This window comes from Paenibacillus amylolyticus, from assembly GCF_036894225.1.
Lineage (GTDB): Bacteria > Bacillota > Bacilli > Paenibacillales > Paenibacillaceae > Paenibacillus > Paenibacillus amylolyticus.
In genome coordinates, this window is record NZ_CP145892.1 from 6,459,199 (window position 1) to 6,516,869 (window position 57,671).

Consider the following 57,671-nt stretch of genomic DNA (forward strand, 5'->3'; position numbering starts at 1 on the left):
TCCGTTGGATCATCGGTTGTGCACACAACAGTGACATTGGATTTGGTAATCAGATCGCGTGCACCGAATCCGTCACTGTTCAGTTTGGCATTTACTTTTTCCCAGATGGCCGGTGCGCTTGTCTCATTCAATACTTCGTAGACGCCGAAATATCGCTGTAATTCCAGATGAGACCAGGCGTACAGTGGATTACCAATCATCATCGGTACCGTTTTGGCATAAGCCATGAAACGATCGTAATCGGTTACTCCCTCGCCGCCGGTCACATATTGCTCTTCAATTCCGTTTGCGCGCATGAGCCGCCACTTATAGTGATCACCGTATAACCAAGCCTCTGTAAGATTGCCAAAGGTTTTGTTCTCGTAGATCTCCTGAGGACTGAGGTGGCAATGATAATCAATAATGGGCATGTCTTTGGCATAATCCTCATATAACTTGATCGCCGTTTCATTGTGCAGCAAAAATTGTTCATCCAGAAAAGATTTCATTCGCCTCGCACGCTCCCTTTAGGTGAGTTTACGTTCATATGGGTTCACTTCCCATCTTTACGCTACACTGTTTATCATCAAAGTTCAATATAAAATGATAGCGTTATCGAAAAAGGTTGATTTAGGCATATATTCGGGAACAAGGTATACTGGATTTAACGCAAGGATGCTGATCTGAAGATCACACAAGGAGATGAAATGAATTGAAAATCACTTTTCTCGGCACTGGAGATATGTTCAGCGTGGAGCAGCACCACAATAGTATGTTGGCTGAATTCGGAGACACGCATCTTGTCATTGATTTTCCAGAATCAAATGCTAAAGCACTCAAGGAATATGGATTCGCCATGACCGATATCCACAACGTGTTCATTACGCATCTACATGAAGATCATATTAATGGTGTACAGATGCTAGGTTATTACGCACAGATCGTAGGCGACCGCAAACCCCGTCTGTTCATCCACGAACAATTGGTAGATCCGCTCTGGAACATTCTATCCCCCGGCATGCGCTACACAACGGATGGTGAACGTACCATGAGCGATTACTACGATGTCGTCCCCCTGCCAGATGGAGGCACATTTGAACTGGGCGGCGTGACGTTTGAGACGTTTCGGACACAGCATGTTCCCGGTATGGTCAGCAATGGGCTACTCGCCAAACCTTACTTCTATTACAGTGCTGACAGTACACTCGACCAGGAACGGGTGGAGCAAGTTGCCGCTGATGTGCAGCTGATTTTCCATGAATGTCATATGCACGATCTGGTGATCAAGTCACACACTTCACTGAATGATTTGGAACAACTGCCTGCCGAAGTGAGACAGAAAACCGTACTGATGCATTATCATGACGAGTACGCGGATGCGGACAAACGGAAACAATTCAACCGCGAGCATGATCTGCGGATGGTTGGCACGTTGGAATCATTTGAACTGGAGTAGGTAAAACCACAAACCCGAAAAGCCTGGAGCATTTTCAATGGAACGAAGTGAGTTCAATCGAATGTGGGATACGATGAATCAGTATTTTGAAAAGTAATAACCTTACTATCTCAAATAGATAACCGGCAGCGTCTACTCAGATTCCTCATACGGAACTGGCGGATGCTGCCTTTCTATTAATCTAATCTCTCTCCAATGACTTCATATACTCAATCGTCCTTGGAGACGGCTCGGCCTGAACATGAAAATAATCTTCCGTTCGCTGATCATTTGGGCCATAGGAAATTTTGATATACATATCTGCATAACGCTGGAGGATATTGCTGTCGATCTCCGCCTTTGGTTTCAAGACGTAACTTCTGCTCAAACTCAATCCAAGCGGTTCCTTGTCAGACTCTAAACTAATCTCGTGTGTATTGCTCACATTGGAATGAAATAACTCTCCAGCATTTATTCGATTTATCATGTTGGTATCGAGGGTGAAGGACTGAATGACATTAACCATGGGCACCCGAGCCTCATTCACCAAAATCTCATAAGTAATCCGATCAACTCCGGATTGATGACTCACATCCACCGTTGCTGTCAAATTATAATCATCTGGCGAGTTCGTCTGAAAAGACTCAAGGTTCTTCGTAACCCGCTCATTCAAATCTCTTCGCTCCGAATTCAACGTATACTCATCGGTTCGCTTCGGTTCACCCGCTGGCCCCTGGTTTGGTCCCAAACTGCAAGCCCCCAGACACACGGCTATTACACATAGGTACATGACCAACGGGAAGAAACGGTTCATCTCTCTTTTGGGGCTCATGCCATCCCTCCTCTTCTCCAATCTTCTGCAAAGAATATCGCTTATTACGTTCTCTCATTTTGTTTTCTAACACTCCATATTTGGATTATTGTACCATGTATTAAGATGTGGGACCGAACTGTTTCTTTCTCATTTCATGTTTTTAATTGTAGCAGTGATTCGTTTGCGTATGGCGGGACAGGTTACTGAGATTCGTTAGAATTCCAATAACGCTAATTCAGTGCAAATAAGGTGCCCTCGGTTCGTTAGGATGGAGTTTTAGTTGTACCTAGATAAATGCAAAAAAACCACCTGAACACAGGTATGTGGTATTATCCCCTTTAAGTAGACACTTGAAAAAACCTTCATGTTATCATGAGGGTTCAAGTGACACTTGGAGGGGATATTTTTATGGCCAAAAAAGGACAAACATTTCACACGTATACCGAAGAATTTAAATTGAATGCTGTTAGATCCTATGTCGAAGGTTCTTCAAGTTACAAGGTGGTCGCTGATCGCGAAGGAATTCGAAACTGTTCACAACTGAAGGTGTGGGTAAAAAAATGGAAAAACGGGGAAGCATTCGATGAGCGAAAAAACAATGTTCCGAATCCACTGAAAGGACGGCTTCGTACTGCCTTTAGCAGTGTAGAAGAGGAACGGGACTACCTTCAAGCACAGGTAGATTATTTAAAAAAGCGGTATCCAAATCTAGTAAAGGAGAAGCACTGAGCCAACGGGAGAACTACGATATCATAGACGAATTGCGTTGCTCGCATGGCATTACACGCCTATTATCGATTACAGGAATACCCCGTTCCAGTTACTACAAATGGCGAGCAACACAGCCACAGCGAGACGCAAGACAAGACCGTGAGCGTGAGATCAAAGAGCACATGATGGCTATTCATTTTGCAAATCGAGAGTTTGGTTATCCTCGCATGACAACGGCGCTCTGGGAGTCTGGTCTGAACGTTAATCACAAGAAAGTATGGCGAATCATGCGGGAACTATCGATCCAATCGGTAATTCGCAAGAAGCGGAAGAAGTCCAGCTATACGCCATCTGTGATTTATCCGAATCGCCTAAAGCGCAAATTTCATGCCACAGCACCTCAGCAAAAAATGGTGACGGATATAACTTATATTTCGGATGGAAACACATTCGTTTACCTGTCTGTGATTCAAGACTTGTTCAACAACGAAATTGTCGCTTGGCAATTATCTAAACGGAACGATGTTCAGCTCGTATTGGATACGGTGGAACAATGGACACAAAAAAGAGACGTTTCGGAAGCCGTGCTCCATTCGGATCAGGGCTTCCAATACACGTCTCAGGTGTACAACTCACGATTAGAAGCATTCGGCGTCAAAGGCAGCCACTCTCGCAAAGCAACCTGCCTGGATAACGCATGCATCGAATCTTTCTTTTCGCATCTCAAAACAGAGAAGCTGTACCTTATCCAGTGTAATTCAGAAGCCGAGATTCGACAAGCCGTGGAAGATTACGTGTACAATTACAACTACCGACGCTTTCAAGCCAAACTCAAACAGCGCGCACCGATTGAATATCGATGCGCGCTGGCAGCATAGCTTTTTTCATCTGTCTACTTGACAGGGGTATGACCAATGCTCGCTCTCCTGTTCAGATGGTTTAACGATAACGATCTATCTATATACTGTTTTTATGCGGTGGGTGTACCTTTTCTTATATTGCCTGGCACATGCCGTTACTCAGCGTCAGCGCAGTCCTCATTCTGTTCCGGAAGGGCCCATACCGAGACGCCTCCACCGCACACATGGAAGGTGGCCCAGCCGTCTTCCTCAATGGTAATCTGATCATCACAGCTCTTCGTCAGATCCACCCAGACTTCACCAGCACGATGCTCTCCGATGAACATTCTCTTCTCACCGTCATCCCCGTTGGAGATGACCACTGCACAACCGGAACCTTCGATTTCCTCTACGCCACGACGTACCCAGCCAATCGTATTGGCGTGATCGAAGTAATCTTCCTGCTCTCCATACGCTTTGTTGCAACGGGCAGACAGCAGAATGTCCAAAATCTCTTTTTTGCCATCCACAGGTTCAGGACCACCAATGCCATAATAATCCCCGTAAAATACAACCGGATAACCATCGCGACGTATTAGCGTCAACGCATAGGCGCTTGGCTTAAACCAGTCTCCAATCCATGATTCCAACGCTTCATGAGGTTGGGAGTCATGGTTATCTACAAAAGTTACCGCATGGGTAGGATGTGTCTGAACCAAGGTATCATCAAAAATTTTGGAGAGATCAAAGTCTCTACCTGCAAGCGAAGCCTCATGCAACTTGTAGTGAAGAGACACGTCAAACAAGTCGATCTGATAGTCTACCGTATCGAGGAATTCACGACATGCATCCAGGTTTGAATTCCAGAACTCGCCTACGATGTAGAAATCCTGACCGCGTTTGCGGATCATCTCTGCTGCGAATTCCTTAATGAATTCATGGTTGATATGTTTAATCGCATCCAGCCGGAACCCACCACACTGGAGGGTATCGATCAGCCATTTCCCCCAATCGATCATCTCGCGCCGAACATCCGGGTGGTTATAATCTATATTGGCGAACATCAGATAGTCATAGTTACCAAACTCATCATCGACATTCTCATTCCATTTTTTATTCTCTCCTGCGATGCGGAATACACCCGTTCGTTCTCCCTTGGCATCAAAGTCCGTGCCGTTGAAGTGTTCAGAGTTCCATTTAAAAGAGGAGTATTGATCCCCGCGACCCGGGAATGTGAATTTGGTCCAGCCCTCAATCTCAAACGGCTCAGAAATTTCCTTCGTTCGATCATTGGGATCAACCTCGATCACTTTGAACACTTCCGTCTCATCTGCTCCGGCCTTGTGATTCATAACCAGATCCACATAGACGGCAATGCCGTTTTTCTGACACTCGGCAATGGCCTCCACCAGTTCCTGCTTGGTGCCATATTTGGTCCGTACGGTACCCTTTTGATCAAATTCGCCCAGATCGTACAGATCATATACACCATAACCTGTATCTTCTGCTGACACTGCCTTGGTTACGGGTGGCACCCATACCGAGTCAATGCCTTTGGCTTTCAGTTCCGGGGCCATTTCAGCCAGTCGCTTCCAATGATCTCCGTCTGCAGCCAGGTGCCATTCAAAAAACTGCATCATGGTATGATTTCTCTTCATTATAATCGACCTCCTTGATTGCTTTCGAAGCGGACCGCGGAACGGATAGGGTAATCGCCGTTGTTCGTTCGTTGCTAACCAAGTTATAACCCTTTCACCCTACCCTTCAATCATATAAAGGAAAGAAAATCAAAAAATATATGCTGTATAAGCTTAACAAAGATTATTTACACTGACACTACGATGACAGAATAACCTTCCAATCGCTGTTATCCCCAGATTTTTTGATTCCCTTTTTCGAAGGGGAAAATCCGAGGATAAAGGCGAACGCTTCGCTTTTTCAGGTTTTTTCTGTCCTCTCCGTTATCGTGTAAATGATTAGTTCAACTTATATACATGCATCATTTCATTCGTAGTTCGTTCATCAAATTCGTTTATAGTCCCGCCACTCCTCGGGCAGCAGGGAACGATACGGTTCCTGGATAAAACGATCGTCGACCAGCACCAACACACCCCTGTCTTCCTCCGTCCGAATCAGCCGTCCACCCGCCTGCAGCACCTTGTTCATACCCGGAAAGATATAGGCATAATTGAATCCGTTGCGTCCTGTCCGATCATAGTAATCACGTAATACGTTGTTCTCCAGACCAATCTGCGGCAGCCCCGCGCCTACCACAACGACGCCATTCAAGCGGTCTCCCGGCAGATCGACACCCTCAGAGAATACGCCACCCATGACGGCAAATACCAATCGTGTTCGTTCAGGATTGGGTTGGAAACCATCCAAAAACTGCTCCCGTTCCAGTTCGTTCATGCCTTGCTTTTGTATAACCGTATCCGCTTCACTTGGAAGCTGTGCATAGGTCTCATATATCTCGCGCATATAAGGGTAGGAAGGGAAGAAGACCATCAGATTGCTGCGCGGCCATTCACTTACCAGCTGTTGCAGCATCTCTGCAATGGGGCGCCGGGATTGCTCCCGGTCCTTATATCGCACAGATAAGGGCAGAAGCCTTACATCCAGTTGTTCACGCTGAAATGGCGATGGAATCTGCAATGTATAATCCTCTTCCTCTGCACCCAGCATATCCCGATAATAGCGAAGGGGTGACAATGTAGCTGAGAAATGAATGAGCGAGCGGAATCCTTTGGCCGTCTGACGAAGCAGTACCGAAGGATCGAGACAAAATAACTTTACTCTCACTTCACTTCGAACACACTCTGCATACGTAATAAAACGTTCATCATACAGCTTGGCAATACGCAGGAAATTCTGTGCCGTGAAGTAGGCATCCAACAGCAGCTGATCCGTCTCGGCATTCCCCGAACCACCTTCAACAAGACATTGCTCCGCGACCATGACAAAAGGCTCCAGTCGTTCAATCAGTTCCTCCGGCGCCTCCTGCTGGATGATCTTTCCTTCTTCTCCACCGTTTTTCCGAAGGGTAATCAGATACTTATCAATGGCCCCGGTGTAGTCAACAATGGCTTTGGCAGCAGGCACACTGCTGTCCAGCGACTGGAACTCTCTTTTCACATCCAGAAATACTGCCTTCTCCAGCTCAGCGGAAAACATCATTCGGCCACGATCGACCAGATTATGAGCCTCGTCCACCAGTAACACCGTCTTGCGTTTCTGCTCCTCCAACATTCTTTTCAGAGAGATCCGTGGATCGAAAATATAGTTATAATCGCAGATCACCGCATCGGCTGCATACGCCGCATCCAGTGAAAACTCAAACGGACACACCCGATGTTTGCGCGCATACTGCTCGATGACCGGACGTGTCATTAATGTCTCATGTTCCAGCATATCCAGCACGGCCCCGTTAATACGGTCATAATACCCTTCACACATGCCACACTGCCCCGTATCACATGCTTCCTCTTCCTTAAAACAAATCTTGTCCTTCGCGGTCAGACTGATCACATGCATCTTCAATCCTTCCGATTGCATCCGGGCAAAAGCTTCTTCTGCCGCCACCCGTGTCGTCGTCCTCGCGGTCAGATAGAACAATCGGCTTGCTTCGCCTTCGCCAATCGCTTTGACCGTGGGGAACAGTACAGACATCGTTTTACCAATGCCTGTTGGTGCTTTGGCCATCAATCCCTGACCCTCACGGATTGTTTTGTAAACGGCTCCTGCCAGCTTTCGCTGTCCCTCCCTGTATTTGCGAAAAGGAAACGGCAGCTCTTTCACACTGATATCACGCTTTTCTTCATATGCAGCGATCATCTCTGCATATGGCGCATAACCGGCAATCACTTCTGCCGCAAACTGCTCCAGTTCCTGTCTCTCTGCCATTCGGCGAAACCGTCTTTCTTCATGGGTCACCGAATGCACATACGTCAACTGCACTTGCATACGTGGTTCATCTTGCTGAACGGCGTACATGTAGGCATACATCATGGCCTGCGCCCAATGCACGGGAAGCCCCTCACCCAGATCATCCAGATTGCCCGCAGTTGATTTGATCTCATCCACCGTCAACTGACCCTCCAACCGGATCAGGCCATCACATCGTCCCTCCACCACATAGGTCAGATCCCCATGTTGAATCTCAGCTTCGAGCACAATCTCTTTCAGATCCTCTTCCGTGTACTCCTTCTGTACCCGCTGATGAATTCGAGTTCCCTCCTGCATCGAGGCATTGGTACGGAACCCTGGACGTATGCTGCCGCTGCGGTACACATACTCCACCAAAGGTCTAACCGATATCCGAATTGTTGTTGTCATACGATCACCCGTTCTGTTTGTAGTGATTATACTTTATCATGAAAAGACGTGCTCAAACCAGTTGATCCGCCGATTGGACTCGCACAATCCCATATGCTATGTTGAGATAGAATGTACTTAATAAGGAGGCAGCTTCTATGTATATCTATTTGGTTCCTTCACCGATTCCGGATGCACTTGCTGCATACCCGCATCTGACTTTGCGAAGCGAAGAGCACGTGCGTCTGGCTATTGAATCCGCAGAACGCCTGATGAATATCGAGTCTGATGATAAAGTAGCCGCATATGAAGCTTTTGATGCCGCAGGCTCCTGGACTGGCGGTGGTTACGCTGTTCTCAACAATATCCCTGTCACAGAGGATGGTCGTAACGATTTCGAAGAACGGTTTAAGAACCGTGCCCGCAAGGTAGAAGACGAGCCTGGCTTTGTTGGTATTCGTGTGCTTCGTCCTCTGAAGGATGACACATATGTCGTACTTACACTCTGGCAGTCGGAGGAACATTTCAAAGGCTGGCAGGAATCCCAAGCTTATAGTCACGCTCACCGTAACCGCAGTACTAGCGAAGGGCTGACCGCACAGAAGCCTACCATGTTCCCCAGACCTTCTTACGTCACAACGTACACTATAGAATAACGAAAATGGGTCGCATCTGGCTTTTATCGCAATGGCCCATGTTTTTTCAAACCTCTTCCTGCATGGAAGAGGTTTTTTGCCGTCAATTGTAGAAGGCTCTCATTTTTGACACAGCCATGCTCAGATAGGATAATACTTGTTAAATGAAACTTCGGAAGGGAAGGCGGTACCTTGTCACGCAGTTCACTCACCCGATTTCTAAGCGGACCGTTTATATTCTTTACCATTATCATGATGATCAAAAGTTCACTGGCCTGGATTGTTATCTTTGATGACATCCCTGTCTGGAAACCACTGCTGACCGAATTGCCGCTCATCTGGATCGGCTTCTGTCTAATCGAGTGGTTTGCTGCCAAGCGGCGAATGTGGATATACCTTGCCATGAATTTGCTGCTCTCTGGGATTTTCTTTGCAGCCATCATGTACTACAAATACTATGGCGTAATCGTTAACTATCACGCGCTGGCACAGGTGAATCAGGTGACCTCGGTCAAGAGCAGCATGTTCTCTTTGCTTGACCCCTATTATTTGTTTATTTTTGCAGACGTTCTGATTATCGGGGGGATACTCATTCGTCGCCGGATCAAGCTCGGGAGTACAGAACGCCCGAACCGCATTCCGCTTGAACGACGTGCCAGAAGACGAGTTGCTTCGGTCATTCTGACCCTTTCCATGATCCTGTGTATGCTCAACATCTATCCCAATCGGGCCAGCATGAGTGAGCTTACACAAGCAGAACAGATGGGCATCCTCGGTTACGAGGCGTATACCATCCTGGATCGACCTGATAAACCTGTGCCCATCGCTCACATTGATCAGACTGACATCGACCAGCTGAAACAAACGACCGAACTTCCTGCAATTGTGGAGCAGGGTGCCGCGAGCGGACGCAACGTGATTATGCTCCAGTTGGAATCGTTTCAGAACTTTCTGATTGGATTAGAGGTAGATGGACAAGAGATTACGCCTAATCTGAATCAATTGGCTAGACAGAGCCTGTATTTTCCGAACTTTTATCAGCAAGTGGGACAGGGAAATACATCGGATGCAGAATTTGTTGTGAACACATCGTTCTACACCCCACCGAACGGGGCAGCAACAACTGTATATGCGGATAAAGCTCTGCCGAGTCTACCCAAGCTGATGTCAGCAAACGGATATCAGACAGCCACATTCCATACAAATGATGTTCGTTTCTGGAATCGGGATCAGTTATACAAGGCACTTGGATTCGACCAGTATTATGATATTGATTATTTCGGCACACAGGACTCTATCGCCTTTTCGGCCTCGGATGAAGTACTGTATTCCAAAACACTGGATAAGCTGGAATCCATGCAGTCTTCGGGTGATCCCTTCTATGCCCATATCATCTCCATGTCAGCCCACCACCCGTACACTTTGCCTAAAAACAAGGTGAAGCTGACGCTGCCAGAGCGTTACAAGGATACGTTGCCCGGTAATTATCTGATATCACAGCATTATGCGGATCAGGCGGTTGGACAGTTGATTGCTGGATTGAAAGAACGGGGATTATGGGAAAATAGCTTGTTTGTCTTGTACGGGGATCACCTGGGACTTCCCATCTACTCACTGGATCGGGATGACAAAGTCCTTATGAAAGAGTTGTATGGTCGGGAATACACATCAGCAGATATGATTAATATTCCACTCATTATCTCGGCCCCGGGTGCTACTCCGGGTGTACAGCTGGAGCAGATCGGAGGCCAGGTGGACATTCTGCCAACGATTGCGGGACTCACCGGAGTATCGCTGAAGGAACAATTACACTTCGGACAGGATTTGTTACACGAAGGTGGAAATCTGCTACCCGAACGTTATTACCTTCCCTCCGGGTCGGTGCTAAACGATGCTTCTCTCTTCATTCCGGCGAAAGGATACGGGGACGGAACACATTATTCCCTAGCTGATGCGGGCAGACAAGATGAAGGGCAACAGCAGACGGGTGTTCCTTCAGAAGAGATATCGAAGATTTCGGGAGATGAGGAATCTCCAGCTATAGCCACACCCAATTGGCAGTCTTCTTCACGGTTTATAACGAAGGAACAATATGATCGGGCATTGGATCTTGCACACTTGTCCAACAGTTATTTGAGCCAACTACCGGATCGAAAGGACGCGAACTGATTTTATTTTTCTAATATTCTAAAAAGAGCTTCATAGTGAATCACCAAGTACTGAAGTTTCTTCAAGATTACACATCTATAACGTACATGATCAATCCTGCAAGGATGAACATGTGCGTTATTTGAATTACACACAATCGGCATTCAACCCTTTTCCATTTCAGAAGGCTACAAGAGCTGATGGATCAATATTCTTTAAAATATTTCAGTAGTTCCGATTGGAAACTTTCAGCAGTAAAACTACGCTCTCGATTTTTATGAACAATCAGACCATGCGTAAAGCTTATTTTAGAAGTAAAAGGAAGAATTTTTAATCTACCCATCTTTAGTTCGTTTTTGATCGCTATTTTAGGGACCAAGGCAAAACCTTTTCCACAGCATACAAGTTCCTTGATCATCTCAAGACTTGAAAGCTCTAACGCATCCTTAACCACAATCCCTTCATTCTTTAGAACATCTACAGCAGTCGTATGATACAAACAAGATGTGCCGTTACTGATAAACACCTCGTCATTTAGAATCTGCGCCCCTACACTTTCCACTTTCCGAACCAAATCCTCAGATGCAACAAAAACAATAGTCTCTTCCATAATCGGATAAAAGAGAATGTCATGTCGCTCAGGGTTTTGAGGAACAATGCCAAAATCCAGGGCATAATCCAGCACACTTTTTAGAATATCTTGATGCGCCCCTTGTTCAACACGTAAATTTACGCTTGGAAAGTTTCTCGTATATTCCTGTACAAATGGAAGCATGCGTGTAAGAAAAAAGGATTCCTGTAGTCTAATATTTATTGTTCCGCACGGCTGATTCATATCATTCATACTTTCTTTAAGGGATTCACTTAAGTGGACATACTGATAAGCATATTTGGAAAATACTTTTCCAGCTTCCGTAGGTTCCACCCCTCGTGGAAATCGATGAAACAACTTTTGTCCGCAGATCTTCTCCAGCTGTTGAATATGAGTTGTTACTGTGGACTGGACATAACCTAAGCGCTCCCCAGCTCGGCTGAAACTCTTCTCTTCAAGCAAAGCAATAAATGCCTGAAAAAAACGACCCTCTAAGGAATTTATCATATCTTTCACCCTTTTGTATTTCGATTTAAAATAGCTAGCATTCAATCTATTCATTATTCAAATGAATAGTTTAATTATACAATAAAAACACGTCATCACCAGTTGTACAAGTAAGTAACAGAAATAATATTGGACTTCTTAATGAATCCAGAAGGAGATGTAAAAAATGAAGATTAGTTATCAGCACCAGAAAGTTGGAGATGTCGAAGTTTTTTATCGTGAAGCCGGGCCTAAGGATGGCCAAGTTATTTTACTATTACACGGGTTTCCATCCTCTAGTCATATGTTTCGCGACCTTATTCCCAAACTGGCAGAACAATACCGTGTCATTGCCCCTGATCTTGCTGGGTTTGGTCGCACAACAACTCCACCGCGCAGTCAGTTTGACTTCACATTTGACAGCCTGTTTCGAGTTATTGAAGGTTTCACTGAAGCATTAGCTCTTAAGAAATATGTAATGTATGTGTTTGATTATGGGGCACCTGTCGGTTATCGCTTGGCAGTGGCTCACCCGGAACAAGTTCAAGCCATTATTAGTCAGAATGGCAACGCATATGTCGAAGGGTTTAGTGACGCATGGGGACCTTGGGAGAAGTATTGGCACTCTCCAACACCTGAAAATCGTGAAGCATGTCGTGATTCCTTAACCCCCGAAACTATCCGTAACTTTCAGTATCTTCATGGAACTGATGCTAGCCTTGTTTCACCAGACGGATATTCACTGGATATTGCCTACATGTCACGCCCGGAAGCTGAAGAAATCCAACTGGATTTAATCCTCGATTATAGAACAAACGTGGATCTTTATCCTGAATTTCAGGCTTATTTCCGCAATTATCAACCTCCTCTTCTAGCTGTATGGGGTAAAAATGATCCTGCTTTTCTTCCTGCTGGAGCTTTAGCTTATAAGCGTGATATCCCATCTGCAGAAGTACATTTACTTGATACTGGGCATTTTGCTCTCGAAACACATGTGACAGAGATCCATGAGCTCATTCACCACTTCTTAAAGAAAATATTTTAAACCCATCATACATTGGCTCAATCTCAACCTTGAACTAAATAGAAAAAGCCCGTAGAAAGCAGGTCCAATAATGGCCTGTTCTACGGGCTTTTTGCATCTGTCATCATTCTTCAAGGTACTTGCAACGCCACTATGATCTAATGTTCTATCCCGTCCAGTTTACAATGGCAGTAGCGCAACCGACTTGCGAGCAGTCAATTGCTCTACCATGGCAAGCCATTCTTGTGGTTTGTTAGGAAGCACTGCATAATATCGATTCAGGAAATCAGCCACCAGACTGGCTGGCAGTTCATCAAGCGACTCATCGCCTGGCATGAAACACAGATCCAATCCGCCAACTGCTTCACCGTCACCTTGCCAGGATGGATGAACATACGGGAAGTCCAGACGCTGATATCCCAGATGGGACAGCACTTCGCGACGCACATACGGGTCCATCGGCTTGATGCCGCCAAACTCGTGATCCTGACTCAGATAAGGGTTGTAGATTTCGGCAAACATACCGAACAATTCTTTCCCGTTTGCTGCAGCCAGCTTTTGCAGATCACGCTTGCGGTGATTCGCCAGGAAACTGCCGATCCCCAGACCTTCACGCCCAATAATCGTGAAGTCCGTCATGGCTACGTTCCAGTCCTCGTAATAACGGTACTCCGTCGCTCCAACAACCTGTCCCTCATGTACAGCCACGAACACCCGAATACCCGGATCTTCCAGCGGTTCTTCCCATAGGGAGAAGTCCAGCACTTCTTCCCGCGGGAAAATCTCCTGCATCAACTTGTGCATTTGGGCAAACAATGGATCTTTAATGGATGTAATGCGCGTGAATTCCATGAATAAATACCCCCTCGATTGATAATGTATTTCATTTAACATTTCTTTATCTGAACGGATTCCGCCACTCCATCAGGGCTGCATAGTTGCAGGATTCCTCATCGTCCAGATAGTCTGCGGTCACACCAACAGGCATGCGGCCACAGCGAAGCAGGAACGATATCACCGGGTCACGCCTCTCTCCCGCTGCTACCTGATCCAGATATTCCTGCGCAGACAGTTGGTCTGCAACCAAATGATAACCGGGCATTCTACCAGCACCAAGTAACCGATCCATCCCCTGAGCGATGACAAGGTGGTACATCGCCTGCATCATAAGCTGAGCCAGTCCCCATTTGCGGTACTTTGGACGAACACAGAGATCAACAATATACAGCGTGTTGCCATCCGGCTGGTGGTTACGAATATAACCGTCATCCGTTACTTCGGCCCAGGTATGACTTGCTGGATGTGCAGGGTCCCACTGCATCCGTAGCGAGGTCATTGAGCCAGCCAATTCTCCATCGACTTCAATACAGATGGCACCCTCCGGGTAATGCTGTACATGACTGGTGAGCTGCTCGTGACTCCAGAGCAGTTCTTCCGGATAAGGAGGAGGGAAACTCTCCGCCTGAATGCGAATGAGTTCCTCAAAGTCGGCAGTAACATAATTGCGAACGACTGCTTTTACCCTTTTGCCACTTCGCTCCGGGTCGGTAATCAGCATTTCTTTGGTATACATGTTGCCGGTTCACCCCTTTCCACTGACAAAATGAATTCCCTACTCTGTTTCGCTTCGGTTTTAATTATGTGTTCAAAAAGGTCGGTTTTCAGTACCGAGAAGATGGGATGAAGCTAGAAATGGAGTAGCGGAGCGTAGGGAAGACTACGTGAGCAACGGACATTTCGGCTGAATTCCATATTCGATGCTGATGATGCCACTAGGCATCCTTCGTAATCAAAAGCGGGCTTTTTGAACAACCTCTATAAGGTTGCCTACTCCCAATCGGTATACAGATCAGTACGGCGGTCACGCCAGGTCGTTACCGATCCACGTTCACGTACCTCATACAACAAGTCCAGATCCAGATCGGCGGTCACGATCATATCGTTGTTAATCTCACCCTCGGCCAGAATGCCACGTGGCGGGAACGGAATATCATTCGGCGTAATAATTGCAGCCTGTCCATAGTTGGCACGCATGAAATCAACGGTCGGCAGGTTACCCACTGTTCCGGTTAACACAACATACACCTGATTCTCTACCGCGCGGGCATGACTCGTATAACGCACACGGTAGAATCCGTGACGATCGTCCGTACAGGAAGGACAGAAAATTACGTCTGCGCCTTTGGCTTTGGCCATCCGTACAATTTCCGGAAATTCAATATCGTAACAAGTCAGCATCGCAATACGGCCTTTGTCCGTGTCGAACACCTCAAGTCCCTCTCCGGGAGCCATGTTCCATTCCTGGACTTCGGTTGGTGTAATGTGAATCTTGTCCTGGCGCGCGATACGACCATCCGGGTAGAACATGTGGGCTGTATTATACAGCTTCCCTTCACGGCGAATGACGTGGGTTCCCCCGATGACGTGCATACCGTACTTAGCAGCAAGTGATGTAAACAGTTGCTCATATTGCTCCGTAAAGTTTGGTAGATCCTCAATTGTCAGCGCATTGCCTTGTTCGTCCCCAATGGACATTAATTGCGTTGTGAAAAATTCCGGGAACAGCACAAATTCGGTTCCGTATTCGCTCGCTGTCCGTATGTAATGCTCAACCTGAGCGGCGAACTGCTCAAACGAGCTGATTGTGTGCAATTGGTATTGTACAGCGGATACCCGCAGTTTCATGTTCGTACACCTCCATCATGATTATGATTCCATTGTAACAACGTTCCGGGGTCAACAAAAGAGTATTTACACGGGACACCACACTGACAGAATAACCTTCCGATCGCTTCCTTTAATTGCCTAGCATGGACTGTGTGAAACCGATCCACTCTCTCGTGGCAAATGACAGATAGCGGTCCTTCCGCCAGATCATACCGAGCTGCCATGGAATCACAGGTTCCACCACCGGTATAATACGCACGCGCATATGGTCCACCTCACGACAAATCGTTTCCGGTAGCAAGGCTACCCCCAAATTGGCAGCAACCATCGCGCTGAGCAGATCCCACTGGGAGCTCTCATATACTACACGGGGCTGGAACCCCGCATGCTGACAAGCCACAATAATTCGGTCATGCAACGCAAAATCCTCCCGAAACAGTACGAATGAGTCATTTTCCAGTTCATGCAGCGCAACCGACTCTTTCTCCGCAAGTGGATGTGAAGGGTGTACGAGCAGGTTCAGCTTCTCTTTGACAAACACAAAATGATCCAACAGCTCATCCACGGTTGGCAGTACGGCAACGCCAATATCCAGTGCACCGCTAATCACATCGGCCTCCACCTTTTTGGCACCATCCTCGAACAGTTGAATGGTCACCTGCGGGTAGGCTTTGTGAAATTCGCCAATGATCATGGGGAAAAAGCTTGATCCTACCATCGGTGGCAAGCCGATCCGCAGATGGCCTTTCTTCAAATTCATCAGGTCGTCCAATTCGGACGACAGACTGCGGAACGACTTTTCGATCTCGAGTGCCTGCCGAAAAAACACATGGCCCGCGTCCGTTAGTTCAACTTTCTTCCCATAACGGTCCAATAACGTGATACCCAATTCCTCTTCAAGACTCTTGACCGTCTTGCTGATGGTGGGCTGGGTGATATATAGAACTTCAGCGGCTTTCGTGAAGCTTTGTTGCCGGGCGACTTCCAGAAAATATTGCAAATGGCGGATATCCATCGCTTGGTTCCCACCTCTCATAGATAAATGGAATAGTAAACATTCTTAATATGCATTTTACTCATGAAAGAATGCCATGTAAAATTTGTGATATCCAATGAATCATTTTCATTTTCATATTAACTTAAACGATTACGTTGATTATACAAGGAGGGATTGAAGTGAAAAAATGGGGCCTTGGTATTTCACAGGTTGCGCTCTTAATGGTTTTTTCACTGCTCATGGACCTGCTGGCCCGTACTCTCCATCTTCCTGTACCCGGTTCAATACTCGGTATGGTCGTGTTATTCATTCTGCTTCAGACTCGTGTCGTGAAGCTGCGCTGGATTGAAGTTGGAGCTGCCTGGCTACTCGGTGAACTACTGTTATTTTTTATCCCGTCAGCCGTTGGCATCATGAACTATATGCCCATGTTGGAGCATGACGGATTGCAAATTTTATTCATCGTACTGCTTAGTACATTCCTAGTTATGTCCTGTACAGGACTCGTTGCTACACGTATTGCGAAACGAAAGGAGCGTCACACCGGATGATTGGATTTCTCTGCCTGTTGTTAACCGTCGGGATCTATGGGGTCGCCAAACGAATGTATCGCAATCTGCCGAAAGTATATCTGTCTCCACTGCTCATTACGCCGCTCCTTGTCGTTGGCATATTGCTCGCAACGGGAACAGATTACACCACCTACAGCAGTGGTGGCAAATGGCTCAGTCTGCTGCTTCAACCGGCCACCGTGGCTTTTGCAGTACCACTCTACACCTTTTTCCATGTACTCAAAAAACATATTTCCGAGATTGTCTTCAGTGTCATGACCGGTTCGGTCGTTGCCGTACTTTCTTCTGCCCTGCTCGCCAAATGGTTGCGCCTGGATTCCGGTCTCATTCATAGTCTGATCCCAAGATCGATCACCACCCCAATTGCCATGAACGTATCCGCCACTATCGGTGGCATACCCGCAGTGACAGCTGTTTTTGTTATTATGACTGGTCTGCTCGGAGTAATTATGGGCCCTTCCATCGTCAAAATGCTGCGCATCGATGGGGAGATTGCACGAGGCACACTGTTTGGAACCGGTGCCCATGGCACAGGGACATCCAAGGCGTTTGAACTGAGTTCCCTGACCGGTACCATCTCCAGCATCTCCATGGTGCTCGCTGCATTGTTCACTTTAGCGGTTGCACCCGTGCTTTCTAAACTTATTTTCCCATAATGGATGGAATTATCCACTTTTTTGAAATATTATTGTTGTATTAAAGCCCTTTCTTCCTTACAATAAGGACAGGTTTTTAATTGTGAATATTGCGGGGGAGATGCGATGAAAAGAACCGGAATGAAGAGATCTCTGGACCGTCTTGGACGAATTGTCCTTCCCAAAGAAATGCGGGATACGATGGAAATCCATATCGGCGATCCGCTTGAGTTTTTCATTGAAGGAAAAGAGTTGATTTTAAGAAAGTACAAATCAACATTATGTATTTTTTGCGGTGATGTAGATACGGAAATGTATTTCAAAGAACAATTCATCTGCCGGACTTGTGCAATTCAATTAAAACACCCGGATGACTCTCCCAACTGGTTCGTACCTCAGAACAAACAGGCTCCTGCACCCGTGGAGCGTCCTGCTTCCAAATCCGCCCCAGTCTCATCTCCCGCTAGGGAAGAAGGGACCACAGCTGACAACCAAGAATACCCGGACCTGCGGCCAAAGACGGCACGTATGCTGCAACAGATGAAAGAAATTGTTGAACAGAATCCCGGTTTGGCTCAACAGCAAATTGCGGAAAAGCTTGGCATCAGCCAAGGACGCGTCTCTCAATTAAAAAAGTTACTATAATCAAAATGGCATTTGATCATTTATAGTCAGAAGACCTTCCGATCAGGAAGTCCCGCTGCAAGAGAACCCGTTGTTTTTCGTGGGTTCTTCTTTTTTTTATATTCATATTGTAATGGAAAGGAGTTCTATGGATAAAATTCTGTATTTATCACAATTCGACCTCATGTCCTCCTTATCCGAGGCAGACCTGATTGAAATGGATGGGATGACTTCTATTACGACCATACCTAAAAACAGACAGATCCAGACACCCGATACGTTTACAGAAGGTTTCTATTTTGTAAAACGGGGAAAGGTTCGTTTATATACATTAAATCCGGAGGGCAAGCAGTTCACTCTCGATATTTTGACGGAAGGTAACGTGTTTGGAGAAATGAACGGAATCTCACTCGGAACACGCGCCGTTTATATCGAAACGATGGAGGAGTGTGATATTTGCCTGATGAGCAAACAACGTTTTGAACAGTTTCTGATTGAACATCCAGAATTTATGATGAGACTGATGAACGTACTAAGCGAGCGGATCAAACGAATGAGCGAGTTGACACAGACGCTCGCACTCGGAAACCTGCATGAAAAGGTGATACATAATCTCTTCCGGCTGGCTGAACAGATGGGATGCATCGAAGAAGATGAGTACTGCCGGATTCAACTCGGGCTTACCCATCAGGAGATTGCCTGGATGGCAGGAGCCACACGGGAATCGGTTACGATTGTCATGCAAGACTTGGCAAAATCTGGACGTATTCGTACCGGATTCAAATCAGTCTCCCTTCATCGTGACGAAATCGCTAACCTCCGGAAAATCACTGACCACTTGTAAGATGCCTTACATCCCTGTTCTCCAGCAAGTTGTACTGTATAACTCATGATGTTATACAACCAAGGAGGAGTATACCGTTGGATGCTAAGCCAGATCTATTTATCCCTGAAGACATTTTTCGTCGCAAAGGTGCCCGTAAAGCAACGGAAATTCCTGAGCATATCCGCAATTGGCTACAAGCAGGACATATCGAATCGGTCAATCTGACCGAATGGCTGGCTGTAGATCATGTTTCTCTTTTTCAGAAGGTTACCCATGAATGGGGAATGGATGCCGAAACCAGAGCAATTACAGAGCAGTTAACACAGATGAATGAGCAGCGGATCATGAAAATCATCCCGGCCATAGCCATGCAATGGCTTGATCTGTTGAAACGTCCATCAGTCAATGAAAAAACGAATCTCTTTTGTTCCATTGCAGAGCATCGTTCAGACAGTGTTCGCTGCTGGGCGGCTTATATCATTGGGCTAGATTCCGGTCTGAACCTGACTGAAAAGTTGGAGCATATTCGGCCCTTTGCAGCAGATCATCACTTTGGTGTAAGAGAAATCGCCTGGATGGCTGTACGGGAGTCCATCTCTGCCGAATTATCCTTAGCCTTGCAGCAGTTAATCCCATGGAGCGTTGACCCTGATCCACTGATCCGTCGCTTTGCCATAGAATCAATCAGACCTCGTGGCGTCTGGGCCAAGCATATTCAGGAGTTAAAAGAAAATCCGGCCATGGCCCTTCCCTTGCTTGACGCAGTAAAATCCGATGCCCATAAGTATGTACAGGATTCGGTAAGTAACTGGCTGAACGACGCCAGCAAGACCAATCCAGAGTGGGTGCGGCAGGTCTGTGCCACTTGGACTCAGCAGTCGGATACCCAACATACGCGGCGAATCGTTACACGTGCCACGCGAAGTCTTACATAAAAAAAGATGACCACCGCTCTCTGGCAGTGGTCATCTTCTGCATAGGCATCCGCGTTTACATTCCTTTTGACAGGAATACCTTTTCCACGTTGAACAGCCCAATTACGTTCCCTCTTATCTTTAACTTACGCCTGAATCGCGTCCATCTGGCCTTCTTCTTCCGCTTCCAATCTGCGCATGCCCACAACCAAAACAATAATGTTAGCTACCAACAACACAGCCGGGAACGGAACAGCAGCGTATTGTGCATAGATCAGATGACTTCCCACGGCCCCAATCAGAATGAATGTCAGTATGCCAGAAGCCAGGATGCGAGTACGTGGAATCAGCAAACCTACTGCACTAAGCAACTCCGCGGCACCCAGCAGATACATGGTCCATGTCGGATAAGAGAAACTTTCGAATGTCTGAATCATCATGTCTGCTCCACTAATCTTGTTAAACCCCGTCATGACGAAGACACCTGCTAACACAACCAGAAAAACGTAACCCAAAATCTTGTTCATATGTATATCCTCCTGTAACAAATTATATGTTCCTACTAGGTAATGATTATTTTGCTTCACATTGTAAAAAAAAGAATCTATGTAAAAGTTCCCAAAGGTCACTCTGTTTTCAAGCGTTCAGCCCCGTTCAATTTTCAGAATAGTACGCGTTCATATTATACGTATTATTTATCACCAACTTACTTTTGTGAAGTTAGTATATAATAATAATATAATTTCTTCAAGTAATTTTTCGCTGTATGATGTATAATACATACAAAAGGTATGTTACAGTATATTTTGTAGTAACCCTCATTTACTTGGATGTCCTATATTCTTAAAGCGGCAGAAATCATGTCCTTTCATATACAACTTTGAAGAAAATCATTATGAATCGAGGTGAACACGTTGAAGCTGAAAAAAGTAAAATCACCAAGTCCCTGTATGATCACTCAAGCCATAGACATCATAGGCAAGAAGTGGGTACTGTTAATCATGTACCAACTGTTGTCCGGACCCAAGCGGTTTACGGAGCTTGAAGCAGAGATGGCGATCAGTGGACGACTTTTATCGGAGAGATTGAAGGAAATGGAGACGGAAGGTATCGTAACCCGACACATGTTTCCCGAGATACCTCCCCGTGTAGAGTATGAATTGACACCGAAAGGCAGAGCCATTGAACCTGTCATTGATCAGATCTACAGTTGGTCATCCGACTGGTTGAAACAGCAGAAATCCGAGTAGTTGAATTGCTACTTAATAATCTCTACTCAACATAAATACGCCTGAATCAGGCTGATCTGCGGATCATTCCCTGATTCAGGCGTATTTATATTACCTTCAACCTTTTAATGAGAGAGACGTTTTGAAGGCTGAAGCTGTACCGGCAGACCGGAATCTGCCGATGCCAGCGCCGCCGTCGTAATCTCCTGTGTACGGCAGGCATCCGCATAATCGGACAGAATTCGTGAACGGTCTCCCGTACGCAGGGCGTGAATGAACGCTTCATTCTCACGCTCGTATGGGTTATGTCCTGTCGGAATCTCCAGACCTGCCATCGCATGTTTTGCGGCACTTGGCAGAAGCAAACGTTCTGGCGTCCAATCCCACACACCTGCATCCGTGTAGAACTGGAGTCCTGCGCCGCCCTCTCCGTCTGGCAACAGACATGTATTGGCGATACTGGCAATCGCTCCACTTTCCAGCTTAAGCGTCACATTTGCCACATCGGCTACGGTCACATGTTCATGCTTCTCATGCATGCTTCGCTGAGCTGCTACAGCATATACCTCCGTAACTTCTCCTGCACAATACCGAAGCAAGTCTACAATATGTGTAGTCTGCTCTACGAATTGCCCTCCTGAACCGTCCTGACGCCGCCACCAGGCGACCCCTGGCATTCCGCCCATCCAGCGGCCAAGAGCCATGCCGACCGTCTGTTCTTTCATCGCTTGCCGCAGGACCTGCGCAGCCTCCTGATAACGGAAATGGTATCCTACAGAGGTTAACAATCCACTCTTTTGCACCTGATCCAACACCTGACGTGGAACGTCCATTCCAGTACTCAGCGGTTTCTCCACCAGGAATGGAATACCGCGGCGGATTAATTCGGACTCAATTGATCCGTGAGACATCGGAGGCACACAGATATACACCGCATCCAGCTTCTCACCATCCAGCATATGTTCAAGTTCCCCGTAACCAACAGCATCATAAACGAAGGCCATAGCCTCTGCCTTTTCGAGCGAAGTTCCACAGACACTCGCAACACGAACACCTTCCATCCGTGCGAGAATATCCGCGTGTACCTTACTGAACCAGCCTGTTCCAATGATTCCGATCTGTAATGTCATGGATGTAATCCCCTCTCTATGTTACACGCTTACATGTTCCATTCGACTCTCGATCTTGAAATCCTGCCTTAGATTTTGCCGGATGCTTCCAGCAACAGCTGATCCAGTTCCTGTGTATGTTTAACCACTTCCTCTTCTGACCAGTCCAAACGACCTGCCATATACGAGATAACTGCTGCTTTATAGCGACGAACTTCATTAATACGGAAGAATAAATTACCTGTTCTTCGTACCAAAAAGTCAGATGGAGTTGCAGCCATCTCTTCATCAATCGCGTAATGTAGCATAAGCAATAACTCCTGTGGCATGCCATGAAGATCGGACTTGGTGCGTGGATCGGGCATTCGCTCATACAGTGCCTCCACATTGGAACCATACGTGCGAACCAGCCGCTCCGCAGCAGGTCGGGCAAGCCCGAGAGCAACACCGTCCTTGATCTTGCGCTCCGCATACGATACAAATCCAGCCGATCCCCCTACATCACCGCCGGAGATGGGCATCTTCTTTGTTACACAAGGGCCTATGGAATGCCCACTCTCCTGCTCCATCTGGCGTGCGACCAGATCAACAACCATCTCGGCCATTTTACGGTACCCGGTTAACTTGCCCCCGGCAATCGTAATCAGATTGGATTCGGATACCCAGACTTCATCTTTACGTGATATTTCGGAAGGATTCTTGCCTTCCTCATGAATTAGTGGACGTACACCCGCCCATCCGGATTCCACGTCCTCGGTACCAATGTGTACATCTGGAAACATGCCATTAACTGCATCAATCACATAATCGCGATCCGCGTCGGAAATTTGCGGGTGTGCAGGATCGTCCTGATATACAGTGTCGGTTGTACCTACATAGGTTTTGCCATCACGTGGGACAGCAAATACCATTCGACCATCTGGTGTATCAAAATAGACGGCCTGTCTTAATGGGAATCGTTCACCATCAAAGACCAAATGAATGCCTTTGGTCATCTGCAGCGTTTTCCCCTGGCGCGAACCGTCCAATTCCCGCAGACCGTCCACCCATGGACCGGAAGCGTTGATCACCTTGCTTGCTTTCAGCATATATGCCTGACCGTCGATCTGATCCACGGCTTCAATACCTGTAATCTTGCCATTCTCCTTCAGGAAACCTTTCGCCTTAACGTAGTTCACTGCCTGTGCCCCACGTTTGACAGCTTCTTTCATAACCTCTATGGTGAGCCTGGCATCATCAGTCCGGTACTCCACATAGAGTCCACCACCCAACAACCCCTGTTTGCGTAACAGAGGTTCACTGTCTGACACTGCTCCAGCATTCAACATTTGGCGCCGTTCACTGCGCTTCACCCCGGCGAGCCGGTCGTACACCATCAGTCCAATGGATGTGCTGAAGCGGCCGAACGTGCCAGCCGTATAGATCGGTAACAACATCGGTTCCGGTGTGGTCACATGTGGCCCATTTTCATAAACTACAGCCCGCTCCCGTCCTACCTCAGCAACCATCTTCACTTCATATTGCTTCAAATAACGCAATCCGCCATGGACAAGTTTGGTCGAACGACTGGATGTACCTGCTGCAAAATCCTGCATTTCTACAAGCCCCGTCTTCAACCCACGCGAAGCCGCATCCAATGCAATCCCTGCGCCTGTAATCCCGCCACCAATAATCAATACGTCAAAATGTGCATTCGCCATATTTTGCAAATATTCGGTCCGTTGTGCTGACGAGAACGTTTCTGTCATTCTTGAACCTCCCATGATTTCCTTAATATTTCCGTAAAAAAAACAAAAAAAGGACCACGTCATTCGCTCAGCAATTGCTGAGCGGCACGTGGTCCCTCCCGATCTCCAGACATCATTTTTTAACTTGTGCCTTTATCCTATCACAGATTTTTGACGGCGTGAAGTCCTGAAATGACACATTATTCAAAAAAAATTCAAAAAGTTGTTCTGCCAAAGGATGGAATTTCAAATGAATCCACTAACCTTGTTTTTTTCCTTATAGTGGGTATATATTTTGCCTCCTCCAGGAAGAATAACCCTGTAAATCATGCATCATTTTCCACCAGTAAATATCATTTATAACATATGTTTAGTTAAAAAGTACAAATACCCACACCAAGAAATATTCATTTCATTTCTTTTATTTAAAAGCCATTGCTGCATTCACTGCACGCTTCCAGCCTGTATACAGTTCTGTTCGTTGTTGCTCAGCCATAACAGGCTGGAAGACACGCTCCGTATTTTCATGATCCGTCAATTCATCCGCACTCGTCCAATATCCTACCGCCAATCCTGCCAGATAAGCCGCACCCAATGCAGTCGTTTCATTCACCGTTGGGCGTTCGACAGGAATGCCCAGAATATCACTCTGGAACTGCATGAGGAAATCATTGGCCGCCGCTCCTCCATCCACACGCAGAGCATGCACGGGAATACCCGAGTCGGATTCCATTGCCTCCAGTACATCTTTGGTCTGATACGCCAATGCCTCAAGCGTAGCACGGATAAAGTGTTCCTTTGTCGTGCCTCGGGTCAGGCCAAACACCGCACCCTTAACCTCACTATCCCAATACGGACTGCCCAGTCCCACAAATGCAGGTACCATATAAACGCCGTCTGTCGAAGGCACACGTGAGGCGTAATCCTCGCTATCTTTTGAAGAGCGAAGCATTCTTAATCCATCACGCAGCCACTGAACCGCTGAACCTGCAACAAAAATGCTGCCTTCAAGCGCATATTCAACCTTGCCATTCATCCCCCAGGCAATCGTTGTAATCAGTCCGTGATTGGATTGTACCGGGTTCTCTCCCGTATTCATAAGCATGAAACAACCGGTACCATATGTATTTTTCATACTGCCCTTGGTGTAACAGCCCTGACCAAACATCGCTGCCTGTTGATCACCTGCCGCTCCCGCAATCGGAATCCGATGACCGAAGAAATGATAGTCTGTTGTGTGTGCATACACCTCGGACGAACCTCGCACTTCTGGTAGCATGGCCTTAGGAATGTCGAGGATATCCAACAATTCGTCATCCCATTGCAGATCATAGATGTTATAGATCAGAGTACGTGAGGCATTGGATATATCCGTGACATGTGTACCCCCGCTCAGTTTCCAGATCAGCCAGCTATCAATCGTGCCAAACAGCAGTTCACTCTTCTCTGCCCGCTCCCGGGCACCAGGGACATGATCCAGAATCCACTTCACCTTTGTTCCCGAGAAGTAGGGATCGATCAGTAATCCTGTTTTACGGCGGAAAAGGTCCCCGAGACCCTGCGTCTTCAATTCTTCACAGATATCTGCGGTCTGTCTGGATTGCCATACCACTGCATTATAGATGGGTCTGCCTGTTTCTTTGTCCCATACCACAACGGTCTCACGTTGATTCGTAATTCCAATTCCGGCAATCTGGACAGGTTTAATTCCGCTCTCTGCCAGACATGAAGCCATCACGGCAAGAATGGAACTCCAGATTTCGTTGGCATTCTGCTCTACCCAGCCCGGTTTGGGGAAATATTGAGGGAATTCCTGCTGTGCAATGTGCACAATCTCCCCGTCACGGTTAAATAGAATAGCTCGGGAGCTTGTTGTTCCCTGATCCAGAGCCAATATATATTTTTCCATACAGCCAACCTCCTGTTGTGGGTTCTTTTTAAGGTGTAAGCGATTTCTCGAAATGTCGGATCAGATCTGTGTTGGATGTGGTCACTGCCGTAGCCCCGACGCCAAGCGCAAGTTCAACCTCTTCCGGTGAACGGATCAATCCCCCTGCAATAATGGGTATCCCTGTACGCACAGATACTTCCGCAATAATATGCGGAATGACGCCAGGTAATACTTCAATATAGTCCGGTTGAGTTTTGGCCAGCAGCAGATAACTTTTCTCCAGCGCATGGGTATCGAGCAGAAAAATACGTTGAATCGCTGTAATGCCTTTCTGCTTTGCCTTCTGAATGACACTCGCTCGCGTAGAGATCAGTCCTGCCGGGCGAATGTGCTGACACAGATACTCTGCCGCATACTCATCATTCTTCAATCCTTGGACCAGATCTGCATGCAAAAGTATCTTTTTGTCGTACCGCCGAGCCTCGTCCATTACACTCTGAAGCTGTGCAATATGCGTTTCCAGCATCACCCCATAGGTATAAGGGCCTTCAATCATCGCTTCAAACTGCTTCATGCTCTTTGCAGCCGGCAATATACGTTGTCCCTCAAATGGCACCTTGGTTCCTCCCGCATTCATCAGATGACTATATTGTATAATCCGCACTGCGGGAACGGCAAGCCATTCCGTGAATCAGGAAAACCTGATCGCTACCCTATCATCCATAGCAAAAAGCCGCTGTTGTACTTCTCCATAACAGAGAGTACATCAACGGCTAGCCGTCTATTCGTATACGTCTATAAATAATGATTAACCCTGCGCATGCGGAAGCAGCGTCTCTGCCCCAGCCCAACCATCACTTTCTGCCAAGTGACCGGAACGGTTCACTTTCGTTTGCAGATATTTCTCGTTGAAAGCAGAGCGATCTCCCCATAGTGGCACACGTCCGCCCACATTTAATCCCGCTTCCTGCAAAGCAGCCAGCTTCCGTGGATTGTTGGTGATCAATGTAACCGGTGCGGAGCGAAGTGTACGCAGCACAGCAATCGCATCGTCATAATTACGAGCATCGTCTGTGAATCCGAGTTGCAAGTTTGCATCTACCGTATCCAGACCTTCTTCTTGCAAAATGTACGCCATGGCTTTGCTGAACAGACCAATGCCACGTCCCTCATGGTTCGCAAGATAGAACAGTGCACCCGCTCCGTGAGCGGCGATCATTTTCATGGATTGCTCCAATTGGAAGCCGCAATCACAGCGTTTGCTGCCAAAGATGTCGCCTGTATGACAGATGCTATGCATCCGAATCAGCGCTTCTTGTGCTTCAGCAAAGTCACCATACACCAGAACACTGGATTGTTGACGCTCTGCCAGTTCAGCTTCAGCAAGAGATTCAATTAACTCGCCGCTCTCCATCGCTTTGTCCGATTTCATCCAGCTATACCACTGGAATGTCTTGGTCTCCCCATCGAGGTTTACCGGGAGTTTGATTGGCCCCACCAAGTATATGAACTCTTTTCCACTCGGAAAAGTCTGAATTTTGGGGGCAAGCAGTTGAATAATATGTGAATTGATCATTGTCGTTCCTCCTGTTTAGGCCAACTTGTCTGTTGATTGATTCGCATCCAAAGCGAAAATGGATCACTTGGACGTTATATAGTACGTATCTATATTATTCTCATCATCATTAGTTACTTTATGTAAGTTAGTTTAGAATAAAAATTATAATGTGTCAAGTAACTTTTATTTTTAAAGTAACTACCCAATTTATGTTACGCAATTGACACAAATATGTGTTTCATTTTAGGAATATTGGGTATGAGTTTATAAACTGCTCATACACTAATGTTGTAGTCCAAAGCACTTCATGCCTCGAACTTAACGATGAGGGGGTAATACACATGATCCGCCGGAAAAGAACTTGCTGGACAGCCATACTGATGGTCTGCGTCCTGCTCATAAGCGGATGCTCCATCTGGCCCGGACAGGACGATTCAGCGAACAATAAAAAGGTAGCGCTTACATTATGGTACTGGAATCGTTCCATCGATGATAAGTTGATTGCCAGGGCTAAGGAAAAGTTCCCCAATATCGAACTGACAGCTCAGAAAATCGGCGGTGATTTCAAAGCAAAACTCAAAACAACACTCGCTGCACGCTCAGGTGAACCAGACATTGTAGCATTGAACGACTGGATCATGGAGCTATTCCCCAGTGAGGACCGTTTCTATAATCTGTATGATCTCGGTGCAGGAGATATTGAAGACCAATATCTGCCGTGGAAATGGAAGCAAGGCGTTACGCCAAGCGGACAGATGATTGGTTTCCCGATGGATACGGGGCCAACAGCCCTCTTCTACCGAGAAGATCTGTTTAAGGAGGCCGGACTGCCATCTGATCCCGAAGACGTTACACGTCAGATCAACAGCTGGGATGCATATGCTGCTGCCGGAGAACAGCTCAAGGAAAAATTCGGAGGCAAGGTTTTTCTAACCGACAATATTGCAACCGTTTACAATCAAGTCATATCGCAGTCTGCGGAGCGTTATTTCCGGCCGGACGGGTCCTTTATCGGCATGGATTCCCCTATTGTGGGCAAGAGCTGGGATACGGCCGTTGCTTTCAAAGAGAAGGGACTGCTAGCCAATGCAGATGGCTGGACTCCAAGCTGGAACGCCGCGATGAATAATGGCGAAATCGCCTCTTTCGTGGGCGCTGTCTGGATGAAACAAGTTCTTCAGGAAGCCGCTCCAGATACATCCGGGAAGTGGCGGGTCGCTCGGGCACCAGGGGGAGATGGCAACAACGGAGGATCATTCCTGTCCATCCTGAAGTCGAGTGAACATCCTCAGGAAGCCTTTGAACTGGTTCGCTGGCTGCAAAGTCCCGAAAATCAACTGGAGCAATATCAGACACTAAACCTGTTCCCTTCTGCACCAGGTGTGTTTGATGATCCTGCCATGAAAGAAAAAGAACCTTTCTTCGGTGGACAGGCGACAGGGCCTGTATTTGCCGAATCGGCACAGGATGTGCCGGATGCTTTCTTTGGCGAAAGATACCCATCCGTACACAACATTATCACTCGACGGCTGAATGATGTCGCGAAGCAAAATGCCGATCCACAGCAGGTCTGGACGGATACGGTACACCGCGTCGAGCGGGAATTGCAGCGTTAACCTGAACAACGTGTGGTTTCGTTATCCGCAAAGGAGGAATTCATATGGCTGTAACTGAACCTCGTCTTACTCCCGATCCCGGAAATGCAAGACCTGATCTGGGTCGGCAGAAGTCACTGTGGGCCAGAATGTGGGAGCATCGTGCACTTTATGTTGCGATATCGCCGTTTTATATTCTGTTTGCGGTATTTGGGCTGTTCCCGATTGGGTTCTCACTCTATCTGGCTTTTCATAAATGGGATGGCATCGGTGTCATGACGTTTAACGGACTCAACAATTTCAAATACATGCTGACCGATGCCGAGTTCTGGCAAGCCGTGGGCAACACGTTCATGATCTGGATCTATTCGACGATTCCGATGCTCTTTTTCGCCCTGATTATTGCCTTTTTGCTACATGCACCATTTGTGAAGTTTCGTACCCTGTTTCGGGTCGGTTATTTTCTGCCAAACGTCACATCCATCGTGGCGGTAGCCATTATCTTCGGTGCTTTATTTGCCAACAATTATGGCTTTCTCAATTATCTGTTGCAGTCGGTCGGACTACCGGTTGTGGAGTGGCTTAATGCACCATGGGGCATTAAAGTCGCAATCTCCTCCATGGTGGTCTGGCGCTGGACCGGATATAACGCCGTCATCTATCTGGCCGGACTTCAGAGTATTCCGCAGACATTATACGAAGCGGCTAAGATTGATGGCGCATCAGCGATACAGTCCTTTTTCCGAATTACAATTCCGATGTTGCGTCCTGTGATCCTGTTTACGGTCATTACATCAACGATTGGCGGTATGCAACTGTTCACCGAGCCACAAGTATTGGTAGGCAATGATGGTGGCGCAGGTGCAGCAGGCATGACGATTGTATTGTACCTCTACCGTGAATCCTTCATTAACAATTACTTCGGATATGGCGCTGCCGTTGGTTGGGGCATGTTCCTCATTATCGCCCTGTTCTCGATTGTGAACTGGAAGCTTGTTCAAGGCAAATCATCCTGATGTGATAAGGGGGAGCGCACATGGCGACCAAACACCTCAAATCGCTGGTGTTGTATACCGGTCTTATCGGGGGCATGCTCATATCCATGTTCCCGTTCTATTGGCTGATTGTAATGTCTACCCGGACAACGTCCGATATCTACAAGTTTCCACCCCAGCTCTGGTTCGGGGGCGAACTGTGGAATAATATCACGCGGGTGTTGCAGCAGATTGATTTCTGGGGCGCCTTTCTGAATACGTTGTTTGTGTCAGGCCTCGTGACCATTCTGGTGCTGTTTTTTGACTCACTGGCGGGGTTTGCGTTTGCGAAGTTTGAATTTCCCGGCAAAAAGTGGCTCTTCATCTTGCTGCTCGCAACCATGATGGTACCTTCCCAGCTGTCGCTGGTGCCTTCCTTCGTACTCATGGCTACGTTCGGTTGGGTCGGTTCCTTCAAAGCTCTCATTATTCCGGGCATGGTGAACGCCTTCGGCATCTTCTGGATTCGCCAGTATGCAACAGAGTCCATTCCCAACGATCTGCTGGATGCGGGCCGCATCGACGGCTGTAATTTCTTCCGGCTCTATTGGAACGTGGCGCTGCCAATTCTGCGACCTGCCTTTGCTTTCCTCGGCGCGTTCACCTTTATCGGCGTATGGAATGATTATCTGTGGCCTTTGATCGTCCTGACGGATGAACGCAAATATACGTTGCAGATTGCGTTGTCTCAATTAAACGGACTGTATAACACAGACTATGCCATGGTCATCGCGGGTACGTTGCTTGCCGTCATTCCGCTCATCGTTATGTTCCTGTTCATCAGCCGCCAGTTTATTTCGGATATTGCCGCAGGGGCGGTGAAGGACTAAGATTGTGGCATTTTGATCCATCCCTCAAGTCTGATATTCTTATCTATAGATGAAATAACAGATGCCATATAAGTTGGATGAATAGCACCACCTTATATATTTAAGAAAGAGGGATGACTAAATGGCTTCTTCACCCTATATGATCGGCGTAGATATCGGCACGACCTCTACCAAGGCCGTCTTGTTCGAACAGAACGGAACCATTGTGGCTCAAGGCAGTGCCGATTATCCGCTACACACCCCCACACCTGCGATTGCGGAGCAGGATGCGGAAGATATTTTCAAAGCAGTCATCGAATCCGTTAAACAGGCCACGTCCAAAGCGGGAGTGAAGCCAGAGGAGATCCTGTTTGTATCGTTCAGTTCAGCGATGCATAGCATTCTGCCTGTCGATCAACAAGGCAAACCGCTGATGCGGGCCATGACATGGGCAGATAATCGCAGTGCCGAGTGGACCGAAGCACTCAAATCGGAGATGAATGGTCACGAAATCTATCTGAGAACAGGTACGCCGATTCATCCGATGTCCCCCCTCACCAAGATCATGTGGCTCACCCGGGATCAACCGGAACTTTTCAGACAGACATACAAATTCATATCCATGAAAGAATATGTCTTCTATAAATTATTTTCCGAATACGTCATTGATCACTCCATGGCCTCCGCAACCGGACTCATGAATCTGGAGAAACTCGACTGGGATGCAGAAGCGCTGCATGTAGCGGGCATTACGCCGGAACACTTGTCCCGATTGGTCCCAACCACACATGTGCTGAAACATGGGTTGCACCCGGACTACGCCAAAGAGATGGGCATTGCGGTCACCACACCATTTGTCATCGGTGCAAGTGATGGTGTGCTCTCCAATCTGGGCGTGAACGCCATTGATCCGGGCGTCGTGGCCGTGACCATTGGTACCAGTGGAGCGATTCGTACAGTCGTAGACAAACCGGTGACCGATCCAAAAGGACGCTTCTTCTGTTATGCGCTCACGGAGGATGCCTGGGTCATTGGCGGACCAGTGAATAACGGCGGTGTTATTTTCCGCTGGATTCGGGACGAGTTTGCGGCTTCCGAGGTCGAGACCGCGAAACGACTTGGCATCGATCCATATGAAGTGCTCACTCGTGTCGCAGAAAACGTACCTCCGGGTTCGGAAGGTCTCTTGTTCCATCCGTATATGACAGGTGAGCGGGCTCCGCTCTGGAATCCCAATGCACGGGGTTCGTTTTTCGGCCTGACGCTGCATCATAAGAAAGAACATATGATTCGGGCCGCGCTCGAAGGTGTGTTGTTTAACCTGTACACGGTCATGCTGGCGATCGAAGAAAAGATTGGCCGACCGAAAAAAATTCAGGCCACAGGCGGCTTCGCCCGCTCTGAGTTGTGGCGCCAGATGATGGCCGATATTTTCGATCAGGATGTCATCATCCCCGAAAGTATTGAAAGCTCCTGTCTCGGCGCAGCCGTACTGGGCTTGTACGCCCTTGGCCGCATCGATTCCCTGAGCGCCGTCTCCGGCATGATCGGATCAACGCATCGGCACCAACCAGACCCGGACAGTGTCCGCGTGTACCGTGAACTGCTGCCGATCTTCATCCGCATCTCCCGTAAGTTTGAAGAAGAGTATGCGGATATCGCTGCTTTTCAGAATAAGACGATGCAGGGATAAGGGCGGCAGTAGATTGCATGTAGGATGACCGGAGAACGGGACGATGTGAGGGCTAGAAGGTTAAAAGCCTAGGATGTTGCAACACGTTGGACGGTCAAAAGTTGAGATGGAATAGCTAACGAATCGTAGACATCTTATATGAGGTTTATAGCATGTTTTCAAAATCTAACGAACCTGAGCCACCTTATATCGGCTTACATGGGCACAAAACTGATCTAGAACCTAATATGTAGCCAATTAACTTGTCTGTGGTTCGTTAGAAAATCACTTTTGCCAAATACCCTCCAATAGCATGTGTACAGTTCGTTAGAATTAATACGAGATATCGTAAGTTAAAGAGACCCACCCCGCCATGGTTATGTCCATATGGGAATGGGCTTTTTTTCATGCACAGACTATATAAACTCTATTTAGATTGGATCAAATTTATCTCTCATCATACTTGGAGCTTCCCTTTATGTTCTATTAAAGTATCCAGGGGCCGCCACAGCAACCGTCCTAAAATAGAAAAATCTCTTTTCCAGTTCCTGATTCTCTGGCGTAAACTCGGTCAGAAACTCAACTGAATTCATCATTTCTTCGGTCATCACGCTAGGTCTCCACAAAGCCAATTGGATATCTTTGAAAATAAAAGAAAATCCCAACTCCGCATCGATGTCTCGAGTATATGGTGTCTTACTATCTATTAGCTTAACGAGATCATCAGCCTTTGTTCGAAAAACATCAATATTATCATATGTAAGGACAACATCAGATTCATCAGGTGGATAATCGTGTGGATTAGTTACTTCAATGAAATAGAGTTTATGTTCCGAATCATACTCCATTTGGTTGTAGAGCTGACTAATCTCCGGGGTGATGCACTCAATGATCTCTTCTACCTCTGATTTACTCATTCCCAACTTAAATGGTCCAATACCGACCATCGGTATGACCTCTAAAGGTTCCATGACGTTTCGGTTCCCAACTTCGTTCATGTAGTTCACTCCTCTTTATTCCAACAAATAAGAATTATAACGTTCATCCCTTTATTCTAATCCTACCCTAAAAAGAAGGATTGAACATGTTGGGTATAACAAAACCCCACAGCATGAAAAAGCGGTGGAGTTAAGGTTTCCTATCTTTTATTGATTCAGATTTCTAACAACTATAGAACTGAAATCCTAGATTTTAATTACTGATTATACTTGCTGAACGCATTCTGGTCGGCCTGTACATTCTCCAGATACACGATCTGCCCCGCATCATTCACACGAGCGATATCAATGCCTGCTTTGGCATATACCGTTCCGTCTGCCGCTTGTCCGCACACCGCCCAGTTCGTTTGGTAGCTGCCGTCAGGCTGTTGCACCCACGCGTCCCACATATGTTTTACATCCTTATTGTATTCGTAGAAAGCTTTCATAAAACCATCGAATCCTGTTCGGCTGGTGCCGTTAAGCACAATCTCTGCGTCCGGTGTAAACAGGGACAATAAGTCCTGCATGGCGCGCTCGTCTGTACGTGAAGCATCAAATAAACGGAAATAGTTGTTCAACAGTGTAGTGGTACTCATAGTACTCATTTATATTCCTCCTAGAATAAAAAGCCGTTTTCCAATCTTTCAGTTCGAATATTTTCGAACTATTGAAAAGAAATGTATCACACTTCTTATACTGCCTGCAAGAAATATATAAGTTGAGACCGACTTTTACACTAACACGGAGAGTGCAGAACCAATCTGAAGAAGCGAAGCGTTCGCCTTTATCACCGGATTTTTCCCTTGGACCAAGGGAATAAAGAAAATCTGGGGATAAGAGCGATCGAAAGATGGTACTGCAATCGGAGTAAACAAGTGTAATAGTTACAAGTTCAACTTCTATAGTTCGAAATATTTCAAACATTGAAAGACAAAGCCGATTATGCTAACGTCATAGATATGAGAACTCCAACGATACCTATGGCTTCGGAACTGAAGCTGACCACGGTCTGCAATGCATTGGGCGATCCGATCCGCATGAAAATTGCACACTGTCTGGCCAGTTCTGGCGAGAAAAACTGTTCCGCCTTCGAAGTAGACCATATTTCCAAATCCACGTTGTCCCATCACATCAAAATTTTACGTGAAGCTGGCGTGATACAGCCACGCATTGAAGGTAAACAGCACTTTTATTCCCTACGAAAGGAAGAGCTAAACACACGTTTTCCAGGCCTCGTCGAGATGATTCTGAATACAACCGAGGAATACGTAAATTAAAGTAAGCAGGTCTAAGATTGAAGAACCACTTTCATCATAATCGCAATTACCATAAGGGAGGCTAACCACATGGACAAAAAGGCGGCAAAGATACTGCTGAGTACCTTCTGGGGTGGTGGCGGCTGGAAAACAACCTCTGTACCCTTCTCTGGAGATGAATTTGAATATGCCAAAAGCAAAGGTGTTATGTTTGATCCACTCACGATCACGCATGACGAGATTGTCCAGCGTCTATACGACATGCATCAGGATGACTCGTTCAAGGAACGGGTGATTTCGGCCTTTTTACATAGTCTGTCCACCAAAAAAGTCTATCTGCGCAGCGCATTATCCAGCTGGGCTTTAACATCGAACATGCCTTTACACACCTATGCGGAACGCCCTGCCCTTCACCCTAACACCAGTGCCTGTGGAGATTGTAACTTCCTGCGTTTGCAGTCAGACAAGGAATATTCCAATGTCGACTTAAACGTCCTTAATTTTGAACGGATCAAGTGGGGCGGCGTGCGTCACGGCTGGCTTATCTATTGCCTGATGGATCTGGAATTACTGCTTCAGGACAACGATGCAAACTATGAAGTAACTCCTGAAGACCAAGCCATCCTGGTCAACCTGCTTGAAGCAGCTCAGACGGAAGACCCCAAAGACAGTGCTCGCTCACTTGAGAAAAAGTGGAAGGATCTCTTCCCCTCCAGCAAACAGGAGCGAGATGCCCTGCTGGAAATCTGGGCGGCAGCAGGCATACTGGTTCCTGGAGATAAACCGAGAAAACGCAAAGGTGGTTCCAGCGATTTTGTCTTTGCAGCAACCTGGCAAGGTGATGATGGATATCATACAGAAGCCGTAAAACATTATTTCGGCTCCTATCTTCCTCACATGCAATAAAACCTGAACTTTTGCTCACCTTTGCATACATCTGGTTACAATAATGACATCGACAGATTTCCTGTTTAACTCGTATAATAAGGGGAAATTGGTAGATGGGAGTGAAACAAGCGAGTTTATGGTATACATACTGGCTTTTATAGTGTCTTTTGCTGTCGTGGTTCTGCTTATTCCACCGCTTGGTCGATTGGCTCACCGGCTCGATTTTGTGGACAAGCCTCGGGAAGATGTGGAGCGTAAGCTACACAGGCAACCTATCCCGCTCACGGCGAGTTACGCGATATTTACTGGATTTTTCCTGACATACATTGCTCTAACGAAAGAAATCACATGGGAAACAGCGGCTCTGGTCGCTGGTGGTATGCTTCTGCTAACGATTGGTACCGTCGACGACTGGTACAAAACAAAAGGCAAAGATTTTCCTGCCCTGCCCAAAATGCTCGTACAAGTCTCTGCGGCAGTACTCGTATTTGCTTCTGGCATTGCGTTCACCGGATTTGTGAATCCCTTCAACGCGGAATATGTCATGCTTCCGATCTGGCTGCAATTCATTCTCACGATCCTGTGGATCTTCGGGGTGACAACAGTCATCAACTTCTCGGACGGCATGGACGGACTGGCTGGCGGGTTATCGGCCATCTCGGCAATTACCCTGTTCATCGTGGCGCTTGCCAAAGGTCAAAGTGATTCCGCACTCATGTCGATCATTCTGGTCGGTGTAACGATTGGTTATCTGAAGTACAACAAAGCTCCTGCCAAAGTGTTCATGGGTGATGCAGGCGCTACGTTCCTTGGCTTCATTCTGGCGGTTATCGCTCTGGATGGTGCATTCAAACAAGCAACCATGTTGTCCATCTTCATTCCGATTTTGGCGCTGGGTGTACCGATCTTCGACAACATCTTTGTCGTTATCAAACGTTTCATTCAAGGTAAAGCGATCTATCAGGCCGATGCGAGTCAAGCCCATTATCGGTTGCTGCGTGCCGGATTGAATCAAAATCAGGTGGTGGGTGTGCTGTATCTAGTCAGCACATGTCTGTGTCTATCCTCCATTATTCTGATGTTAGTGGAGTTGTAAAACCAAAATAACGATGAAAATAATAGAAGCCACCTTCATTGCATTGAGGGTGGCTTTCTTATGATGTTTTTTTGGATCGCTTGCCTTTTTTTCGTTTCAGTTAAAGCGGAGTGATTCTAACTTACGATTTAACAGCCCCTGCCATAGCACCTCCAACAATGAAACGTTGCAAAGCAACATACAGGACAACCAGCGGCAAGGTAACAATCAGAATGCCACACGCGAGCAGCGGCCAGTTGTTCATGTACTGTCCATAAAATGTAAAGAGTCCTTTGGTTACCGGCTGATAATTCGGATCAGATAAATAAATGGTCGGCCCGATAATATCGTTCCATACACCAATCGCGGTAAGAATAATACCTGTTGCCAGGATTGGTTTCATTAACGGAACAAGGATAGTGAACAGATACCTTGTATACCCGCACCCGTCCATGGCAGAGGCCTCATCCAGTTCACGCGATATTGATTTGATATAACCCACAAACATGAGAAAGGCAATGCCCGTACCTGTCGTCTTCAATAAGATGTACCCGATTTGGGTGTTGTAAAGACCCAGATTATTGATCAGGGAAAACTGCGGAATGAGCGGGTTGGGAAGGTACATGGAAATCAGAAAGAAAATATAAATGAGTGTGCTGAATTTAACATATCTGCGTGCGAGCGGGAATGCAGCAAATATAGATAAAATCAACGTCAGCAGGGTGGACATCCCTGTATAGAGCACACTGTTCCACATATACTGAGAGAAGTTCCCTTTGTTCCATGCTTCGGAAAAGTTCTCAAGCCGGATCCCTTCAGTAAGAGCTACAGGATCGAGCAGATACTCTGTCTGTGTCTTCATGGATACATTGAACAGATAGAATAGAGGGAAAACGTACAACGCAAGCATGAGCAGAACGATAACGTAGCTGACCATTCTGGACGTTTGGCTCTGTTTCATTACGCTTCCACCTCTCTTCTACGAAGGTAAAATAAAGCAACCATCGATATGGTAAATACAAAGAGGAACTGAATCATCGCCACAGCAGAAGCTAAACCGTAATCAGCCGTTCCTGTGCCAAATGCCGTAGCATAAACATCAAACGCAAGCGTCGTTGTATTGAACTTGCCGCCTGTAAGTACATAGATAATATCAAAGGTTTGCAATGCCCCTATGATAGACAGGAGCATGTTAACGGTGAATGCAGGAGCAATCATGGGGAATGTAATGTTCGTAAATGCTTTCCATCCCGAAGCACCATCCATGTAACCCGCCTCATACAGATCGCTCGGAATAGACTGCAGACCTGCAAGAAAAATCGTCATGGAGTAACCCATGTACATCCAGATTTGAACAAAAATAATCAGTTCGAAGGCGATATTATAATCGCCAAAAAAGTTGGAACTGGTACCCAAGAAATTCAGAAAGGACTGGGCTGGTCCGCCCAGCGGATTTGCAACGAGTTGCCAAATGAGTCCAGACACAGTAACCCCCAGCACCACTGGCAAAAAGAATACCGCGCGATATAATTTATCGCCTCTAAGCTTTTTATTGATCAAAATCGCTATAAACAAACCCACTGCATTTTGTATGATCACAACAGCAAACGCAAAGTATAAGGATCGCCCAATAGCATCCATTCGGTCTCCAGCATTGGATGCACCAAAAAATGTTTTATAGTTTTCAAAGCCGATAAAGCTCCATTCCTGGCCCCGAACACCAGTAGCATCTGTAAACGAAAACAGTATCGTCACAAGTGATGGACCGAAGCCAAACACGACATAAAGTAACAACGGAATGCTCAAATACAGATAAGGAATAAGTCTTGCCTTACCTTTCCCAAACGGATACATCGTCCTCACACCTTTCATGGGGTAAAACTAAGACATAAGAAAACCGGAATAACAGCCTTGTCTGGCCTGAAGGCTCAGACCCGAGCGCTATTCCGGCGCATGCGGCCAACTTGTGCCATGAATATGAATGATTATGAATTACTTTGGAGCAGCAGCATCCCAGTCCGCTTGGGATTTACCTGCAAGCTCTTCCGGTGTTGCAATCGGTCCGGCTGGTTGGAGCATCTCTGCGTGAACGCTGGCCTCCGAAATGTACTGTCCTACATTCTGACGGTTAATGAACAACTGATCCCAAGATAGTTTAAAGTCCTCCAGGTAAGGCTCAATGCCTTGGATAAACTCACTTGTCATCTCCACATCAGGCTGTGTAGGCAGGAAGCCGGCTGCATTCACAAATTCCGTGTAGTTCTCTTTCTCCGATAACATATCAAGCCATTTCATTGCGTAATCCTTGTTCGGTGAGTTATCCACCACCATCCAGGTCATATCGTATTTACCCGCCAGATTTTTGTTCTTGGCTGCATCATTGCTACCTGGAATTGGGAAATATCCAAACTTCAGATCAGGGTTGGCCGTTTGAATTGTTGTTGCATCCCAAGTGCCGTCAGCAATCATAGCCACCTTGCCTGTAGCGAACAAACTGGGCAATGTTCCGTAGTCAATACCCATGAAACCAGGCATTGCATTGTTCATCAGATCCTGAGATTTCTGCAAGACTTCAAGTTGAACCGGATCAGTCAGCTTGGTTTCACCAGTCCATAGACCTTTGATATAAGCAAGCTGATCTTCATGAATAGAGGCCTGAAGCCCTTGCACCGCAAGACCTATTGGCCATACATCTTTACCCGCCAGACCCAGCGCTTCGACACCATTGTCTTTGAACACTTTGATAACATGTTGCAATTCATCCCAGGTTGTAGGGATTTCCAGATTATATTTTGCGAAGAGTTCCTTATTGTAGAACAGTCCTGTGAATGCCACCTTGCCCATGTTTACACCGTACACCTTATCGTTATACGTCATTGCGTTCTGTACATCCGCTTCATTGTAGTTTTTGATAAAAGATTGATCAGACAGATCACTGATTAACCCGGCATCGATCCATTGCTTCCACATCGGATCAGCAGCACCACTGGACCATTCCTGCGGAGCGCCTACAAAGCTTGATTTGAGTGGAATGATATCCACATCCCCATTACTTCCGGCGTTCATCCGTGTTTGCATCAACTGATCGTAAGTCGCGTCTGCCGGAACGGTAGTATACTCCACCTTTACGTCCGGATATTTCGCTTCAAATTTCGTATTAAACTCTTTGATGTAGTTGTTAATATTCTCTTGCTGCCAGTGAATGATCTTCAAGGTAACTTTTTTGCTGCTGTCTGTAGCCTGAGTTCCTTCTGATTCCGAAGAGCTGCTACTACAAGCGGCGAGCACACATAATAAAGCGGTTACAAGTACAATGGCTAAAGTCATTTTCTTCATTTTCGTTGTCCCCCATATTTTTGAATTAAATCTACGAAATCAGTTTCGTTAATTTCACCCTTATTATGACTTCAGATCTTTATTTTGTAAATAGTCATTTTGTTTTTTTGATTTCCATGCTCCAACCCGCTTGAAAAAAGCTTTATTTATTGCTGTATACGTTGAAATCAAGGTAACCTTTACGATAGTTACGAAAGTTACGAAACACAGCACATGACATAATTTCATATACAGCCCCAGATAACCCGGTTTTCCTTTAAATGGACTAAAAATCTGTAAAACAATTAAGATTACGAGCTAAAATTAGTCTTTATTTTCGCAACAAACCTCCTTGATCACTTCAAACCTATGGATGCATATTATTTCAAGTGTGAAACCCTCTCTCTGCTGTTGACTCTCCGGTCTATGTAGCATAGAATACTTGCAAGAAAGCGAAAAAACCGATACAGTCCCAGTTTACGAAACTAGTTTAGGAATCCGAGGGATGTTTATGAATATCAAAACGATAGCGAGTTTAGCCGGCGTGTCTGTAGCCACGGTGTCCAAGATTATCAATAACTATCCAGATATTAGCGAGGAAACGCGCCAGCGTGTGCTTAAAATTATGGAAGAGACAGGCTATCGTCCATCTTCTTCAGCCAAAACACTGGCAACCAAAAAATCCAGCCTCGTTGGCGTTGTGTTTGCAGGGAAGCTGAACGTGGATTTCAGTCACCCTTTCTTCGTACAGGTTATCAATGCGTTTAAGAAACAAATTGGCTTGCTTGGATACGATCTACTCTTCTTCTCGAATGAGAAGTTTCTGGATCAGGGTGAGGACTACTTGGCGAGATCCAAGTATTTTCAAGTGGATGGCTGTATTATTATTGCGGGGGATGAGGTCGAGAGCAGCATATTCGATCTGGATGCCAGCCCGATTCCTTGTATCGGAATAGATATCGAGCTAACAGGACAAAGCTCCTGTTACATCATGTCCGATAACGATAAGATCTCAACCAAAGTTGTAGAACAATTTTATATGAACGGTTATCGAGATGTTGGTTTTATCGGGCTGGAGCGCGCCTCTCTTGTGATGCAACAGAGAGAGATGGCTTTCAAACGTTCACTAAATCAGTTTAGTCTTGATGAAAAGCCCGAGTGGGTTGTATACAGCAAAGATTATGCCGCAGCGGATGGATACGAAGCGGCCAAGAAAATGCTCGCCTGCAAGACTCTGCCACGTGCCGTGTTTGCAGCCACAGATCTACTTGCCTTTGGAGCTATTCGTGCCTTTAAGGAAGTGGGGTTACGCATTCCAGAAGATATAGCTGTGGCAGGTTGTGATGACATCGAAGCCTGCCGTTATACCGATCCACCGCTAACAACCGTCAAGCAGGATACGGACAAAATTGGACGCCTTGCTGCCATGATTCTGTTTGATCTGATGAACAAACAAATGGATAATCGTTGCATTAAAGTTGAGCCGGAACTGGTTGTGCGTCAATCCTGTGGCACAGCCATGCTGCTGGCACAGGAAATCTGAGCGTTAAGTCTTTGGGACTGGCTGCTTCAGATCAGCTCACATCCTGGGCATAGCGAATTTTTCATAAAACTCCACACCAAGAAGCAAAAAGGGGATGTCCCATAAGTCATGAATATGACAGGGGACATCCCTTGTTTGTGTTATTTTGTTTTTAATAAACTTGAGACACGCTATTCGCTTCCATTTGCCGAGAAAGTTCCTGCTATCTGGAAGCGGCAGCAGGCAGCTTGCCCTCTACTGTCTGCAAGTCAGACCACCCCGGCCGATCAAGTTCAATGAGACGGCGGTATCGCTCTTCCCCAGCCAGCAATTGTTCGTGAGAACCTTGCATGGCAATCTTTCCATTTTCCATAAAAATAAGTTCATCCATCTGTTCCGCACCAATCAGGTGATGGGTGACCCAGATCATCGTTTTGCCTTGCAAGCTATCCAGAATGGTGCGCATCAACTCTCGTTCCGTCAACGGATCAAGCCCTACGGTTGGTTCATCCAATATAATAACAGGTGTCTCCCGAAGCAGTACCCGGGCCAGAGCGATCCGTTGCCTTTCCCCACCGGAGAAACGCAGGCCCGTCTCCAGCATTGGCGTATCATATCCCTGCGGCAAAGATTCGATTAGACCGGATAACCCTACTTGGGCGGCCACCTGACGAATCTCCTCATCCGTTGCATGTGGACGACCAATCCGCAAATTATTGGCTACCGTGGTGTCGAACAGGTGTGGGCTCTGATTCAGCACTGCGATGACATCAGTGACACTCTCACCCAAGGTCTGCACAGGCATATTATTGATCAGAACTTTCCCCGCAGATGGAAGCAATGCCCCCTGAATCAGCTTCAACAAGGTTGATTTGCCGCCGCCGCTTCGTCCAAGAATAGCTAATCGTTTGCCTTGTGGCAGATGAAGGGATACGTCCTGTACGGCGTAGGAATCATCCGCTGCATAACGGTAACTTACGCGATTAATCTCGATGTCTGCTCTGAGTTTGGGTGGAATGCGAAGACGAATTCGTCTGTCCGGGATATCATTCGCAGCTGGCAAGGACTCGGATGGCTGTCCAGCCATCACGTTGCCGTTTTTTACTACAGAGATCGAGTCACCCGTTCCATCAGCATAACCGGCTCCATTCTGCCCCGGAAGATACCCTTTCCCTTCGAGCTGTTTCAAGCTATCCAGTGATTCCCGGTACTGTGGAAGATGCTCCACTGCATCCCCTACAGGCAGAAGTGATTCCGTAAGTGGAAATAACACCAGCACAAAAGCAGCAATCATCACGCCAGTTAATTGTCCGACAGAAGCGGCATTTCCGGCCCATAACGTAACCGATACCACCAGCAGGCCAATGACAGACTGGGCCATCAGATCACGCCAGCGTGTCCAGCGCCGCAACTTGCGACGAATCGCGTCAACCTGTTCCTCCGCTTCTTCCTGCTGCTGAACAAATTCAGCCGCTCGTCCACTTGCAAGCCAATCTCCCAGTCCAAGTACACCGTCGGTCAGACGGGTATACAACCTGCTGTTTTCCTTTTTCATCCGTACACGCCATTTCCACGTCACTTTCAGAGAGATCGCAGGTAACACGGCAACGAGAAATAACATGTACAAGCCCATCCACACCGCAAATCCTAGATCAACACTGCCAAAGGCAATCACAGCCCCACCGTACATCACAAGTGCGGTAACGGCGGGAAAAACAGTACGCAGATAAATATCCTGCAGCCGCTCCACATCATCGGCGAGTGCTCCAAGTACATCCCCGGTCTGCATACGAGAACGCAGGAACAGGGCCTGTGGCTCCAGAATGCGATATAATTTCACCCGTTGGTCGGCCAATACCCGCAGTACGGCATCATGTCCTGCCAATCGCTCGATATATCGAAACACGGCGCGGAATATCCCAAATGCACGTACACCAACAATGGGTACATACACCATCAAAATATTTTCAGGACGCAGCGCAGACTTGGAGATCAGAAATCCGGAGGTGAACAGCAGCAGTACCGCACACAGTGCAGCGCATGTACCCAGCGCAATAACTGCGATGAATCTCCAGCGGTACTGTGCCACATACGGAGCAATCCAGCTATTTTTTTCTTTTCCGTTACGGACGGTCTCCATATGCTCATATCCGGACTTCATTTTATATCGCCTCCATCTGGGCCTGAATCATCTGATAATATACACCTTGTCTTGCCAGCAATTCCTGATGTGTTCCCGTCTCTGCCACTGTGCCGCCATCCATGACAATAATTCGATCCATATGTGGCATCCAATGCAGACGATGGGTAGCCAAAAATACAAGTTTTCCTTCAAATAGCGGCAGCATCGTCTGTTTCAGTTCATACTCTGTCTCTACATCCAGATGAGCTGTCGGTTCATCAAGCAACAGGATGTTTCGTTTACTAAGCAAGGCCCTTGCCAGCGCCACGCGCTGCTCCTGCCCACCACTGAGCTGTCTGCCGCCAGCCCCAATAGGCTCATGCAGCCCACCGGATAATGAAGACAGTAGCTTGGTTAATCCAGCTGCGCTAATGGCCTTCGCCACTTCCGCATCCGATGCCTCCGGCATGTAGAAACGAACGTTATCGGCCAGGCTTCCACTGAAGATATACGGATGCTGCGGGATAGCTGCCGTCTGTCTTCGCCAGGATTCAAGCATATCCTGTGTCACAGGCTGTCCGTTGGCTAATACTTGGCCTGAAGTAGGAAGCTGAAATCCAGCCAATACGTCAATCAACGTGGACTTTCCTGCTCCGCTGGCACCAATAATACCGATTTTGCCAAGACCCGTGATCTGAAATGTGACATCCTTTAGCGAATAAGGACCTTCATCATCATGCCGTACCTGTACATCCGTTAGTGCCAATCTGCTATTCTCATTCCAAGAGAACACCGAGGAAGAGGAAGAAACAAGCTCAGGAGTAGTAGAAACAGAAGCAGGATCAGGAGCAAAATGCCCCGCAGCCGTTTTATCGTTCAACATGACACGTATGGTCGAAGTGCCTGCTTTCCTTTTACCCGAAGATAACGATGATGCAGATCCCGTCCCATCCTCTGCCATGTCCGCATGCGCAACAACGTTTGCATAAGCTTCTTTCTGTTTCCGTTCAGCAGCTTTCCCCCGTTCAATCACCTGATTAATGGCCGCTCCGGCTTCCTTACCGTCCAATGTGGCATGATAATCAGCGCCGAGCATACGTACAGGCAGGAAATATTCAGGTGCCAAGATCAGTACCGTCAGCGCAGGGCCAAGTAGCATATGCCCTTCTGTCAGACGTAATCCCAGACCAACTGCTACGGAAGCAACGGACAACATCGTAAAGAAATCGAGTGCAAACGAAGAAAGAAAAGCCATGCGCAGAGTAGACATCGTTGCTTTCCGATACCGCTGACTGACCCGCAAAATGGACCCTTCATGTGTTTTGCTCTGTCCCAATGTTTTTAGCGTTTCTAGTCCACGCAAGGTATCAACAAAATGGTTAGCGAGTGCTTTGTAAGATCTGAATTGTCCGTCTATCTTACGCTGAGCTACGAGGCCAATCAGAATCATGAATACGATCAGGATTGGGAGTGTCAGCATCAGAATAACCCCGGACATCAAATCCAGCTTGAACATATACAGCAAAATGACGATGGGTGTGAATCCTATGCCCAGCATGCGAGGAATAAATAGTTCCAGATACGTCTTGTATTGAGCTGTTCCCTCACGTGCCAGTGTGACCAGATGGCCTGTGCCCTCTGTCTTGGCATAACGCGGCCCGAGCCTGAACCACTGCTCCACCATCTGTCTGCGCAGATCAGTCCCTGTCCTCTCCGCATATCGTGAGGTCACGAGTTGTAACCAGAAGGATAGGGCGTAGCGGGCGGCAAAAGCAGCCAGGAACAGCAGCAGTACAGGGTACTGCTCCGTTACGGATGAACCTTCAAATAATGCCGTTATGGCCTGTGCTAGCCATTTAGCCTGCATAATGATCGTCATCGCCTGTAGCATCACCAGCGCTGAGGCCAGCGCAAGTACCGGCCGGATGCCCGGCAGCTTCATCAGCCCCCGTCCCATATCAGTACTCCAGGTGGTGCTGCTCGTTCAGGCGTTTACGGAAGATATAATAACTCCAGATCTGATAACCAAGAACAAACGGCAGCAATGTGCAAGCTACAATGGTCATTACTTTCAATGAATACGCACCCGATGCGGCATTGTATACAGTCAGGTCATACGCCGCCCCAAAGGAACTCACCATCACTCTTGGGAAAAGTCCGATAAAGACCGAGGAAAAGGCAATTGCAATCACTGCTCCAGTCATACCAAAAGCCCAGCCTTCACGCTTCTGACGAACAAAGTATGCTGCAAGTGCAAGCGAAACTGCGCCAAGTACAACCATGATCCAAAGAGCCCAGCCTCGTACGGCGAACACATCCGTCATGAAATACGTCATTAACGCGTAAACAGCGAGTAGCGCAGCCAGCGGCAGCATCAATTTTTGCGCTGTCTTCAAGGCACGCTCTCTGAGATCACCTACTGTTCGTAGTGATGCAAACAGCAATCCATGAACCAGACACAGCAGGGTTACGCTCAAGCCACCAATCACGGTGTACGGATTAACAATATCGAGGAATCCTGCACGCAACTGCATCTCCCCATCAATGGGCAGACCTTTCATCAATGTGGCAAAGACCACGCCGAACAGGAAAGGCAAGAGCGCGCTGGAGACCACAATGATGATGTCCCACGTTTTGCGCCAGCGCTGCTGTTTCATTTTACTGCGGAATTCGAAAGCAACACCGCGACCAATCAAGGCAAGTAACACCACCACAAGTGGCAGGTAAAAACCACTGAACAACGTGGCATACCAGTGCGGGAAGGCAGCAAACATCGCGCCCCCTGCCGTAATCAGCCATACTTCGTTGCCATCCCAGAACGGACCGATCGAGTTGATCAGGGTCCGACGTTCGCGGTCCGTTTTGGCAATAATACCTGTAGACATCCCCACACCAAAATCAAAACCTTCCAAAAAGAAGAAACCAACAAACAATACGGCAATTAGCAAAAACCACAACTCACTTAGTGACAACGGAATAACCTCCATCCACGCCGAACGGATCGGCCGATTCATCGTGATCTTCTGGCTTCTCGACCGCAAACGGTCCTGCCTTGATCTCACGTACGAACAGGTATACCATCACGATTCCGAGAACCGTATACGCAGCGGTAAAAGCAATGGTCGAGAACAGGATCATTCCTGCGGATACGTTCGGTGATACACCGGCTTCGGTTGTCATATAGCCAAATACTGTCCATGGCTGCCTTCCAACTTCGGTCATAATCCAACCTGACGTATTGGCGATAAACGGCAAAGATATGGCAAATACCATCAGACGCATAAACCACTTTCCAGCGACCTCCAGCTTCTTGCGCATAGCCAGAAACGTACCGTACAGAGCCAGCACAATCATCAAACCACCCGCTGCGATCATAATGCGGAAACTCCAGAACGTTGTCCGTACCGGCGGGATGTAATCCCCCGGTCCATACGTCTGCTGATACTCAGCATTCAGTTCCTTCATACCTTTGACACTACCGGAGAACTGGCTGTAGGACAGGTAACTAAGTAACCCAGGGATTTTGATCTCACCCGTACTCTCCTGTTTATCCGGGTCAATAAAAGCGACCACCGTCCATGGTGCCGGATCTTCTGTCGTTGTCCATGTGCCCTCACTGGCTGCCATCTTCATCGGCTGTGTCTCCACCAGATATTGCGCCTGGAAGTGACCCGAGAATGCGACGCCGAATGAGGAAATAAGAGCGATAATGATCGCAATATTAAACGATTTGCGGAAGATCTCCACATCCTGCTTTTTCATCAATTTGTAGGCACTGATCCCGGTTACGACGAAGGCCCCTGTCATCAATGCCCCAAAGACTGTATGTGGGAACTCAACGAGAAGCTGACCATTTGTGATGAGTGCAAAGAAATCATTCATCTCGGCTCGGCCGTTGTTAATCTCAAACCCAACAGGATGTTGCATAAATGAATTGGCTGCCAGAATCCACAGCGCGGACAGGAATGTGCCGACAAACACCAGCCAGATGCAGGCCAGATGCACTTTTTTGGACAAACGATCCCACCCGAATATCCACAATCCAATAAATGTAGACTCCATAAAAAATGCCAGCAGCGCTTCAATAGCCAGTGGCGCACCGAACACGTCCCCCACAAACCGAGAGTACTCGGACCAGTTCATGCCAAACTGGAATTCTTGCAGAATACCTGTGACAACCCCGACGGCAAAGTTAATCAGGAACAGCTTGCCCCAGAACTTCGCCATCGTTTTGTAGATTTCCTTACCCTTAACAACGTACAACGTCTCCATGATTGCAACCAACAGTACAAGACCGATGGATAGCGGGACAAAAAAGAAATGGAAAATCGTTGTAAGTGCATATTGGATACGCGATAACATAATCGGATCCATACCGTTACCCCTTCTTTCTGTTCACTTCGCAGTATGCGTATTTGGCATTGAAGCTGCACCTTCGCTGTCTGTCCGCCAAATACGTTGATGAACGTATTGTGCCAGATTACCTATTTTATACATGTGAGAATTATCACAATCTTCGTCTCTAGAGCAAAAAAAAGTGATCCTGGTCACACAAAAGATAAAATTCAGCCTATTATCACAGCATGCCAACTGCATCTATTCATGGAAGATACTCATGTTTGGGACGGAATGCCCATATGTTAGTCTCAGGCATATCATGCGAAGTACCGTGAGGGCTTTACATATGAAGTGAAAGCATGAAGCACATGCAGAGTGAAGACGCTCCATATTACAGTCAAGGTGAGGTGAACTATTCATGGAAAAACCTGCACCACTACCAGGTGAAGACACCGAAGCCAGCCTGGATAAGGCCAGTACAACACAGCCCCCTGTCCGGTATGTTCTCTTCCCTCGCAAAGGAGGTTGGTCATCCTTTCCCTATCCCGATATTGCTGCACTGCTGTCGATCGAGGGAGAGGTCTACTATGTCAGCAGCCTGACGCAAACAGAAGATGTGCCTCCGGTCATTACCGCCATCTCCCTCCCTGAGGCTGAGCAGCTATTGCTGGAACCTCGCACCGTAGCCGTGGTCGCCCATCCCTACTGGCTAATAGCTACGGCTTCGCTGGAGCCTGAGCTATGTATTGCCCTGCTCCCTGAGCCTGCTGGAAACGAAGCAGAATCTCCGCTATGGGAGAGCAGTATTTCCAAACTGGTCGGCATCGCCGATCTGGTAGGCACATCCTCCGAAACACGTTATATGAAGCTGTTATTCCAAGGCGTACGTGCTATCTGGCTGGGCGGAGAAGACCCTGCACCTGCGGGTACGATGCAAAAGGATGATCTCGAAGTCCCTCTCCGGGACTACGAACTGCTCTTCTTGCATGCGCTGCGGCAGATCCTGTCAGGCACTCCAGATAGCGTCACCCTGCTTCAATGCAGTGTACGTGCCGACTTCTACCGTCAGCTCCGTGCCAAAGCAGGTGCACATGAGACGATATCCTTTTTGCTGGCAGCCTATGAGTACTTGCTTGAAGATCCGCGGGCCGTCCATTCGTTGCAAGAGGCCTTCACCCATGCGGTCATGAATGGTCGCAGTGATTGTGTGGTCTCCCATTATCGATTCCTGTCTGCCATCCATGCCCGGGCTGGACAGTTGGAGGACGCCCTGCGGGTGTATGGAATTAGTGCAGCAGATGAACAAGAACGGCATCATTATGAACAGTTATGTCGCTGGCTTGAGGCAGGAGAAGATCAACTTGTACGAGCGGAACTACTCCGTATGAACGATGATTACGGAAATGCCCTGCGTATCCTGGACGAACTTGGCGGAGAAACGGCGCGACATTGGAAATTCCGCATTTACCAGGAGACTGGACGTGTGGAAGAAGCACTGGCTCTGGTGCATGCAGTCGATATTCAGGATGATGCCAGTCGCCGGGATTACCAGCAATTATCCGGCAGTGCGCTGGCACTGCGAGGGGAACGACACGGGGCAGTCCGACATTTCCTTGAGACAGCACTGGAGGATGAAGATGCGCTGGTCCGGATTGTCGAGCTGGAGCTGTTGGATCATGCTGTACAGCAATTGCTTGGGGAGGTGCCATGATGCTGGACCCAAAGAAGCGTAGACAACAGTTGAATGGACCAATGGTGCACAGGGATATCCGAACCGAAACCACTTACACGCCAACGGAAACAGTCGATCGAACACATACAGACGCATTGGGAAATGGCGATCACACCCCGGATCATGCACAACCAACGCAGGACATCCGAAGCCAAGTGCATCACTGGAATGATTCACAAGGTCAGGCAGAACAGAATGCTGCTGTAACACATGAGGAAACAAGTATATTCAAAGAACCCTTCTCCATTCGTCGGGTTCGCAAAAACAAAGGCAACAAGCTGACCGCCATGCTCCAGGTTCGCAATGAACGTGGCCGATACCTTGAAGAAGTATTGCATGATCTGAGTGAGTTCGTGGATGAGATCGTCATTGTGGACGATGCCAGCACAGACGGAACACCGGACATATGCAAAACCTATCCAAAGGTGGTCCGTCTGGAGGTATTGGAGAAACCACTGTTCGCCGAGGAATGGCGACTTCGCAACACCTTGTGGCAAGCGGCTGCGGGAACATGTCCCGACTGGTTGCTCTCAGTTGATGCGGATGAGCTGTACAGCTCAGAGGCCAAGAAAGCCATACGCACTTTGATTAATCAGGAGTATGCGGACTGGTTTGCATTCCGATTCTACGATATGTGGGGTGGCCGGACCCACTACCGGGAAGATGATCTCTGGTGTCTGCATAAACGGCATACTGCTTCACTTGTACGGTATATGCCTGGATATCCTTATTTTTATCCACAACAGAATCATCATGTTCCCCGCCTTCCCTTGTCCTGCACGGTATTGCCTGGGGTCAGCACGGAATTGAAGGTTCAGCATCTCGGATGGGCAGGCAGCCTGGAGGATCGGGTTCGTAAATATTTGCGTTACAAGCGCATTGATCCTAGCGGTGAGTGGGGCAATATTGCACATTACGAGTCTATTCTCGATCCGGAACCTCGGCTGATTCCCTGGAAGGAGGGACCGTGAGATGGGCGTGGTGAGTATTCTGACGCATAGTTTCACCGACGGGTACAACCGGGAATTCGGTCGTGTATTTGGTGGTGGACTGGAGCGATATATTCTGGATCTGTGCAGTGTCATCCGAGGACTCGGGCATATTCCCGAGGTTCATCAGCTCTCTTATTTTGAAGCATTCCAGACTCGGACGGAGCAGATTGACGTATTTGGTTATTCGTACGACATGGATAATGTACCGGAAGCCTTTGACCGGATGGCAGCAGCAGCGCGCGGCCCAGTGATCTATGCCAGCTGTCTGTGGCAACCCATCACCTACAAACCCGGCAGTCTTGGCATCTGTCACGGCATTAACTGGGATCGTCCCGGACTGCCACTGGAGACCAAACAACAAGTCGCGGAACATATTCAACTGGCTCTGGATGGACTCGTGCGCATTGTATCCGTGGATTCCCATTTCCAGACCTTTTGCCGGGCTGCGTGCACCTATACCGATCCAAGGCAGGTTGTCCTGATTCCCAATGCGGTGGATACGTCCTATTTCACACCAGCTCCACCAACGCGAACCTTCGAGCAGAAACAGGAAGACGAATGGCTTGTCGCATGGAAGAATGATCTGGCGAGTCATGAAGAAAATGTTGGTGCAGTTATATCAGGAGTGCAAGCTGTAGAAGGCAAGGATGGAACGAGTGGTGCTGGAGCGAACAGTGGTAAGGCTAACAGAGATGGAGGTGGAGATACAGATAGCGATCAAGAACGAGAGGGGAAAGAAACGGTAGATCTCCATTTACAGTTATCGAAACGGGGAGAAGTCGAGGCAGATGGCGAAACGTATAGGTTTGCTCATAATCACCGGAATTCAAAGGATTGGGCTACGGAGATTCTAGTAGAAGCAGATGCTGAGTATCAGGTTAATGGTCCCATCCAAGGACAGGTTGAAAAGAAAGCTGTGGATGCTCCTGCGCCCTCTCCCCGTCCAATTCGCATTATCTATCCACGCCGCATCAGCATGGAACGAGGCATTATTCCGATGATGCTGGCAGCAGATAAGCTATTGGGGGCCTTTCCCGATCTGGAGATTGAATTTGCCGGGGAACTGGTCGAAGGCAGTACGGTGGGGAGAGCCTTTCGTTATTGGCATCGTACTCATCCACATGCGGAGCGAATCATTCAGCGCACGTATGATTTTCGGGATATTCGTGGGGCCTACCATCAGGCAGATATCGCCGTAATTCCAACCGTGTTCTCGGAGGGTACCTCCTATGCCTGTCTGGAAGCGATGAGCTGTGGACTTCCGGTAATTGCCTCCAATGTTGGCGGATTGAATGATCTGATTCAGGATGGTTTTAATGGGCTACTGGTACCTCCTGGCGAGCAGGAACTAACCGTCGCACTGGTACGTCTTGTACAGGATCGGGCCGAGCGAGAACGACTGGGAATCTATGCGCGCGAGACTGCACTGTCCTATGATCTTGCCAGGTGGCAGAGCCGGTGGAGCACGGTGTTGGAATCTTTTTTGGCAGAGACAGGATTGAAGGAGGGAATTCGGGGATGATGGATACGCCCAAGGCAACGGAATTCATGGAATCAAGATACATTCGGCAAAGTGACCCTAAAACGGACACACTGGTCTTCCCGCTGCATCCGGCATGGTGGAGCCGTCCCTACGAATATGAATGGGCCCGGCGGTTTGCACGTCCAGATGATGTGGTCCTTGATGCAGCCTGCGGCATCTCCCATCCGTTCAAATTCTGGCTTGCCGAACACTGCCGCGAGGTTCACGCCTGTGACTGGGATGAACGCATTTTGTCTGAAGAGGCGATAAGACTGGATATTGTTTCTGATTTTGGGGAGCAAGCCGCTCAGGATCTGCCGGAATCAACTCTCGTCCGATTGCACCGTGCACAGGCTAATCTGGCCCAGCTTCCGTACGAGTCGGGTAAGTTTGATCGGGTGTTCTGTATCTCTGTATTGGAGCATCTGGATACGGGCACGATGCTGCGAGCTTTTCGTGAATTCGCTCGGGTGCTGAAACCAAACGGACAGTTGATCGCCACCTTCGATGTACCCGAGATGCGGCCGGATCTGCTGGAGACAATCATGGCTGTCACCGGATTAACCATTGAAGATAAGCTGAATGTGAAAGAGCCAGACGATGCCATCTGGTCTGATATGTACGGCGCACCGATCCGCTGTTTTCGAGCGGTGATATGCAAAGGTTGAGACTGATTGGGTTGCGTTGAGTTAAATGCAGAGGGGAAAATTGAGGGCTTAAGGGCTCGACCCATTAGCAACGGAACAATACACGGTTCGGGCAATGCTCCGATTACCGGTAGCTCCGTTGCTTTTGCAATTTCAATCGGATGGGCTAGTGCGGGAATATGTGGGGATGTACAGGGGTTGGAGGTTGGGGACTAGAGACTAGAAATAAGAGATTAGTGATTAAAGATTAAAGATTAGAGATTAAAGATTAAAGATTAAGGATTAAGGATTAAAGGAAATTATAGGTGTACCAGTAACATGTTGCACTGGTTGGTGTACTCTTTGGCATAGGCTGCGCCGGGTGCTGTCAGGCGCAACAGGGTTTGCAGGCCCGGCGGGATTGTCTTCGCCGGGCGACCTGTGGCGGCAGGTTGCCGCGCAGTGAGTTGGGCCGATTTGGCCCATTCACGCGCCAGGTTCTGCCGCCCGGCGAGCAGCGCGAGCGTGCCCGCGAGGACTGCGTGAGCGGTGCGCTCCGAGGCGGGCACTTCGTCCGCTTGGGGCTGCTGCGCGCCGTCAGGCGTGCCGCATAGCGCAAGCAGCCCTTCGCGGACGCTCGCGGGTGCGCGCAGCAACCCGCAGCGTGCCGCAGGCGGAAGCGCTGCAAGCAACGCCAGCGCGCCGCGAGGCGGCAGGACTTGCAGCAGGCGCAGCCATGCGGCCCAGGCGCCTACGCCGGCGAGCGCTTGCGCAGCCGCGAGCACGCCGCTAGGCGCAGGCGCGGCCGGGCCTGGCGTTGCGCCGCGGGGCGGGCTGCACGCCAGGCCGCTGCTGCGGGCCGTGGCCCCGCGCAGCAGCAGCGCCTCGGCGGCGTGGGCCGCGGCGGGCAGCGCTGCCTGCTGGCGAGCCGCCGCTCGGGCGTTGCGCCCGCCGGGCTGCTTGTGGCCCAGCGCCCACAGCGCCAGGGCCGCCTCTGGCCCGTGCTGCGCATGCGCCGCCCAGGGCTGCAAAGCCGCCCGAGCCGCGGCGTCCTCGCCCAGCTGGGCCAGCGCAAGCCCGACGGCAAGCGGCTGTGCCCGCAACGGGCCAGCAAGCGCCGCCGCATGGCGTAGCAGCCACTCCGGCCGATGCGCGGCAAGCGCGGCCGGGATCAACGCTTGCCATGCCGCAGGCGGCAAGCTTATCCGAGCGGCTGCGCTAGCGATGGCATGCGGCCGCCCTGTGGCTGCGGCCAGCAACAACAGCCGCTGCCATGCAGCCATGCTGCCGGGTTGCATGCTCAGCGCCGCCGTGTACGCGGTTTCTGCCTCTGCCCAACGGCCAGCCCGCTCATATGCCATGCCTTCCAGCGTCAGGCTACGATAGGTCCCAGCACCAGAGACTGATGTATACCTGCTGGCTGTGGAAGCAGCTGATTTAGCCTGTTTTAACCAATTCAAGGCCACGTCCTCTCTCCCTTGATCCAGTTCAAGTACAGCACCAAACTCCAACAAATCCGGAAAATCCTCATACACGGGCGCCCATGCTTCCACTACAGCAAGCGCCCGTTCCGGGCTGCCAATCTCTCGCCAGGCGTAAGCCGTTTTCAGCACCAGATCCGAGTGATATCCACACTCCGGCTTAAGCTGTGCCAATAATGGCTGTAACAAACGGAGTGCTTCATCATACTTCGCTTGCTGAAACCATTCGGCGGCCAGAGCATATAACAACTCCGGTTGATCTCCCTCCTGATTCAACGCGGAACGAATCAACTGCATGTTCCGTGCGCCTTTATTTTTGGCGGTAATCACCTGCTCCAGATATCCGTAATGAATGACTTCAAGTCCAGAATGAAGCACACCTTGCGGAGCCAGAGCCATGATGGAAGAAGCAATCTCTTCATGAATTCTGCCCTGAAAGGCAATTCGGGGATCATTTCGGAACAAACGACACACCGCATCTGTCACACGCTCTTCACCAGACATACCCAACAGACTCGTGACCTGTATCCAGTATCCCCACACGTCATCCCTACTTGCCGCTAACAACCGCATGAGTTCTGTCTTCATCTGAGGGGTCTGTACCCATACCTCATCCGCATCAAGCACCAGAATCCACGGTTTCGTAGCAGCGGCCAGTGACAGATTACGGGCTTCACTGAAATCTCCGTTCCACTCCGTACGAATTACAACGGCCCCATGGAGACGAGCAATTTCAGTTGTATCGTCTACCGAGCCTGTGTCCACAACGATGATCTCATCCACAACATCCCTGACTGCATTCAAGCACCGCTGGAGTGACCCGGCTTCATCCTTCACGATCATACACAAACTAATCCCTATGCCCATATTCGTCACCACCCCTCACCAACGGAGTTCACCCCACCCATTAGCCTGCTGATTTAAGTTTGACCCCGGACCTGCCTGATCCCCTCTCAGCTCTCAAACCCGTCCGCTCCCGGCAACTCCAGCCGAATATGCTGAACGACAGGCCAACAACGGTGCCGCTGTCCATCTGCATGCTGAGCGAACACCTCCAGATGATGATCCGCAGCACTGACCAATCCACTCACCAGCCAGCTTGTTCCCGTCAGGGTATCCAAAGCCCCAGGGAACGACTCAATGTCACTCACCTTCCCGTTTTCCTTTTTCCCTTCCATCTCTTTCTCCTTCTCTCCCACTCGAACGCTCTCTCCCACCGATAACCCTTCTCCAGCCAATTGCTGTCGACACATCTGAATCAGGCTATGCAGCTCTTTCCATCTCCCTGACTGCACACATCCTTCCATCATCAGTCCAAGCGCCTGCCAGCCATCATATTCTGTTCCTGCAACCATTCCGTCTATGCTGGAGTCCGTGTCCTTCTTTGTTGTTGCTCTCAGACCCGCCGTTCGCCCTGTCTGTACAATCACTTCCTCATTCGTTACTACCCCAACCTGAGAACTACGCTTCAACCACAAGGTCAATGGATCGTCTCCGTTAACTTCCTTCCCCTCGATCCACTCCAAACGTTCGAGCCATCGGGCAGACGAGATCGCGAGTAGCCCTTTTTTCCGCTGCACAGGTTCCAGTTTCAGACGCGCCTTATTCCATCTTCCCTGTTGGATTTGGAGCATCGCCTCCGCCACAGATAAACGCTCCCTCATCTCTGCAGAAGGTTGTGAGGATATACCCGATAACAATTGCAGAGCCGCATCATAACAACGAGATTGCTCCAGAATACCCAATACTTTGTGTGTGGCCTCTTCCGAACTGAGTGCAAAGCGCTCCCTCACCAGCTCTGGAATCTGATGTTCCTGCCCGGAGACTCGCATAATTCGGAATATCCGATAGAGCGGCGGTAACAGACTCGATTTGGCACGTACCGCTTCCACGTAAGCATCTACCGCACCCTCCAGATCTGCCCTTCCTTCCAGTAATCGTCCTAACGTATACCACGTCTGATAGGTGCCGATGCCTTCTTCCGTATGGTATATGGGTGGAGGTGGTCCCATACGGACAGCTTCACGCAGCGAATATTCTGCCCGATCTGCATCACCCAATGCGTCTGCACATACCCCGCGATGGTGCATCAGATCCGTGTACTCTGGAAAGAGTTCAAGCGCAGCATCAATACGATCTAATGCCTCCTGCCAGCGATTCAGATGCTGGAGACAACGAACTTCATATTTGAACAGCAAATGCGCGTAACTGGTCACCGCAGGATCAATCCCCATCCGAGCCACACCAAACGTCTCCAAGGCCCGCTCCGCTTCCCCCACACGCAGATACTCGACACCCAGATTATAGTGATGGAACGGCTGATCCGGTTCTTCCTCCACTGCCTGTTGCAGCAGACGAACATTGCGGTTCACCTTATCTTTGCGCTCCACAATCGCCGTCTGATACCCATAATGATGGATGACCATGTCCGTCACATGAAAAGCAGCCTCTGGGTTCCTACGGCAAATCGCCGCCGCAATCTGCTCATGAATTCGACCTTCGAACCGATGCTCCGGGGCATTACGGAAGAGACGCAAAACCGGATTCACGGTAACCCCCTGCTGACCCGTACCTGTATAGTTATGAATGTTTAAAAACAATCCGTCACATCCGCTGACCAACGTCCAGCTCCTGATCTGCTCCCGCGCAGCCCTATCGAGCGCCTCGTCCGCATCAAGAAAGAGAATCCAGTCGCCGGAAGCGCGCTCCAGGCCAGCATTCCGTGCTGCGGCAAAATCTTCGCACCACTCAAACCCCACAACCAACGCGCCATATTGCTGCGCAATCTCTGCGCTTCGGTCCGATGAACCGGTGTCCACCACAATAATTTCGTCCACCGCTCCCTGGACACTGGCAAGACAATGAGGCAGCAACTCTTCCTCATTCTTCACGATCATGCATAGGGAAATTCGTTCCGCTCGCAAGCTGATTCCTCCTTTCCTTTGCATGGAAAAGCGTACGCCACGGCATACCCTCGGTCGTTCGC

The 57,671-nt window shown here is 48.3% G+C and carries 51 protein-coding genes (2 of these 51 only partly in view); 24 read left to right on the forward strand and 27 right to left on the reverse strand.

The window, feature by feature from the left end; genetic code table 11:
• Nucleotides 1-488: the beginning of a glucuronate isomerase gene (uxaC, locus tag V6668_RS28420; RefSeq protein WP_036667887.1), read on the reverse strand. It extends 955 nt beyond the left edge of the window; the window shows 488 of its 1,443 coding nt (coding positions 1-488); its start codon is at nucleotides 486-488; the stop codon falls past the left edge of the window.
• Nucleotides 489-691: 203 nt separating this feature from the next.
• Between uxaC and V6668_RS28425 the strand changes: the two genes are divergently transcribed.
• Nucleotides 692-1,435, forward strand: coding sequence for an MBL fold metallo-hydrolase (locus V6668_RS28425; protein WP_036667888.1), 744 nt, complete (start codon nucleotides 692-694; stop codon nucleotides 1,433-1,435).
• A 181-nt stretch (nucleotides 1,436-1,616) separates the two neighbouring features.
• Here V6668_RS28425 and V6668_RS28430 read toward each other — a convergent pair whose 3' ends face one another.
• Nucleotides 1,617-2,246, reverse strand: coding sequence for a hypothetical protein (locus V6668_RS28430; RefSeq protein ID WP_036667889.1), 630 nt, complete (start codon nucleotides 2,244-2,246; stop codon nucleotides 1,617-1,619).
• Nucleotides 2,247-2,636: 390 nt separating this feature from the next.
• Between V6668_RS28430 and V6668_RS28435 the strand changes: the two genes are divergently transcribed.
• Together V6668_RS28435 and V6668_RS28440 are read left to right on the forward strand one after the other, a co-directional pair.
• The gene (locus V6668_RS28435; protein ID WP_036667891.1) at nucleotides 2,637-2,957 is read left to right on the forward strand and encodes a transposase; all 321 of its coding nucleotides are present in this window, start codon (nucleotides 2,637-2,639) and stop codon (nucleotides 2,955-2,957) included.
• A gap of 23 nt (nucleotides 2,958-2,980) precedes the next feature.
• Nucleotides 2,981-3,817, forward strand: coding sequence for an IS3 family transposase (locus tag V6668_RS28440; RefSeq protein ID WP_235193718.1), 837 nt, complete (start codon nucleotides 2,981-2,983; stop codon nucleotides 3,815-3,817).
• 137 nt (nucleotides 3,818-3,954) lie between these two features.
• Here the strand turns inward: V6668_RS28440 and V6668_RS28445 are convergent, their stop codons facing one another.
• On the reverse strand, nucleotides 3,955-5,436 hold the full coding sequence (locus V6668_RS28445) for an alpha-amylase (protein WP_338707246.1): 1,482 nt from the start codon (nucleotides 5,434-5,436) through the stop codon (nucleotides 3,955-3,957).
• A 364-nt stretch (nucleotides 5,437-5,800) separates the two neighbouring features.
• Nucleotides 5,801-8,113: an ATP-dependent DNA helicase gene (locus V6668_RS28450; protein ID WP_076253721.1), complete on the reverse strand. Its 2,313-nt coding sequence runs from the start codon at nucleotides 8,111-8,113 to the stop codon at nucleotides 5,801-5,803.
• A gap of 137 nt (nucleotides 8,114-8,250) precedes the next feature.
• On the opposite strand from V6668_RS28450, the gene V6668_RS28455 reads away from it, so the two are divergent.
• Nucleotides 8,251-8,748 carry an antibiotic biosynthesis monooxygenase family protein gene (locus V6668_RS28455; protein WP_036612926.1) on the forward strand — a complete coding sequence of 166 codons (498 nt, stop codon included), beginning with the start codon at nucleotides 8,251-8,253 and terminating at the stop codon, nucleotides 8,746-8,748.
• Between the two features lie 231 nt (nucleotides 8,749-8,979).
• Nucleotides 8,980-10,896 carry an LTA synthase family protein gene (locus V6668_RS28460; RefSeq protein ID WP_422395294.1) on the forward strand — a complete coding sequence of 639 codons (1,917 nt, stop codon included), beginning with the start codon at nucleotides 8,980-8,982 and terminating at the stop codon, nucleotides 10,894-10,896.
• A 184-nt stretch (nucleotides 10,897-11,080) separates the two neighbouring features.
• On the opposite strand, the gene V6668_RS28465 is transcribed toward V6668_RS28460, so the two are convergent.
• Nucleotides 11,081-12,028 carry a LysR family transcriptional regulator gene (locus tag V6668_RS28465; RefSeq protein WP_338707249.1) on the reverse strand — a complete coding sequence of 316 codons (948 nt, stop codon included), beginning with the start codon at nucleotides 12,026-12,028 and terminating at the stop codon, nucleotides 11,081-11,083.
• A 112-nt stretch (nucleotides 12,029-12,140) separates the two neighbouring features.
• Here V6668_RS28465 and V6668_RS28470 point away from each other — a divergent pair, with 112 nt between their 5' ends.
• Complete coding sequence (locus V6668_RS28470; protein ID WP_338707250.1) at nucleotides 12,141-12,998, forward strand: alpha/beta hydrolase; 858 nt, start codon at nucleotides 12,141-12,143, stop codon at nucleotides 12,996-12,998.
• Nucleotides 12,999-13,157: 159 nt separating this feature from the next.
• On the opposite strand, the gene V6668_RS28475 is transcribed toward V6668_RS28470, so the two are convergent.
• The 4 genes from V6668_RS28475 to cidR form a co-directional block, all read right to left on the reverse strand.
• Nucleotides 13,158-13,829 carry a GNAT family N-acetyltransferase gene (locus tag V6668_RS28475; protein ID WP_338707251.1) on the reverse strand — a complete coding sequence of 224 codons (672 nt, stop codon included), beginning with the start codon at nucleotides 13,827-13,829 and terminating at the stop codon, nucleotides 13,158-13,160.
• A gap of 46 nt (nucleotides 13,830-13,875) precedes the next feature.
• Nucleotides 13,876-14,550, reverse strand: coding sequence for a GNAT family N-acetyltransferase (locus V6668_RS28480; RefSeq protein ID WP_338707252.1), 675 nt, complete (start codon nucleotides 14,548-14,550; stop codon nucleotides 13,876-13,878).
• 254 nt (nucleotides 14,551-14,804) lie between these two features.
• Nucleotides 14,805-15,662: a carbon-nitrogen hydrolase family protein gene (locus V6668_RS28485; protein ID WP_338707253.1), complete on the reverse strand. Its 858-nt coding sequence runs from the start codon at nucleotides 15,660-15,662 to the stop codon at nucleotides 14,805-14,807.
• 112 nt (nucleotides 15,663-15,774) lie between these two features.
• The gene (gene cidR / locus V6668_RS28490; protein ID WP_169479910.1) at nucleotides 15,775-16,659 is read right to left on the reverse strand and encodes a cidABC operon transcriptional activator CidR; all 885 of its coding nucleotides are present in this window, start codon (nucleotides 16,657-16,659) and stop codon (nucleotides 15,775-15,777) included.
• Nucleotides 16,660-16,820: 161 nt separating this feature from the next.
• Here cidR and V6668_RS28495 point away from each other — a divergent pair, with 161 nt between their 5' ends.
• From V6668_RS28495 to V6668_RS28515, 5 genes are all read left to right on the forward strand, one after another.
• Complete coding sequence (locus tag V6668_RS28495; RefSeq protein WP_338707254.1) at nucleotides 16,821-17,192, forward strand: CidA/LrgA family holin-like protein; 372 nt, start codon at nucleotides 16,821-16,823, stop codon at nucleotides 17,190-17,192.
• The gene (locus V6668_RS28500) at nucleotides 17,189-17,869 is read left to right on the forward strand and encodes an LrgB family protein (RefSeq protein WP_124116664.1); all 681 of its coding nucleotides are present in this window, start codon (nucleotides 17,189-17,191) and stop codon (nucleotides 17,867-17,869) included. Before V6668_RS28495 ends, V6668_RS28500 begins: the two co-directional genes overlap by 4 nt.
• 105 nt (nucleotides 17,870-17,974) lie before the next feature.
• Nucleotides 17,975-18,493: an AbrB/MazE/SpoVT family DNA-binding domain-containing protein gene (locus V6668_RS28505; protein WP_036612972.1), complete on the forward strand. Its 519-nt coding sequence runs from the start codon at nucleotides 17,975-17,977 to the stop codon at nucleotides 18,491-18,493.
• Between the two features lie 127 nt (nucleotides 18,494-18,620).
• Nucleotides 18,621-19,316 (forward strand): Crp/Fnr family transcriptional regulator, encoded by a 696-nt coding sequence (locus V6668_RS28510; protein WP_282319986.1) that lies wholly within the window; start codon nucleotides 18,621-18,623, stop codon nucleotides 19,314-19,316.
• A 77-nt stretch (nucleotides 19,317-19,393) separates the two neighbouring features.
• Nucleotides 19,394-20,233, forward strand: a complete 840-nt coding sequence (locus V6668_RS28515; RefSeq protein ID WP_338707255.1) for a DNA alkylation repair protein — start codon at nucleotides 19,394-19,396, stop codon at nucleotides 20,231-20,233.
• 125 nt (nucleotides 20,234-20,358) lie between these two features.
• On the opposite strand, the gene V6668_RS28520 is transcribed toward V6668_RS28515, so the two are convergent.
• Nucleotides 20,359-20,739: a DoxX family protein gene (locus V6668_RS28520; RefSeq protein ID WP_051447288.1), complete on the reverse strand. Its 381-nt coding sequence runs from the start codon at nucleotides 20,737-20,739 to the stop codon at nucleotides 20,359-20,361.
• 423 nt (nucleotides 20,740-21,162) lie between these two features.
• Between V6668_RS28520 and V6668_RS28525 the strand changes: the two genes are divergently transcribed.
• Complete coding sequence (locus tag V6668_RS28525; protein ID WP_026081419.1) at nucleotides 21,163-21,462, forward strand: winged helix-turn-helix transcriptional regulator; 300 nt, start codon at nucleotides 21,163-21,165, stop codon at nucleotides 21,460-21,462.
• Between the two features lie 104 nt (nucleotides 21,463-21,566).
• On the opposite strand, the gene V6668_RS28530 is transcribed toward V6668_RS28525, so the two are convergent.
• The 5 genes from V6668_RS28530 to V6668_RS28550 all read right to left on the reverse strand — a co-directional run bounded on the left by V6668_RS28530 (nucleotide 21,567) and on the right by V6668_RS28550 (nucleotide 27,744).
• Complete coding sequence (locus tag V6668_RS28530; RefSeq protein WP_338707256.1) at nucleotides 21,567-22,571, reverse strand: Gfo/Idh/MocA family oxidoreductase; 1,005 nt, start codon at nucleotides 22,569-22,571, stop codon at nucleotides 21,567-21,569.
• A gap of 68 nt (nucleotides 22,572-22,639) precedes the next feature.
• Nucleotides 22,640-24,298, reverse strand: coding sequence for a glycerol-3-phosphate dehydrogenase/oxidase (locus V6668_RS28535; RefSeq protein WP_338707257.1), 1,659 nt, complete (start codon nucleotides 24,296-24,298; stop codon nucleotides 22,640-22,642).
• A 400-nt stretch (nucleotides 24,299-24,698) separates the two neighbouring features.
• Nucleotides 24,699-26,186: a glycerol kinase GlpK gene (glpK, locus tag V6668_RS28540; RefSeq protein ID WP_338707258.1), complete on the reverse strand. Its 1,488-nt coding sequence runs from the start codon at nucleotides 26,184-26,186 to the stop codon at nucleotides 24,699-24,701.
• 28 nt (nucleotides 26,187-26,214) lie between these two features.
• Nucleotides 26,215-26,784: a glycerol-3-phosphate responsive antiterminator gene (locus V6668_RS28545; RefSeq protein ID WP_074092664.1), complete on the reverse strand. Its 570-nt coding sequence runs from the start codon at nucleotides 26,782-26,784 to the stop codon at nucleotides 26,215-26,217.
• 192 nt (nucleotides 26,785-26,976) lie between these two features.
• Nucleotides 26,977-27,744: a GTP cyclohydrolase II gene (locus V6668_RS28550; protein WP_315372491.1), complete on the reverse strand. Its 768-nt coding sequence runs from the start codon at nucleotides 27,742-27,744 to the stop codon at nucleotides 26,977-26,979.
• A 323-nt stretch (nucleotides 27,745-28,067) separates the two neighbouring features.
• On the opposite strand from V6668_RS28550, the gene V6668_RS28555 reads away from it, so the two are divergent.
• The 4 genes from V6668_RS28555 to gntK all read left to right on the forward strand — a co-directional run bounded on the left by V6668_RS28555 (nucleotide 28,068) and on the right by gntK (nucleotide 32,857).
• Nucleotides 28,068-29,342 (forward strand): ABC transporter substrate-binding protein, encoded by a 1,275-nt coding sequence (locus V6668_RS28555; RefSeq protein ID WP_053061379.1) that lies wholly within the window; start codon nucleotides 28,068-28,070, stop codon nucleotides 29,340-29,342.
• Nucleotides 29,343-29,470: 128 nt separating this feature from the next.
• Nucleotides 29,471-30,337: a carbohydrate ABC transporter permease gene (locus V6668_RS28560; RefSeq protein ID WP_036613110.1), complete on the forward strand. Its 867-nt coding sequence runs from the start codon at nucleotides 29,471-29,473 to the stop codon at nucleotides 30,335-30,337.
• Nucleotides 30,338-30,357: 20 nt separating this feature from the next.
• Nucleotides 30,358-31,185: a carbohydrate ABC transporter permease gene (locus tag V6668_RS28565; protein WP_036612996.1), complete on the forward strand. Its 828-nt coding sequence runs from the start codon at nucleotides 30,358-30,360 to the stop codon at nucleotides 31,183-31,185.
• A gap of 121 nt (nucleotides 31,186-31,306) precedes the next feature.
• Nucleotides 31,307-32,857, forward strand: coding sequence for a gluconokinase (gene gntK / locus V6668_RS28570; RefSeq protein ID WP_338707259.1), 1,551 nt, complete (start codon nucleotides 31,307-31,309; stop codon nucleotides 32,855-32,857).
• 455 nt (nucleotides 32,858-33,312) lie between these two features.
• Here gntK and V6668_RS28575 read toward each other — a convergent pair whose 3' ends face one another.
• Together V6668_RS28575 and V6668_RS28580 are read right to left on the reverse strand one after the other, a co-directional pair.
• Nucleotides 33,313-33,834, reverse strand: coding sequence for a hypothetical protein (locus tag V6668_RS28575; protein WP_083684522.1), 522 nt, complete (start codon nucleotides 33,832-33,834; stop codon nucleotides 33,313-33,315).
• A gap of 197 nt (nucleotides 33,835-34,031) precedes the next feature.
• On the reverse strand, nucleotides 34,032-34,421 hold the full coding sequence (locus V6668_RS28580) for a nuclear transport factor 2 family protein (protein ID WP_047840828.1): 390 nt from the start codon (nucleotides 34,419-34,421) through the stop codon (nucleotides 34,032-34,034).
• A gap of 354 nt (nucleotides 34,422-34,775) precedes the next feature.
• On the opposite strand from V6668_RS28580, the gene V6668_RS28585 reads away from it, so the two are divergent.
• From V6668_RS28585 to V6668_RS28595, 3 genes are all read left to right on the forward strand, one after another.
• Entirely contained in the window at nucleotides 34,776-35,093 is a 318-nt protein-coding gene (locus tag V6668_RS28585; protein ID WP_338707260.1) for a metalloregulator ArsR/SmtB family transcription factor, read from the forward strand.
• 69 nt (nucleotides 35,094-35,162) lie between these two features.
• Nucleotides 35,163-35,978 carry a hypothetical protein gene (locus V6668_RS28590; RefSeq protein WP_338707261.1) on the forward strand — a complete coding sequence of 272 codons (816 nt, stop codon included), beginning with the start codon at nucleotides 35,163-35,165 and terminating at the stop codon, nucleotides 35,976-35,978.
• A 118-nt stretch (nucleotides 35,979-36,096) separates the two neighbouring features.
• Nucleotides 36,097-37,056 (forward strand): MraY family glycosyltransferase, encoded by a 960-nt coding sequence (locus tag V6668_RS28595; RefSeq protein WP_036613004.1) that lies wholly within the window; start codon nucleotides 36,097-36,099, stop codon nucleotides 37,054-37,056.
• A 121-nt stretch (nucleotides 37,057-37,177) separates the two neighbouring features.
• Here the strand turns inward: V6668_RS28595 and V6668_RS28600 are convergent, their stop codons facing one another.
• The 3 genes from V6668_RS28600 to V6668_RS28610 all read right to left on the reverse strand — a co-directional run bounded on the left by V6668_RS28600 (nucleotide 37,178) and on the right by V6668_RS28610 (nucleotide 40,371).
• Complete coding sequence (locus V6668_RS28600) at nucleotides 37,178-37,996, reverse strand: carbohydrate ABC transporter permease (RefSeq protein ID WP_074092669.1); 819 nt, start codon at nucleotides 37,994-37,996, stop codon at nucleotides 37,178-37,180.
• A complete protein-coding gene (locus V6668_RS28605; protein WP_036613007.1) occupies nucleotides 37,996-38,889 on the reverse strand; it encodes a carbohydrate ABC transporter permease in 894 nt (297 codons plus the stop codon). The genes V6668_RS28600 and V6668_RS28605 overlap by 1 nt, the downstream gene beginning before the upstream one ends.
• A 138-nt stretch (nucleotides 38,890-39,027) precedes the next feature.
• Nucleotides 39,028-40,371 (reverse strand): ABC transporter substrate-binding protein, encoded by a 1,344-nt coding sequence (locus V6668_RS28610; RefSeq protein ID WP_338707262.1) that lies wholly within the window; start codon nucleotides 40,369-40,371, stop codon nucleotides 39,028-39,030.
• A 490-nt stretch (nucleotides 40,372-40,861) separates the two neighbouring features.
• Here V6668_RS28610 and V6668_RS28615 point away from each other — a divergent pair, with 490 nt between their 5' ends.
• Nucleotides 40,862-41,893 carry a LacI family DNA-binding transcriptional regulator gene (locus V6668_RS28615; RefSeq protein ID WP_036667984.1) on the forward strand — a complete coding sequence of 344 codons (1,032 nt, stop codon included), beginning with the start codon at nucleotides 40,862-40,864 and terminating at the stop codon, nucleotides 41,891-41,893.
• 202 nt (nucleotides 41,894-42,095) lie between these two features.
• Here V6668_RS28615 and cydC read toward each other — a convergent pair whose 3' ends face one another.
• From cydC to V6668_RS28635, 4 genes are read right to left on the reverse strand one after another with little or no spacing between them, the layout of a single operon-like run.
• Nucleotides 42,096-44,033, reverse strand: a complete 1,938-nt coding sequence (gene cydC / locus V6668_RS28620; protein ID WP_338707263.1) for a thiol reductant ABC exporter subunit CydC — start codon at nucleotides 44,031-44,033, stop codon at nucleotides 42,096-42,098.
• 1 nt (nucleotide 44,034) lies between these two features.
• Nucleotides 44,035-45,951 (reverse strand): ABC transporter ATP-binding protein/permease, encoded by a 1,917-nt coding sequence (locus tag V6668_RS28625; protein ID WP_338707264.1) that lies wholly within the window; start codon nucleotides 45,949-45,951, stop codon nucleotides 44,035-44,037.
• 1 nt (nucleotide 45,952) lies between these two features.
• Nucleotides 45,953-47,008 carry a cytochrome d ubiquinol oxidase subunit II gene (cydB, locus tag V6668_RS28630; RefSeq protein ID WP_235200799.1) on the reverse strand — a complete coding sequence of 352 codons (1,056 nt, stop codon included), beginning with the start codon at nucleotides 47,006-47,008 and terminating at the stop codon, nucleotides 45,953-45,955.
• Nucleotides 46,953-48,368 (reverse strand): cytochrome ubiquinol oxidase subunit I, encoded by a 1,416-nt coding sequence (locus V6668_RS28635; protein ID WP_338707265.1) that lies wholly within the window; start codon nucleotides 48,366-48,368, stop codon nucleotides 46,953-46,955. Before V6668_RS28635 ends, cydB begins: the two co-directional genes overlap by 56 nt.
• 382 nt (nucleotides 48,369-48,750) lie before the next feature.
• Here V6668_RS28635 and V6668_RS28640 point away from each other — a divergent pair, with 382 nt between their 5' ends.
• From V6668_RS28640 to V6668_RS28655, 4 genes are read left to right on the forward strand one after another with little or no spacing between them, the layout of a single operon-like run.
• The gene (locus V6668_RS28640; RefSeq protein ID WP_338707266.1) at nucleotides 48,751-50,043 is read left to right on the forward strand and encodes a hypothetical protein; all 1,293 of its coding nucleotides are present in this window, start codon (nucleotides 48,751-48,753) and stop codon (nucleotides 50,041-50,043) included.
• Entirely contained in the window at nucleotides 50,040-51,035 is a 996-nt protein-coding gene (locus V6668_RS28645) for a glycosyltransferase (protein WP_338707267.1), read from the forward strand. The genes V6668_RS28640 and V6668_RS28645 overlap by 4 nt, the downstream gene beginning before the upstream one ends.
• 1 nt (nucleotide 51,036) lies before the next feature.
• The gene (locus V6668_RS28650; protein ID WP_338707268.1) at nucleotides 51,037-52,578 is read left to right on the forward strand and encodes a glycosyltransferase; all 1,542 of its coding nucleotides are present in this window, start codon (nucleotides 51,037-51,039) and stop codon (nucleotides 52,576-52,578) included.
• On the forward strand, nucleotides 52,575-53,246 hold the full coding sequence (locus tag V6668_RS28655) for a class I SAM-dependent methyltransferase (RefSeq protein WP_338707270.1): 672 nt from the start codon (nucleotides 52,575-52,577) through the stop codon (nucleotides 53,244-53,246). The genes V6668_RS28650 and V6668_RS28655 overlap by 4 nt, the downstream gene beginning before the upstream one ends.
• Before the next feature lie 278 nt (nucleotides 53,247-53,524).
• On the opposite strand, the gene V6668_RS28660 is transcribed toward V6668_RS28655, so the two are convergent.
• From V6668_RS28660 to V6668_RS28670, 3 genes are all read right to left on the reverse strand, one after another.
• The gene (locus V6668_RS28660; RefSeq protein ID WP_338707271.1) at nucleotides 53,525-55,528 is read right to left on the reverse strand and encodes a glycosyltransferase family 2 protein; all 2,004 of its coding nucleotides are present in this window, start codon (nucleotides 55,526-55,528) and stop codon (nucleotides 53,525-53,527) included.
• A 110-nt stretch (nucleotides 55,529-55,638) separates the two neighbouring features.
• Nucleotides 55,639-57,609 (reverse strand): tetratricopeptide repeat-containing glycosyltransferase family 2 protein, encoded by a 1,971-nt coding sequence (locus tag V6668_RS28665; RefSeq protein ID WP_338707272.1) that lies wholly within the window; start codon nucleotides 57,607-57,609, stop codon nucleotides 55,639-55,641.
• Nucleotides 57,566-57,671 carry the final stretch of a tetratricopeptide repeat protein gene (locus V6668_RS28670; protein ID WP_338707273.1) on the reverse strand. It continues 2,177 nt past the right edge of the window, so the window shows 106 of its 2,283 coding nt (coding positions 2,178-2,283); the start codon falls outside the window, past its right edge; it ends in the stop codon at nucleotides 57,566-57,568. The genes V6668_RS28665 and V6668_RS28670 overlap by 44 nt, the downstream gene beginning before the upstream one ends.

Excerpts from the sequence above, each read along its gene's own strand:
- cidR (WP_169479910.1), bottom strand. The coding sequence starts at position 16,659 with ATGGATATCCGCCATTTGCAATATTTTCTGGAAGTCGCCCGGCAACAA.
- V6668_RS28590 (WP_338707261.1), top strand. The coding sequence starts at position 35,163 with ATGGACAAAAAGGCGGCAAAGATACTGCTGAGTACCTTCTGGGGTGGT.
- V6668_RS28640 (WP_338707266.1), top strand. The coding sequence starts at position 48,751 with ATGGAAAAACCTGCACCACTACCAGGTGAAGACACCGAAGCCAGCCTG.
- V6668_RS28610 (WP_338707262.1), bottom strand. The coding sequence starts at position 40,371 with ATGAAGAAAATGACTTTAGCCATTGTACTTGTAACCGCTTTATTATGT.
- V6668_RS28510 (WP_282319986.1), top strand. The coding sequence starts at position 18,621 with ATGGATAAAATTCTGTATTTATCACAATTCGACCTCATGTCCTCCTTA.
- V6668_RS28650 (WP_338707268.1), top strand. The coding sequence starts at position 51,037 with ATGGGCGTGGTGAGTATTCTGACGCATAGTTTCACCGACGGGTACAAC.
- V6668_RS28595 (WP_036613004.1), top strand. The coding sequence starts at position 36,097 with ATGGTATACATACTGGCTTTTATAGTGTCTTTTGCTGTCGTGGTTCTG.
- V6668_RS28635 (WP_338707265.1), bottom strand. The coding sequence starts at position 48,368 with ATGGATCCGATTATGTTATCGCGTATCCAATATGCACTTACAACGATT.
- V6668_RS28565 (WP_036612996.1), top strand. The coding sequence starts at position 30,358 with ATGGCGACCAAACACCTCAAATCGCTGGTGTTGTATACCGGTCTTATC.
- V6668_RS28555 (WP_053061379.1), top strand. The coding sequence starts at position 28,068 with ATGATCCGCCGGAAAAGAACTTGCTGGACAGCCATACTGATGGTCTGC.
- V6668_RS28535 (WP_338707257.1), bottom strand. The coding sequence starts at position 24,298 with ATGACAGAAACGTTCTCGTCAGCACAACGGACCGAATATTTGCAAAAT.
- V6668_RS28645 (WP_338707267.1), top strand. The coding sequence starts at position 50,040 with ATGATGCTGGACCCAAAGAAGCGTAGACAACAGTTGAATGGACCAATG.
- V6668_RS28445 (WP_338707246.1), bottom strand. The coding sequence starts at position 5,436 with ATGAAGAGAAATCATACCATGATGCAGTTTTTTGAATGGCACCTGGCT.
- V6668_RS28625 (WP_338707264.1), bottom strand. The coding sequence starts at position 45,951 with ATGGGACGGGGGCTGATGAAGCTGCCGGGCATCCGGCCGGTACTTGCG.
- V6668_RS28575 (WP_083684522.1), bottom strand. The coding sequence starts at position 33,834 with ATGAACGAAGTTGGGAACCGAAACGTCATGGAACCTTTAGAGGTCATA.
- V6668_RS28655 (WP_338707270.1), top strand. The coding sequence starts at position 52,575 with ATGATGGATACGCCCAAGGCAACGGAATTCATGGAATCAAGATACATT.
- V6668_RS28580 (WP_047840828.1), bottom strand. The coding sequence starts at position 34,421 with ATGAGTACTATGAGTACCACTACACTGTTGAACAACTATTTCCGTTTA.
- V6668_RS28550 (WP_315372491.1), bottom strand. The coding sequence starts at position 27,744 with ATGATCAATTCACATATTATTCAACTGCTTGCCCCCAAAATTCAGACT.
- V6668_RS28450 (WP_076253721.1), bottom strand. The coding sequence starts at position 8,113 with ATGACAACAACAATTCGGATATCGGTTAGACCTTTGGTGGAGTATGTG.
- V6668_RS28560 (WP_036613110.1), top strand. The coding sequence starts at position 29,471 with ATGTGGGAGCATCGTGCACTTTATGTTGCGATATCGCCGTTTTATATT.
- V6668_RS28475 (WP_338707251.1), bottom strand. The coding sequence starts at position 13,829 with ATGGAATTCACGCGCATTACATCCATTAAAGATCCATTGTTTGCCCAA.
- V6668_RS28600 (WP_074092669.1), bottom strand. The coding sequence starts at position 37,996 with ATGAAACAGAGCCAAACGTCCAGAATGGTCAGCTACGTTATCGTTCTG.
- V6668_RS28465 (WP_338707249.1), bottom strand. The coding sequence starts at position 12,028 with ATGAATAGATTGAATGCTAGCTATTTTAAATCGAAATACAAAAGGGTG.
- V6668_RS28520 (WP_051447288.1), bottom strand. The coding sequence starts at position 20,739 with ATGAACAAGATTTTGGGTTACGTTTTTCTGGTTGTGTTAGCAGGTGTC.
- V6668_RS28470 (WP_338707250.1), top strand. The coding sequence starts at position 12,141 with ATGAAGATTAGTTATCAGCACCAGAAAGTTGGAGATGTCGAAGTTTTT.
- V6668_RS28435 (WP_036667891.1), top strand. The coding sequence starts at position 2,637 with ATGGCCAAAAAAGGACAAACATTTCACACGTATACCGAAGAATTTAAA.
- glpK (WP_338707258.1), bottom strand. The coding sequence starts at position 26,186 with ATGGAAAAATATATATTGGCTCTGGATCAGGGAACAACAAGCTCCCGA.
- V6668_RS28430 (WP_036667889.1), bottom strand. The coding sequence starts at position 2,246 with ATGAGCCCCAAAAGAGAGATGAACCGTTTCTTCCCGTTGGTCATGTAC.
- V6668_RS28500 (WP_124116664.1), top strand. The coding sequence starts at position 17,189 with ATGATTGGATTTCTCTGCCTGTTGTTAACCGTCGGGATCTATGGGGTC.
- V6668_RS28505 (WP_036612972.1), top strand. The coding sequence starts at position 17,975 with ATGAAAAGAACCGGAATGAAGAGATCTCTGGACCGTCTTGGACGAATT.
- V6668_RS28660 (WP_338707271.1), bottom strand. The coding sequence starts at position 55,528 with ATGATCGTGAAGGATGAAGCCGGGTCACTCCAGCGGTGCTTGAATGCA.
- V6668_RS28530 (WP_338707256.1), bottom strand. The coding sequence starts at position 22,571 with ATGACATTACAGATCGGAATCATTGGAACAGGCTGGTTCAGTAAGGTA.
- V6668_RS28525 (WP_026081419.1), top strand. The coding sequence starts at position 21,163 with ATGATCACTCAAGCCATAGACATCATAGGCAAGAAGTGGGTACTGTTA.
- cydC (WP_338707263.1), bottom strand. The coding sequence starts at position 44,033 with ATGAAGTCCGGATATGAGCATATGGAGACCGTCCGTAACGGAAAAGAA.
- V6668_RS28485 (WP_338707253.1), bottom strand. The coding sequence starts at position 15,662 with ATGAAACTGCGGGTATCCGCTGTACAATACCAATTGCACACAATCAGC.
- V6668_RS28605 (WP_036613007.1), bottom strand. The coding sequence starts at position 38,889 with ATGTATCCGTTTGGGAAAGGTAAGGCAAGACTTATTCCTTATCTGTAT.
- cydB (WP_235200799.1), bottom strand. The coding sequence starts at position 47,008 with ATGAATCGGCCGATCCGTTCGGCGTGGATGGAGGTTATTCCGTTGTCA.
- V6668_RS28615 (WP_036667984.1), top strand. The coding sequence starts at position 40,862 with ATGAATATCAAAACGATAGCGAGTTTAGCCGGCGTGTCTGTAGCCACG.
- V6668_RS28460 (WP_422395294.1), top strand. The coding sequence starts at position 8,980 with ATGATGATCAAAAGTTCACTGGCCTGGATTGTTATCTTTGATGACATC.
- V6668_RS28585 (WP_338707260.1), top strand. The coding sequence starts at position 34,776 with ATGAGAACTCCAACGATACCTATGGCTTCGGAACTGAAGCTGACCACG.
- V6668_RS28455 (WP_036612926.1), top strand. The coding sequence starts at position 8,251 with ATGTATATCTATTTGGTTCCTTCACCGATTCCGGATGCACTTGCTGCA.
- gntK (WP_338707259.1), top strand. The coding sequence starts at position 31,307 with ATGGCTTCTTCACCCTATATGATCGGCGTAGATATCGGCACGACCTCT.
- V6668_RS28480 (WP_338707252.1), bottom strand. The coding sequence starts at position 14,550 with ATGTATACCAAAGAAATGCTGATTACCGACCCGGAGCGAAGTGGCAAA.